Origin of the sequence: Stutzerimonas stutzeri (assembly GCF_024448955.1) — a bacterium.
Lineage (GTDB): Bacteria > Pseudomonadota > Gammaproteobacteria > Pseudomonadales > Pseudomonadaceae > Stutzerimonas > Stutzerimonas stutzeri_AQ.
On sequence record NZ_JAMOIH010000004.1, the window covers coordinates 1 to 57,243 of the forward strand.

The 57,243-nt window shown below is 59.2% G+C and carries 55 protein-coding genes and 1 pseudogene (1 of these 56 only partly in view); 11 read left to right on the forward strand and 45 right to left on the reverse strand.

All coding sequences use genetic code 11. The annotated features are described in order from the left end of the window. Nucleotides 1–219 precede the first annotated feature (219 nt). Nucleotides 220–639: an NUDIX hydrolase gene (locus tag NA645_RS05035; RefSeq protein ID WP_256047831.1), complete on the forward strand. Its 420-nt coding sequence runs from the start codon at nt 220–222 to the stop codon at nt 637–639. A 28-nt stretch (nt 640–667) separates the two neighbouring features. Here the strand turns inward: NA645_RS05035 and NA645_RS05040 are convergent, their stop codons facing one another. The 8 genes from NA645_RS05040 to ispF form a co-directional block, all read right to left on the reverse strand. After that, complete coding sequence (locus tag NA645_RS05040; RefSeq protein WP_256047832.1) at nt 668–814, reverse strand: hypothetical protein; 147 nt, start codon at nt 812–814, stop codon at nt 668–670. A 531-nt stretch (nt 815–1,345) separates the two neighbouring features. Then, nucleotides 1,346–2,344 carry an RNA polymerase sigma factor RpoS gene (gene rpoS, locus NA645_RS05045; protein WP_256047833.1) on the reverse strand — a complete coding sequence of 333 codons (999 nt, stop codon included), beginning with the start codon at nt 2,342–2,344 and terminating at the stop codon, nt 1,346–1,348. Between the two features lie 98 nt (nt 2,345–2,442). After that, nucleotides 2,443–3,261 carry a peptidoglycan DD-metalloendopeptidase family protein gene (locus NA645_RS05050; RefSeq protein WP_256048085.1) on the reverse strand — a complete coding sequence of 273 codons (819 nt, stop codon included), beginning with the start codon at nt 3,259–3,261 and terminating at the stop codon, nt 2,443–2,445. A gap of 56 nt (nt 3,262–3,317) precedes the next feature. Continuing rightward, on the reverse strand, nt 3,318–4,253 hold the full coding sequence (locus NA645_RS05055; RefSeq protein WP_256047834.1) for a DUF368 domain-containing protein: 936 nt from the start codon (nt 4,251–4,253) through the stop codon (nt 3,318–3,320). Nucleotides 4,254–4,270: 17 nt separating this feature from the next. Beyond that, the gene (locus NA645_RS05060) at nt 4,271–4,906 is read right to left on the reverse strand and encodes a protein-L-isoaspartate(D-aspartate) O-methyltransferase (protein WP_029404859.1); all 636 of its coding nucleotides are present in this window, start codon (nt 4,904–4,906) and stop codon (nt 4,271–4,273) included. A 41-nt stretch (nt 4,907–4,947) separates the two neighbouring features. Then, on the reverse strand, nt 4,948–5,697 hold the full coding sequence (gene surE / locus NA645_RS05065; RefSeq protein WP_181102627.1) for a 5'/3'-nucleotidase SurE: 750 nt from the start codon (nt 5,695–5,697) through the stop codon (nt 4,948–4,950). Beyond that, nucleotides 5,697–6,737: a tRNA pseudouridine(13) synthase TruD gene (truD, locus tag NA645_RS05070; RefSeq protein WP_256047835.1), complete on the reverse strand. Its 1,041-nt coding sequence runs from the start codon at nt 6,735–6,737 to the stop codon at nt 5,697–5,699. Before truD ends, surE begins: the two co-directional genes overlap by 1 nt. Further along, a complete protein-coding gene (gene ispF / locus NA645_RS05075; protein ID WP_256047836.1) occupies nt 6,734–7,207 on the reverse strand; it encodes a 2-C-methyl-D-erythritol 2,4-cyclodiphosphate synthase in 474 nt (157 codons plus the stop codon). Before ispF ends, truD begins: the two co-directional genes overlap by 4 nt. 179 nt (nt 7,208–7,386) lie before the next feature. Between ispF and NA645_RS05080 the strand changes: the two genes are divergently transcribed. Both NA645_RS05080 and NA645_RS05085 read left to right on the forward strand, forming a co-directional pair. Beyond that, nucleotides 7,387–7,689: an ArsR/SmtB family transcription factor gene (locus NA645_RS05080; protein WP_256047837.1), complete on the forward strand. Its 303-nt coding sequence runs from the start codon at nt 7,387–7,389 to the stop codon at nt 7,687–7,689. Nucleotides 7,690–7,712: 23 nt separating this feature from the next. Then, nucleotides 7,713–8,762 (forward strand): alkene reductase, encoded by a 1,050-nt coding sequence (locus NA645_RS05085; RefSeq protein WP_256047838.1) that lies wholly within the window; start codon nt 7,713–7,715, stop codon nt 8,760–8,762. A 233-nt stretch (nt 8,763–8,995) separates the two neighbouring features. On the opposite strand, the gene fghA is transcribed toward NA645_RS05085, so the two are convergent. After that, a complete protein-coding gene (gene fghA, locus NA645_RS05090; protein WP_272891982.1) occupies nt 8,996–9,841 on the reverse strand; it encodes an S-formylglutathione hydrolase in 846 nt (281 codons plus the stop codon). A gap of 60 nt (nt 9,842–9,901) precedes the next feature. Beyond that, the gene (locus NA645_RS05095; protein WP_256047839.1) at nt 9,902–11,017 is read right to left on the reverse strand and encodes an S-(hydroxymethyl)glutathione dehydrogenase/class III alcohol dehydrogenase; all 1,116 of its coding nucleotides are present in this window, start codon (nt 11,015–11,017) and stop codon (nt 9,902–9,904) included. Between the two features lie 121 nt (nt 11,018–11,138). On the opposite strand from NA645_RS05095, the gene NA645_RS05100 reads away from it, so the two are divergent. The 3 genes and pseudogenes from NA645_RS05100 to NA645_RS05110 all read left to right on the forward strand — a co-directional run bounded on the left by NA645_RS05100 (nt 11,139) and on the right by NA645_RS05110 (nt 13,721). Continuing rightward, entirely contained in the window at nt 11,139–12,038 is a 900-nt protein-coding gene (locus NA645_RS05100; protein ID WP_256047840.1) for a LysR family transcriptional regulator, read from the forward strand. Between the two features lie 131 nt (nt 12,039–12,169). Beyond that, nucleotides 12,170–12,472, forward strand: a pseudogene (gene hpf, locus NA645_RS05105) (ribosome hibernation-promoting factor, HPF/YfiA family); the annotation flags it as partial. An 82-nt stretch (nt 12,473–12,554) separates the two neighbouring features. Further along, nucleotides 12,555–13,721, forward strand: coding sequence for a hypothetical protein (locus NA645_RS05110; RefSeq protein WP_256047842.1), 1,167 nt, complete (start codon nt 12,555–12,557; stop codon nt 13,719–13,721). A gap of 59 nt (nt 13,722–13,780) precedes the next feature. On the opposite strand, the gene ispD is transcribed toward NA645_RS05110, so the two are convergent. The 23 genes from ispD to rpsB form a co-directional block, all read right to left on the reverse strand. Continuing rightward, on the reverse strand, nt 13,781–14,473 hold the full coding sequence (gene ispD / locus NA645_RS05115) for a 2-C-methyl-D-erythritol 4-phosphate cytidylyltransferase (protein WP_256047843.1): 693 nt from the start codon (nt 14,471–14,473) through the stop codon (nt 13,781–13,783). Nucleotides 14,474–14,481: 8 nt separating this feature from the next. Beyond that, nucleotides 14,482–14,760 carry a cell division protein FtsB gene (gene ftsB, locus NA645_RS05120; protein ID WP_131648951.1) on the reverse strand — a complete coding sequence of 93 codons (279 nt, stop codon included), beginning with the start codon at nt 14,758–14,760 and terminating at the stop codon, nt 14,482–14,484. Nucleotides 14,761–14,940: 180 nt separating this feature from the next. Further along, entirely contained in the window at nt 14,941–16,230 is a 1,290-nt protein-coding gene (gene eno, locus NA645_RS05125; protein WP_256047844.1) for a phosphopyruvate hydratase, read from the reverse strand. A gap of 33 nt (nt 16,231–16,263) precedes the next feature. Continuing rightward, nucleotides 16,264–17,109, reverse strand: coding sequence for a 3-deoxy-8-phosphooctulonate synthase (gene kdsA, locus NA645_RS05130; protein WP_256047845.1), 846 nt, complete (start codon nt 17,107–17,109; stop codon nt 16,264–16,266). Continuing rightward, a complete protein-coding gene (locus NA645_RS05135) occupies nt 17,106–18,737 on the reverse strand; it encodes a CTP synthase (RefSeq protein WP_256047846.1) in 1,632 nt (543 codons plus the stop codon). Before NA645_RS05135 ends, kdsA begins: the two co-directional genes overlap by 4 nt. A gap of 171 nt (nt 18,738–18,908) precedes the next feature. Next, complete coding sequence (gene tilS, locus NA645_RS05140; protein WP_256047847.1) at nt 18,909–20,192, reverse strand: tRNA lysidine(34) synthetase TilS; 1,284 nt, start codon at nt 20,190–20,192, stop codon at nt 18,909–18,911. A gap of 123 nt (nt 20,193–20,315) precedes the next feature. Further along, the gene (locus NA645_RS05145; RefSeq protein WP_256048087.1) at nt 20,316–21,266 is read right to left on the reverse strand and encodes an acetyl-CoA carboxylase carboxyltransferase subunit alpha; all 951 of its coding nucleotides are present in this window, start codon (nt 21,264–21,266) and stop codon (nt 20,316–20,318) included. 188 nt (nt 21,267–21,454) lie between these two features. Next, nucleotides 21,455–24,976 carry a DNA polymerase III subunit alpha gene (dnaE, locus tag NA645_RS05150; RefSeq protein ID WP_256047848.1) on the reverse strand — a complete coding sequence of 1,174 codons (3,522 nt, stop codon included), beginning with the start codon at nt 24,974–24,976 and terminating at the stop codon, nt 21,455–21,457. A 99-nt stretch (nt 24,977–25,075) separates the two neighbouring features. Beyond that, nucleotides 25,076–25,717, reverse strand: coding sequence for a ribonuclease HII (gene rnhB, locus NA645_RS05155; RefSeq protein WP_256047849.1), 642 nt, complete (start codon nt 25,715–25,717; stop codon nt 25,076–25,078). Next, nucleotides 25,717–26,850, reverse strand: a complete 1,134-nt coding sequence (gene lpxB, locus NA645_RS05160; RefSeq protein ID WP_256047850.1) for a lipid-A-disaccharide synthase — start codon at nt 26,848–26,850, stop codon at nt 25,717–25,719. Before lpxB ends, rnhB begins: the two co-directional genes overlap by 1 nt. A gap of 1 nt (nt 26,851) precedes the next feature. Next, nucleotides 26,852–27,628, reverse strand: coding sequence for an acyl-ACP--UDP-N-acetylglucosamine O-acyltransferase (gene lpxA / locus NA645_RS05165; protein WP_256047851.1), 777 nt, complete (start codon nt 27,626–27,628; stop codon nt 26,852–26,854). Beyond that, on the reverse strand, nt 27,625–28,065 hold the full coding sequence (gene fabZ / locus NA645_RS05170; RefSeq protein WP_256047852.1) for a 3-hydroxyacyl-ACP dehydratase FabZ: 441 nt from the start codon (nt 28,063–28,065) through the stop codon (nt 27,625–27,627). Before fabZ ends, lpxA begins: the two co-directional genes overlap by 4 nt. 95 nt (nt 28,066–28,160) lie before the next feature. After that, nucleotides 28,161–29,219, reverse strand: coding sequence for a UDP-3-O-(3-hydroxymyristoyl)glucosamine N-acyltransferase (lpxD, locus tag NA645_RS05175; RefSeq protein WP_256047853.1), 1,059 nt, complete (start codon nt 29,217–29,219; stop codon nt 28,161–28,163). Further along, entirely contained in the window at nt 29,219–29,722 is a 504-nt protein-coding gene (locus NA645_RS05180) for an OmpH family outer membrane protein (RefSeq protein ID WP_256047854.1), read from the reverse strand. Before NA645_RS05180 ends, lpxD begins: the two co-directional genes overlap by 1 nt. Nucleotides 29,723–29,768: 46 nt before the next feature. Next, nucleotides 29,769–32,153, reverse strand: a complete 2,385-nt coding sequence (bamA, locus tag NA645_RS05185) for an outer membrane protein assembly factor BamA (RefSeq protein WP_256047855.1) — start codon at nt 32,151–32,153, stop codon at nt 29,769–29,771. 69 nt (nt 32,154–32,222) lie between these two features. Continuing rightward, nucleotides 32,223–33,575, reverse strand: coding sequence for an RIP metalloprotease RseP (gene rseP / locus NA645_RS05190; RefSeq protein ID WP_256047856.1), 1,353 nt, complete (start codon nt 33,573–33,575; stop codon nt 32,223–32,225). Between the two features lie 90 nt (nt 33,576–33,665). Further along, nucleotides 33,666–34,856: a 1-deoxy-D-xylulose-5-phosphate reductoisomerase gene (ispC, locus tag NA645_RS05195; RefSeq protein ID WP_256047857.1), complete on the reverse strand. Its 1,191-nt coding sequence runs from the start codon at nt 34,854–34,856 to the stop codon at nt 33,666–33,668. Continuing rightward, on the reverse strand, nt 34,853–35,668 hold the full coding sequence (locus tag NA645_RS05200) for a phosphatidate cytidylyltransferase (protein ID WP_256047858.1): 816 nt from the start codon (nt 35,666–35,668) through the stop codon (nt 34,853–34,855). Before NA645_RS05200 ends, ispC begins: the two co-directional genes overlap by 4 nt. Continuing rightward, entirely contained in the window at nt 35,662–36,423 is a 762-nt protein-coding gene (gene uppS / locus NA645_RS05205) for a polyprenyl diphosphate synthase (RefSeq protein ID WP_256047859.1), read from the reverse strand. Before uppS ends, NA645_RS05200 begins: the two co-directional genes overlap by 7 nt. A gap of 149 nt (nt 36,424–36,572) precedes the next feature. Continuing rightward, complete coding sequence (gene frr, locus NA645_RS05210; protein WP_256047860.1) at nt 36,573–37,130, reverse strand: ribosome recycling factor; 558 nt, start codon at nt 37,128–37,130, stop codon at nt 36,573–36,575. After that, nucleotides 37,127–37,870 carry a UMP kinase gene (gene pyrH, locus NA645_RS05215; protein ID WP_131648243.1) on the reverse strand — a complete coding sequence of 248 codons (744 nt, stop codon included), beginning with the start codon at nt 37,868–37,870 and terminating at the stop codon, nt 37,127–37,129. Before pyrH ends, frr begins: the two co-directional genes overlap by 4 nt. A gap of 193 nt (nt 37,871–38,063) precedes the next feature. Continuing rightward, complete coding sequence (gene tsf / locus NA645_RS05220) at nt 38,064–38,933, reverse strand: translation elongation factor Ts (protein ID WP_131648242.1); 870 nt, start codon at nt 38,931–38,933, stop codon at nt 38,064–38,066. Nucleotides 38,934–39,058: 125 nt separating this feature from the next. Continuing rightward, nucleotides 39,059–39,799: a 30S ribosomal protein S2 gene (rpsB, locus tag NA645_RS05225; RefSeq protein WP_131648241.1), complete on the reverse strand. Its 741-nt coding sequence runs from the start codon at nt 39,797–39,799 to the stop codon at nt 39,059–39,061. Nucleotides 39,800–40,087: 288 nt separating this feature from the next. On the opposite strand from rpsB, the gene map reads away from it, so the two are divergent. Both map and NA645_RS05235 read left to right on the forward strand, forming a co-directional pair. Beyond that, nucleotides 40,088–40,870 carry a type I methionyl aminopeptidase gene (gene map, locus NA645_RS05230; protein WP_256047861.1) on the forward strand — a complete coding sequence of 261 codons (783 nt, stop codon included), beginning with the start codon at nt 40,088–40,090 and terminating at the stop codon, nt 40,868–40,870. Nucleotides 40,871–40,907: 37 nt separating this feature from the next. After that, a complete protein-coding gene (locus tag NA645_RS05235) occupies nt 40,908–43,610 on the forward strand; it encodes a [protein-PII] uridylyltransferase (protein WP_256047862.1) in 2,703 nt (900 codons plus the stop codon). 84 nt (nt 43,611–43,694) lie between these two features. Here NA645_RS05235 and NA645_RS05240 read toward each other — a convergent pair whose 3' ends face one another. The 7 genes from NA645_RS05240 to NA645_RS05270 all read right to left on the reverse strand — a co-directional run bounded on the left by NA645_RS05240 (nt 43,695) and on the right by NA645_RS05270 (nt 50,161). Next, entirely contained in the window at nt 43,695–44,024 is a 330-nt protein-coding gene (locus NA645_RS05240) for a Na+/H+ antiporter subunit G (protein WP_256047863.1), read from the reverse strand. 10 nt (nt 44,025–44,034) lie between these two features. Next, complete coding sequence (locus NA645_RS05245) at nt 44,035–44,304, reverse strand: K+/H+ antiporter subunit F (protein WP_256047864.1); 270 nt, start codon at nt 44,302–44,304, stop codon at nt 44,035–44,037. Next, nucleotides 44,298–44,792: a Na+/H+ antiporter subunit E gene (locus NA645_RS05250; protein WP_256047865.1), complete on the reverse strand. Its 495-nt coding sequence runs from the start codon at nt 44,790–44,792 to the stop codon at nt 44,298–44,300. The genes NA645_RS05245 and NA645_RS05250 overlap by 7 nt, the downstream gene beginning before the upstream one ends. Then, nucleotides 44,789–46,291, reverse strand: a complete 1,503-nt coding sequence (locus NA645_RS05255) for a monovalent cation/H+ antiporter subunit D (protein ID WP_256047866.1) — start codon at nt 46,289–46,291, stop codon at nt 44,789–44,791. The genes NA645_RS05250 and NA645_RS05255 overlap by 4 nt, the downstream gene beginning before the upstream one ends. After that, nucleotides 46,288–46,617 carry a Na+/H+ antiporter subunit C gene (locus NA645_RS05260; protein ID WP_256047867.1) on the reverse strand — a complete coding sequence of 110 codons (330 nt, stop codon included), beginning with the start codon at nt 46,615–46,617 and terminating at the stop codon, nt 46,288–46,290. The genes NA645_RS05255 and NA645_RS05260 overlap by 4 nt, the downstream gene beginning before the upstream one ends. After that, a complete protein-coding gene (locus NA645_RS05265; protein ID WP_256047868.1) occupies nt 46,617–49,409 on the reverse strand; it encodes a monovalent cation/H+ antiporter subunit A in 2,793 nt (930 codons plus the stop codon). The genes NA645_RS05260 and NA645_RS05265 overlap by 1 nt, the downstream gene beginning before the upstream one ends. A 290-nt stretch (nt 49,410–49,699) precedes the next feature. Further along, nucleotides 49,700–50,161: a glycine zipper domain-containing protein gene (locus NA645_RS05270; RefSeq protein ID WP_131648232.1), complete on the reverse strand. Its 462-nt coding sequence runs from the start codon at nt 50,159–50,161 to the stop codon at nt 49,700–49,702. A gap of 179 nt (nt 50,162–50,340) precedes the next feature. Here NA645_RS05270 and NA645_RS05275 point away from each other — a divergent pair, with 179 nt between their 5' ends. Next, entirely contained in the window at nt 50,341–50,577 is a 237-nt protein-coding gene (locus NA645_RS05275) for a hypothetical protein (RefSeq protein WP_256047869.1), read from the forward strand. A gap of 67 nt (nt 50,578–50,644) precedes the next feature. On the opposite strand, the gene pdxH is transcribed toward NA645_RS05275, so the two are convergent. From pdxH to dinG, 4 genes are all read right to left on the reverse strand, one after another. After that, nucleotides 50,645–51,292, reverse strand: coding sequence for a pyridoxamine 5'-phosphate oxidase (gene pdxH, locus NA645_RS05280; protein ID WP_256047870.1), 648 nt, complete (start codon nt 51,290–51,292; stop codon nt 50,645–50,647). 105 nt (nt 51,293–51,397) lie between these two features. Further along, nucleotides 51,398–52,027 (reverse strand): OmpA family protein, encoded by a 630-nt coding sequence (locus NA645_RS05285; RefSeq protein WP_256047871.1) that lies wholly within the window; start codon nt 52,025–52,027, stop codon nt 51,398–51,400. Nucleotides 52,028–52,163: 136 nt separating this feature from the next. Then, entirely contained in the window at nt 52,164–53,312 is a 1,149-nt protein-coding gene (locus NA645_RS05290; protein WP_256047872.1) for a serine hydrolase domain-containing protein, read from the reverse strand. A 140-nt stretch (nt 53,313–53,452) separates the two neighbouring features. Further along, complete coding sequence (dinG, locus tag NA645_RS05295) at nt 53,453–55,597, reverse strand: ATP-dependent DNA helicase DinG (RefSeq protein WP_256047873.1); 2,145 nt, start codon at nt 55,595–55,597, stop codon at nt 53,453–53,455. Between the two features lie 86 nt (nt 55,598–55,683). Between dinG and NA645_RS05300 the strand changes: the two genes are divergently transcribed. Further along, nucleotides 55,684–56,148 (forward strand): CopD family protein, encoded by a 465-nt coding sequence (locus tag NA645_RS05300; RefSeq protein WP_256047874.1) that lies wholly within the window; start codon nt 55,684–55,686, stop codon nt 56,146–56,148. 70 nt (nt 56,149–56,218) lie between these two features. On the opposite strand, the gene NA645_RS20120 is transcribed toward NA645_RS05300, so the two are convergent. After that, on the reverse strand, nt 56,219–56,821 hold the full coding sequence (locus tag NA645_RS20120; protein WP_131648225.1) for an OmpA family protein: 603 nt from the start codon (nt 56,819–56,821) through the stop codon (nt 56,219–56,221). Between the two features lie 206 nt (nt 56,822–57,027). On the opposite strand from NA645_RS20120, the gene NA645_RS05310 reads away from it, so the two are divergent. After that, nucleotides 57,028–57,243, forward strand: the 5' portion of a protein-coding gene (locus NA645_RS05310) for a DUF6231 family protein (RefSeq protein WP_256047875.1). It continues 282 nt past the right edge of the window; the window shows 216 of its 498 coding nt (coding positions 1–216); its start codon is at nt 57,028–57,030; its stop codon lies beyond the right edge, outside the window.

Below are 57,243 nucleotides of genomic sequence, written 5' to 3' on the forward strand. Positions count from 1 at the left end.
TGAACGACGAATAACGCCATACGGCGTTGCGGGACTTGGCAAGGGAGCAACCATTACCTGCGTCCCGCGCCTTGCCTGGCGACATTTGGCGCAGCAACGCGGCTCGCAACGAAACGTCAACAGCCCCTTACGTTCTGCCTGTATCACTGACATCCCGTCTGCAGCGTTACAACCGAAACAAGAAACTTGTGGCGCTATGGCACGATAACGAGAATTTCCATGTCCCCTAATGTTCTGAATATCGCCACAGCCTGCCTGTTCAACGAAGCCGGTCACATATTGGTCGTACGCAAGCGCGGTACACGCCTATTCATGTTGCCGGGCGGCAAGATCGAGGCGGAAGAAACACCGTTGCAAGCGTTGCGGCGCGAGCTGCATGAGGAGCTGGGTTTACGGATCGAGGAATCGCAACTGCAGGCGCTTGGGCATTTCCAGTCACGCGCAGCCAACGAGCCAGATCACTGGGTTGAAGCAGACGTTTTCGTAGGCCGTGTTGAAGGCGAGGTACAGGTACAGGCAGAAATCGAAGCGCTGGACTGGCTGGTACCTCGTACGCAGCAGCAGGAACATCTCGCCCCGCTGTTGCGCGAACAGGTACTTCCCGCTCTGCTCCAGCGGCTAGCAGCGGAAGAAAGTTGACACACCATCATCTGGTGCTGGCGCTAGGCTATGGAGAGATGGGATCACTTGCCGGAAAGGTTTCTTCTAGCGCCTCGTCCAGCTTATCTTCATCGGCCTCGTCTGGACGGCGTTTGATCTGGTCTTCTTGATCTGATGCCGGCTGGGCAGGTTGATTCGAGTCTTTGCCGTTCATGGTGAGCTCCTCTGAGTTTGAATCAGAACGTTAGGCCACCCAGCAAAGCAGTCGTTCGGCGGGATCGAATACCTATTCGCAGACAAAAAAAGGGGCGGGGTTTAATCCCCGCCCGCCTCCTTCCCTGTTTCCTTTATTTCCTGCTCGTCATCCTGACGCACCGCATCCAGCGGTTAATCCTGACCAACATCCTTGCTGGCCTGCGCTTGTCCTTAAGCACGGGTGCGATATTAAGGTTTTTGACGACAACTACAACTCTCAAAAATTCGTAATGGCTTTTGGATAAGGATGTGAGATTTTATTTTTATCCTTATTGATCAATCAGTTAATAAATAAAATTTTGGAAAGGGAGCATAGCCAGCAACGCTATTCACTCTTTTCTTACACGCTGCGTAAGCAAATGCTTACATGGCAAACAGCTTTCGAGGAAATACGACGAAACCAGGACTAACCCTATGGTTAGACCTGAGCTCACTTAGAAAAATATAAGCGTGGGAACGCCCCTTACGTTGCCGGTAAGGGGCGCCGTCCTTAGTGGAACAGGGATTCGCTCGACAGACCGTTACGCTCGAAGATCTCGCGTAACCGCTTAAGCGCTTCGACCTGAATCTGCCGTACCCGCTCACGAGTCAGCCCGATTTCCTGGCCGACCTCTTCCAGCGTGCAGCTTTCATGGCCGCGCAAACCGAAGCGCCGGATGACCACCTCGCGCTGCTTCTCGGTCAGGTCGGACAGCCATTGGTCGATGCTTTCCGACAGATCGTCGTCAAGCAGCAGATCGCAGGGATCGCTGGGCCGGTCATCGGTCAGGGTATCGAGCAATGTTTTGTCGGTGTCCGGCCCGAGAGACACGTCCACGGAGGTCACGCGCTCATTCAGCCCCAGCATCCGCTTGACCTCCGCGACCGGCTTCTCGAGCAGGTTGGCGATTTCCTCCGGGCTGGGTTCGTGGTCAAGCTTCTGGGTCAGCTCGCGCGCGGCACGCAAGTAAACGTTCAGCTCCTTGACCACGTGAATCGGCAAGCGAATGGTGCGGGTCTGGTTCATGATCGCCCGCTCGATGGTCTGCCGAATCCACCAGGTGGCATAGGTAGAAAAGCGGAAGCCACGCTCGGGATCGAACTTCTCGACAGCCCGTATCAGCCCCAGGTTGCCCTCTTCGACCAGGTCCAGCAAAGACAGCCCACGGTTGACGTAGCGCCGGGCGATTTTCACCACCAGTCGCAGATTGCTTTCGATCATGCGCTTGCGCCCTGCCGGATCACCCTTCTGAGCCAGACGTGCGAAATGCACCTCTTGCTCGGGAGTCAGCAGGGGAGAAAATCCGATTTCGTTGAGATACAGCTGAGTGGCGTCGAGCGCACGGGTGTAGTCGATGAACTTGTGTTGCTTGAGGGTCGCGGTCTTGGATCGGGTGCCCGTTGAACCGGCGCGGGAGATATCGCTGACTGGATCGGCGTCCGCGGACGGTTCCATGAGTAGAACGGCATCGTCTACGTCAAACTCCGGCACTTCTTTTTTGAGAGCCATTATTGTTTTCCTGTTCTGAGTTCGACAACAGGCTCGGGCGGCACGCACTCCCTGGTAACGCTCAAGCCCCTCCTAGTACCGGAACAGGTAGTAGCAAATCAGCGCTTTGGCAGGTATTGCAGAGGATCCACAGGTTTGCCTTGACGGCGAATCTCAAAATGCAGCTTCACCCGGTCGGTTCCAGTCGATCCCATCTCGGCAATGGTCTGCCCAGCTTTGACTTGTTGACCCTCCTGAACCAGCAGCCTGCGGTTGTGGCCGTAGGCACTTACATAGGTATCGCTGTGCTTGATGATCACAAGTTCGCCGTAACCCCGTAAACCACTGCCGGCGTACACAACAGCCCCATCAGAAGCAGCTAAAACAGGCTGTCCTAATTCCCCGGCGATATCAATGCCTTTATTCAAACTGCCGTTTGAGGAAAAACGACCGATTACAGCGCCGTTCGTAGGCCAGGCCCAACCGCTTGCAGAGCGCGCCACAGACTTGACTGGCGTAGTCGCAGCGGGAGGCTTGGCCGCCGGTACGCTGGGCCTCGTCAGCGGTGGCGGAATGGGCACGGGCGTAGTCACCACGGATGGCGATGTGCTGGCTGGCGGTGTGGGCGCAGGAGTCGGACGAGCGGCTACTGCCCGGGATTGAGTATGCCGAGTGAAGCGAATCGCCTGTCCCGGATGGATGACGTGCGGCGGGGGAATATTGTTGACTTGAGCCAGCTCCCGCCAATCCCAACCGAAGCGAAAGGCAATCGACCAAAGGGAGTCACCCCGTTGGACAATATAGTGGCCGCTGGTAACACGGTCGCGGCTGTTGCGATCGACGACATGTACGCCTCCGGACGGAGGACTGGCGCAGCCAGCAAGTAACGCACCCGCGAGCAGCGCGACAAGCGCACAACGTAAAGGCGGAATGCTCATCCACCGCATGCTAGCTGTGGCCTTCACGACGCGCTCCTTTTGATCGACAAGGCCGTTCAGACCGTTTGCACCGATGGCTGGCGCCGCCCGGCGAACCATTCGAGACCAAGGACGAGAACGATACCAACTACTGCCAGTGCTATCGCCAGCGCGAGTTGCGGGTCCTGTCCAGTCAGCTCGGCATAGGCGCCAGGCAGCAGGTTCTGCTCCAGCATCGGGATACGCTCGCCATGGGAGTCAATGCGCCAGGTCAGCGTCTCCTTCCATGGCCAAACCTTGTTCAGCGAACCCAGCATCAGGCCCGTAAGGAAGGTCAGCGTGAGGTCGCGCCAACGGTCGAGCATCCAGCTCAGCACACGGGCGAAACTGAGAATGCCCACCAGACAACCTGCCGCAAAAATCGCCATGACGGCTAGATCTAGATCCTTCACCGCGCTGAGTACGACCGGATACAGTCCCAGCAGCACAAGAATGAAGCTACCGGAGATGCCCGGCAGGATCATCGCGCAGATTGCAATGGCACCTGCGAAAAACAAACTCAAACTACTGCTGCTCCACTGCATCGGAGCGGCCACAGTTATTACGTAGGCGAAGACGACACCAAGGATCAGACCGACGATGCGTGACAGATCCCAGCGCTGAATCTCTTTGCCGACAAGATGCACCGAAACCAGTATCAGACCGAAGAAGAACGACCATACCGGGATTGGGTGTGCTTCCAATAGATAGGTGATCAGCTTCGCGAGGCTGAACACGCTGGTAAGAATTCCGCCGAATAGAACCAGAAGGAAATTCGCATTTGCCGTCGCCCATGCTTCCCGAATGCGGCCACGAAACAATAGCATCGCAGCGCCGGGTATAGCGCCGATCGACCGCAGCAATTCGTCATAGATGCCGGTAATAAAAGCGATGGTACCGCCAGAGACTCCCGGCACCACATCCGCCGCGCCCATCGCGATGCCCTTGGCGTACAACAACAACGTGTTTTTCATGCTTCCTTCCGCTGAGATCAAACTACAGGTCCATTGAGCAGCGGCACGAAGCGTACGGTATCCAGCAGATGGCGGGAAAAACCGTCTTCCTCTCGAATGATCAGCATCAGTTGCTGGACTTCGCCCACCCCGACCGGAATCACCAGCCGCCCGCCGGGAGCCAGTTGATCGAGCAAGGCTTGTGGCACGTCGGCTGCCGCCGCGGTAACGATGATGCCGTTATAAGGTGCCAATGCAGGCCAACCTTCCCAACCATCACCCCAGCGAAAGACCACATTACGCAATTTGAGTTCGACCAGACGCTCTTTTGCACGATCCTGCAGCGCCTGGATGCGCTCGACCGAGAACACCCGTTCGACCAGTTGTGCCAGCACAGCGGTCTGATAACCGGAGCCGGTACCGATTTCCAAGACCTTATCCAGCGGGCCGTCCGCAAGCAGCAGCTCACTCATGCGCGCGACCATGAACGGCTGCGAGATGGTCTGGTTGTGACCGATTGGCAGCGCGGTGTCTTCGTAAGCGCGATGCGACAGCGCCTCGTCGACGAACAGATGACGCGGCGTGCGTCGAATGACCTCAAGCACGCGAGGATCGGACAGGCCCTCCTCATACAACCGCTGAATCAGGCGATCGCGGGTGCGCTGCGAAGTCATGCCGGTGCCGTGGCGCAGCAGATCATCTTGTCCACGGTGATTCACAGTACGTCCTCCAGCCAGTTATCGAGCCCCTTGAACGCTTCATGGAACGTCCGATCGAGCTGCAAAGGAGTAATCGACACGTAGCCCTGCATCACTGCATGAAAATCGGTCCCTGGCCCACCATCTTCGACGTCACCGGCAACCGAGATCCAGTAGCCGTCCTTGCCCCGCGGGTTGGCCTGCTTAACCGGCGGTTTGGCCCGGCTACGGTGACCAAGGCGGGTCAACTGGATGCCGCGGATATGATCCAGCGGCAGGTTGGGCACGTTGATGCTGAGCACAGTACGTGGCGGCAGGTCGAGCTGATCGTGTTTCTCGACCAGCTTGCGAGCGATGTAGGCAGCCGTAGGCAGATTGTCCGGAGCGCGCGAGATCAGCGAAAACGCAAATGCCGGTTTGCCAGTGAAGCGGCCTTCGATTGCTGCAGCGACGGTGCCTGAGTACAGGACGTCGTCCCCCAGATTGGCGCCCAGATTAATACCGGAAACCACCATGTCGGGTGCTTCGTCGAGCAGCCCGTTCATGCCCAGGTGAACGCAATCGGTAGGTGTGCCGTTCACGCCGATGAAACCGTTCGGCATGGTCGTAGGATGAAGCGGGCGATCCAGCGTCAGCGCGCTACTGGCGCCGCTCATGTCCTGGATGGGGGCGACTACGCGGCACTCGGCATAATCGGCCAGCGCGTCATAAAGCGCGGCGAGCCCGGGTGCATACACCCCGTCGTCGTTGGCGATCAGAATACGCATCAGATGTCCGTCTGCCCTGCCAGGCTGACCAGCTCGCGTACCACAGCTGTGGCGAAGCATCCGGTCGGCAGGACGAATTCAAGTTGCAGAATGTCAGGCTCGGGATAATGCCACGACAAGCCGCCAATGGGGAGGCGAAGAATGCGCCGTTCATGCTTCATTCCAGCTTCTGCGAGCCACTTGGCGATTGCCGGTTCTGCCCCCGCGACATTCGATTCCAGCGCAGGTACCACGCCACCTGCGGGCGACTCACCGACGCCCCACAATGGGCCGGTGGGGTGCAGATCGAGAATGGCCAGACGCGGGTCGCTGCATTCGGCCTCGCCTGCTGGGAAGAAGCTGCGGCTGTCGGTAAAGGCCAGTAGATCACCCACCTGCGCCTTATCCCAGGTCCCGCTCGCGACACGCTCGGCCAAGACCCGATTGAACAAATAGCTGCGCCCCGCCGAGAGCAGCCGCGAGCGTAGGTTGCGCTGCACGGGAAGCTCCTGTCGCTCGGCATATTCGCGTGCGCCATGAACGTTGCTGCCCTCGAAGCCGAAGCGTTGCAGGCCGAAATAATTGGGCACGCCGTGCGTCTTGATTCGCTCGAGGCGCGCGTCCAGTTCAGCGTGTTCGGCCTGCAGTTGGGTCAGGCGCAGGGTGAAGCCGTTTGCCGAGTGGGCGCCGCGCTGCAGTTTGCGCTGGTGACGACAGGTCTTGAGAATCTTCAGCGTTTCGTCTTCAGCTCTATCCAAAGTGGGATCGGCCTTGCCCGGCAAATGCAGACTGAACCACTGGCGGGTCAGCGCTTGGCGATCCTTCAGACCGGCGTAGCTGATACTGCGTACCGGGACTCCGGCAGCGCGGGAGATGCGGCGCGCCGCTTCCTCGGTATTGAGATTGCGTTTCTCCACCCAAAGCCAGAGGTGCTCGCCTTCGCCGGACAACGGAATGTCCAGCACTTCATCGACTTGAAAGTCCTCGGCCACGCCCTTGAGCACCGCGCTGCCGCATGGCCCGCCATGCGCCTGCGGCCCGAGCAACTGATCTTCGGTCATGCGCGGACCAGCAGGGCGACGGCGTGCACGGCGATACCCTCTTCCCGCCCGACGAAACCCAGCTTCTCGGTAGTGGTGGCCTTGACGTTGACCTGATCCAACTCGACCTGCAGATCTTCGGCGATCAGGCCGCGCATGGCCTCGATATGTGACGCCATCTTCGGTGCCTGGGCAATGATGGTGGCATCGACATTACCGACCTTCCAGCCCTTGCTCTTCACCTGTTCCAGCACATGGCGCAGCAGCACGCGGCTGTCGGCGCCCAAGAACTGCGGGTCGGTATCCGGGAAATGCTTGCCGATATCGCCCAGCGCGGCGGCACCGAGCAGCGCGTCGCTGAGCGCATGCAGCAGCACGTCACCATCGGAATGCGCCAGCAGACCGAACCTGTGAGGAATCCGTACTCCACCGAGGGTGATGAAGTCGCCCTCGCCGAAGCGGTGCACGTCATAGCCGTGGCCAATACGCATAGTCAGAACACCCTTGAAAGATCAGCGGCGGATTCTACAGGAGACGTCATGGCTTGGCTCATCGGCTCCGGAGCCGGCATCAACGAGCGCGATAGTCACCATCAACCGAATCGATCCCATATCGTTATTCGACGATATATAGTTCGCCCCATCGCGATAAACCGAACCAGACGAACCCCATGCCCGACGACTTCGACGACATCATCAAGGCCCTCGCCCACCCGCTACGCCGGGAAATCCTGCAGTGGCTGAAGGAGCCACAACGGTACTTTCCCGAGCAATTCCATTCGCTGGAGAACGGCGTCTGCGCCGGGCAGATCGACCAGCGGGCCGGTCTTTCTCAATCGACGGTATCGGCCCACTTGGCCACCCTGCAGCGAGCCGGGTTGATTACCAGCCGCAAAGTCGGCCAGTGGCATTTCTTTCAACGCAATGAGCCGGTCATCCAGGGCTTTCTAGCCCGCATCGGCCAGGAACTCTGAATCTTCTATAGGAGCAACACCCCATGCCCACACTTTTCGATCCGATCCGCATTGGCGAGCTGGAACTGGCTAACCGCGTCATCATGGCGCCCCTGACCCGCTGCCGCGCCGAGCCCGGCCGCGTACCGGGTGAGCTGATGGTCGAATACTACGCCCAGCGCGCCGATGCCGGTTTGATCATCAGCGAAGCCACCTCGGTAACGCCCATGGGCGTCGGCTACCCGGACACGCCCGGCATCTGGTCCGCCGAGCAGGTGCAGGGCTGGAAGAGGATCACCGACGCGGTACATGCCAAGGGCGGCAAGATCGTGCTGCAGCTCTGGCATGTCGGCCGCATCTCCGACCCGCGCTACCTCGACGGCCAGCTGCCGGTTGCACCGAGCGCCATCAAGCCCGCCGGGCATGTGAGCTTGGTACGGCCGATGAAGGATTACGAGACCCCGCGCGCGCTGGAAACCGAAGAAATAGCCGGCATCGTCGAGGCCTACCGCAAAGGTGCCGAGAATGCCAAGGAGGCGGGCTTCGACGGCGTGGAAATCCACGGCGCCAATGGCTACTTGCTCGACCAGTTCCTGCAGGACAGCACCAACCAGCGTACCGACCAGTACGGCGGCTCGCTGGAAAATCGCGCACGCCTGATGTTGGAAGTCACCGATGCCGCGATCAGCGTTTGGGGTGCCGGCCGCGTCGGCGTACACCTGGCACCGCGTGCCGACTCCCACGATATGGGCGACTCCAACCGCACCGAGACCTTCGGCTACGTGGCCCGAGAGCTCGGCAAGCGCGGCATCGCGTTCATATGCACGCGTGAAAAAGCCGGAGAAGACAGTCTCGGCCCGCAGCTGAAGCAGATCTTCGGCGGCGTCTACATCGCTAACGAACGTTTCACCGGCGAACAGGCCAACGCCTGGCTGGCCGACGGCAAAGCCGACGCGGTGGCCTTCGGCATTCCTTATATCGCTAACCCGGACCTGGTCGAGCGCCTGCGCCAGGACGCGCCGCTCAACGAGCCCAAGCCTGAGCTGTTCTACGCCCAGGGCGCAGAGGGCTACACCGATTATCCATCGCTCTAGCTCCCAGCGATGGAAGGCCCGACCGGTAACTCCGGCCGGGCCTTTTTCGTTTTGATGGCAATCGTTCGGGGGCGTGGCGCCATCAGTACCCGTAGGCTGCAGGCTTATCTATGCCTAAACCAGATCAGATCTATTCGTAGGAGCGAGCTTGCTCGCGAATCGGGCCGCGATTCGCGAGCAAGCTCGCTCCTACAGTAAAGCGTCTGGGGGTGACCAATGATCGACGGCAGACCTCAGGCCTTCAGCGCCTCTGCATGATGACGCAGATGGTCATCGATGAAGCTCGCGATGAAATGGTAGCTGTGGTCGTAACCCGGTTGAATGCGCAGCGTGAGCGGATGCCCCGCTGCCTTGGCTGCGGCTTCCAGCGCCTCGGGCTTGAGCTGGTTGACCATGAAATCGTCACGATCACCTTGATCGACCAGAATCGGCAACTGTTCCCCAGCCTCGGCGATCAGTGCACAGGCATCCCATTCGCGCCAGCGCGAGCGATCCTCGCCCAGATAGCCGGAAAAGGCCTTTTCGCCCCAGGGGCAATTGGTGGGATTGGTGATGGGCGAGAAAGCCGAAACCGATAGATAACGCCCCGGATTCTTCAGCGCACAGACCAGCGCACCATGGCCGCCCATGGAGTGCCCACTGATGCCGCGCTTGTCGGACACCGGGAAATTCGCCGCGATCAGCGCCGGCAACTCATCGACCACGTAGTCGTACATGCGGTAGTGCTGCGCCCAGGGTTCCTGCGTGGCATTGAGGTAGAAGCCGGCACCCAGGCCGAAATCCCAGGCACCGTCCGGGTCGTCCGGCACGTCCGACCCGCGTGGACTGGTATCCGGTGCGACGATGATCAACCCCAGCTCTGCGGCCAGCCGCTGCGCACCGGCTTTCTGCATGAAATTCTCGTCGGTGCAGGTCAGTCCCGACAGCCAGTACAGCACCGGCAGCTTCTCGCCCTGCTCCGCCTGTGGCGGCAGGTAGACGGCGAACACCATGTCGCAGTTCAGGCTGCTGGAGCGGTGACGGTAGCGTTTGTGCCAGCCGCCGAAACTCTTGTTGCAAGAAATGTTTTCAAGGGTCATGGATATGCCTCGCGCCGGGTGGACAAGCCGTCTGGCGACGGCGTTATCCACCCCTACGGATCAGAAATGAATGACGGTGCGGATGCTCTTGCCTTCATGCATCAGGTCGAACGCCTGGTTGATCTCATCCAGCCCCATGTTATGGGTAATGAAAGTATCCAGAGGGATTTCGCCGTTCTGGGACTTTTCGACGTAGCTGGGCAGTTCGGTGCGGCCCTTGACGCCACCGAAGGCGCTACCGCGCCAGACGCGGCCGGTAACCAGCTGGAACGGACGAGTGCTGATCTCCTGTCCCGCACCGGCGACGCCGATGATGACCGACTCGCCCCAGCCCTTATGCGCGCATTCCAATGCGGCGCGCATCAATTGCACGTTTCCGACGCACTCGAAGGAATAGTCCACGCCTCCGTCGGTCATCTCGACGATGACCTCCTGGATAGCCCTGTCGTGATCCTTCGGATTGACGAAGTCAGTCGCGCCCAACTCTTCGGCGATGGGGAACTTGGAAGGATTAATGTCGATGGCGATGATGCGGCTGGCGCCAGCCATCTTCGCGCCGATGATCGCCGCCAGGCCGATGCCACCGAGACCGAAGATAGCCACCGTCGCGCCCGCCTCCACCTTAGCGGTGTTGAGCACCGCACCGATGCCGGTGGTAACGCCGCAGCCCAGCAGGCAGACCTTGTCCAGCGGCGCTTCCTTGGGAATCTTCGCGACCGAGACTTCCGGCAGCACCGTGTACTCGGAAAAGGTCGAGGTGCCCATGTAGTGGTAGATCGGCTCGCCCTGGTAACTAAAACGGGTGGTGCCGTCCGGCATCAGGCCCTTACCCTGCGTGGCACGTACTGCGCTGCAGAGGTTGGTCTTGCCGGAGGTGCAGAATTTGCACTGGCGGCACTCGGCCGTATACAGCGGGATGACGTGATCGCCCACTGCCACCGAGGTCACGCCCTCGCCAACCGCCTCGACGATGCCGCCACCCTCGTGGCCGAGAATGCAGGGAAACACACCTTCGGAGTCCTCACCGGACAAGGTGTAGGCGTCGGTATGGCAAACGCCGGTTGCAACGATGCGCACCAGTACCTCGCCGGCCTTGGGCGGCGCGACATCCACTTCGACGATCTGCAGAGGCTGATTGGGGCCAAAGGCTACGGCGGCGCGTGATTTGATGCTCATGAAGGACTCCTCTTGGTGAATGAAGCAGAGTGTAGTTTCATCCGTACGCTGGGTTAATGAGCTAAACGTGAAAACATTGTTGCCATATGGGGATAATCAAGCCTTTAAAAAGGAGTCCGACATGAATCGCTGGGAAGGTCTCGACGAATTCGTCGCCGTCGCCGAATGCGGCAGCTTCATGCGGGCCGCCGAGCAATTGCGGGTATCGTCCTCCCACGTCAGCCGCCAAGTGGCGCGCCTCGAAGAGCGCTTGCAGGCCCGCCTGCTCTACCGCACCACGCGCCGCGTCTCGCTGACCGAGGCAGGGCATACCTTTCTTTCCCGCTGCCAGCGCTTGATCGAAGAGCGCGACGAAGCCTTCCATGCCATCAGCGACCTGCACGCAGCACCCACCGGGCTACTGCGCATGACCGCAGCCGTGGCTTACGGCGAGCGCTTCATCGTGCCGCTGGTGAACGAGTTCATGGCGCAGCATCCGCAATTGCGGGTCGAGATCGAACTGTCCAACCGCACCCTGGACTTAGTGCAGGAGGGCTTCGATCTGGCCATACGCTTGGGCCGGCTCAGCGAATCGCGGCTAGTGGCGACCCGCATCGCGCCACGAGCCATGTACCTCTGTGCCGCGCCGGCCTACCTCGAACGCTACGGGCGTCCGCACACACTTTCCGAACTAGCGCGGCACAACTGCCTGGTGGGCACGGGCGATAGCTGGATGCTGCAGGTCGATGGTCGCGAGCAGCCGTTCAAACCCAGCGGCAATTGGCGTTGCAATAGTGGCCAGGCGGTGCTGGACGCCGCCTTGCGCGGCTTCGGCCTCTGCCAGCTGCCGGACTATTACGTGCAGGAGCCGCTGCGCCGAGGTGAGCTGGTGTCGCTGCTGGAAGCCAATCAGCCACCCAATACCGCCGTCTGGGCCGTCTACCCGCAGCGCCGCTATCCGCTGCCAAAGGTGCGCCTGCTGATCCAGGCATTGAAGCAAGGCCTGGCCAGTCGCCCGGAATACCGCAGCGGACGCAACTGAAGTGCTACGGCGCCGCGCGTCTGACTGCCTATTTCAGGAGGAACCCGCCTCCGTAGGCCACGTCGATATTGTGTAGCCGGTGCCCTTTGCGTTTGCCTGGAGCTACCCGGCGATTCAATCAGGAGGACATCATGCAGATTCTGGTGAACAGCAATCACAGCGTCAGCGTAACCAGCAACCTCGAGGAGCACCTGAAAGCAACTGTGGAGAGTGAGCTGGAGCGTTTCGATGATCAGCTGACCCGAGTCGAAGTTCATCTCAACGATGAGAACAGCGGTAAAAGCGGCCCCCAGGACAAGCGTTGCCAGATGGAAGCCCGAGTGAAAGGCCATGAGCCGATTTCGGCCACCCACAAGGCGGACTCCATGACGCTCGCCATCGACGGCGCCGCGGAAAAGCTCAACCATGCCCTGGCGCATGCCCTGGACAAACTCAACCATCACTGACCCGTCACTTGCCGAACCAGGCCATCAATGCCCGAGGGACCGAACCACCCGATTACGAAAGAGGCCATGCATGAACAGATTGCTCGATCGCGAAACCATGTCCCAGCTGCTGGCGAAGCGCGAGGCGCCATGCCTGTCGCTGTACCAGCCCACCCACCGCAGCTTTCCCGAGCGCCAGCAAGACCCGATCCGCTTCAAGCACCTGGTGCGACAGCTGGAAGATTCTCTCAAACAGCAAGGCCGAGGAGATCAGGCCAAATCGCTGCTCGAGCCGTTTTACGCGCTGATCGATGACGTCGACTTCTGGAACTCCAACCGCGACGGACTGGCTGTGTTCGGCGCCAAGGACTATTTCGAGGTGTTCCGCCTCCAGCGCAACGTACCTGAGCTGGCGGTCGCCAATGATCGTATGCACCTTAAGCCGCTGCTGCGCATTGCCCAATCCGCCGATCGTTACCAGATCCTCGCGATAACGCTGGATTCGGTACGCCTGTTCGAAGGCAACCGCGATGGTGTCGATGAAGTTCCGCTTGCCGACGGCGTACCGAAGACTGTGGAAGAGGCACTTGGCCGCGACCTGACTGAGAAAGGTCAAACAGGATTTCCGCAAGGTTATAGCCGCGCCAGCGAGCGTGGCGACCCCATGCAGGTTGAAAGCGGCGGGGCCGGGCGACAGGACGAAATCGATCGAGACCGAGAACGCTTCTTCCGCGAAGTCGATCGCGCCTTCCTTGAGCATCACAGCCGCAAGACCCGACTGCCGCTGATTCTCGCTGGACTCGCAGAACACCAGTCCCACTTCCGCAAGCTCAGTCACAACGAGTTTCTGTTACCCGACGGTATCGAAAACGATGTCTCCCTGCTCAGTCGGGACGAGCTGCGAGAAAAGAGTTGGATGGTAATGCAGCCGCGTTATATCAAACGCCTCGAAGGATTCATCAACCAGTACGGCGAATCGCACGGTCAAGGTCTGGCCACCGATCAGCTCGAACAGATCGGTCAGGCGACTCTGGAAGGTCGGGTGGCGACGTTGCTGGTCGAAGCTGATCGGCAGATACCGGGGATGGCGGACAAGCAGGAAGGCAAGGCGATAGCGGTCGACGATGGGTCAGCCACCACACCCGATCTGCTCGACGAGTTGACGATCTGGACGTTAGAACAAGGCGGCGAAGTGATCTCGGTGCCCACCGAGCGTATGCCAACCGCGAGCGGCGCGGCGGCGATCTACCGCTACTGATCAGTCACCGCCACGAAACTGCGAAAGAATCGCGCTTCACGACGCACAGCGCTGCGCAATCACGATTGCCAGCGCTGCTGCAGCCATTGCAGATCTTCTGGACGCGTGATCTTTAAATTATCTGAGCGCCCTTCTATCAGCCGCGGACTGAATCCCGCCCATTCCAGCGCGGACGCTTCATCAGTAACGGCTGCACCAGCTTCGAGCGCGTTGGTAAGCGCATCGCGTAACGCCCCGAGGTGAAACATTTGCGGTGTGAAAGCCTGCCATATCACGCTACGGTCGATGGTTTCCACGACTCGTCCGTCGGCACCTGCTCGTTTCAAAGTGTCGCGAGCCGGTACGGCGAGTAGCCCACCGACTGGATCGTCGCCCAGTTCGGCCAGCAGTTTGTCGAGATCCTGACGCGAGAGATTGGGCCGAGCGGCATCATGCACCAGCACCCAGTCGCCGTCTCGTGCGCCTAGCTCGGACAGACGATGTAGCCCGGCCAGTACCGAGTCTGCACGTTCGGCGCCGCCGTCAGCGCGTTGAATGCGAGGGTCCTTGGCGCAGTCCAGACTCGCCCAGTACGGATCATCGGCGGCCAAGCCGACGACCAACCCAAGCAAACCGGGATGGTCGAGAAAACAGCTGAGCGTATGTTCGATGACGCTCTTGCCGGCCAAGGGCAGGTATTGCTTAGGCCGATCGGCGCGCATGCGGCTACCGACACCGGCAGCCGGTATCACGGTCCAGAACTCCGGGAACATGGCCGTCCTTACTCTGTGAGCTGGAATAGCGTCTCGCCTTCCTTGACCATCCCAAGCTCCTGACGAGCACGTTCTTCGACGGTTTCCATGCCCTGCTTGAGCTCCATCACCTCAGCCTCAAGGATGCGATTGCGCTCGAGCAAACGCTGGTTCTCGCCCTGCTGCTCAGCGATCTGCTTGTTCAGTCCGCTGACCTGAGCAAGGCTCCCCTCGCCCACCCACAGACGGTACTGAAGACCACCCAACAACAGGATCAGAACGACGAACAACCAGTAGGGGCTACGCATGGACGGCATGGAACGGCTTCGGTTGGTTTCAGATGACGTGATATATGCAGCGGTCAGCGACATGGCCTGGCTTCCTTTGCTGGCGGGCGCATCGCCTCATTTCGACGGCGACCTTATCAGTGCTGAACGTTATCCACAAAAAAGGGCGACTAACGCCGCCCCTTTCTAGCATGCGAAGTATTAGCCGCGAAACTCGGCACGCCCCTTGTAGGCCGCTTTTCCGCCGAGCTGCTCCTCGATACGCAGCAGCTGGTTGTACTTCGAAACACGGTCAGAGCGGCACAGCGAACCGGTCTTGATCTGACCAGCGGCAGTGCCCACGGCCAGATCCGCGATGGTGTGGTCTTCGGTTTCGCCGGAACGGTGGGAAATCACCGCCGTGTAACCTGCGGCCTTGGCCATCTGGATGGCTTCCAGGGTTTCGCTCAACGAGCCGATCTGGTTGAACTTGATCAGGATGGAGTTGCCGATGCCCTTCTCGATACCTTCCTTGAGGATCTTGGTATTGGTCACGAACAGATCGTCGCCAACCAGCTGAACCTTGCTGCCGATCTTGTCGGTCAAAACCTTCCAGCCGTCCCAGTCGGACTCATCCATGCCGTCTTCGATGGAGACGATCGGATAGCGCTCGGACAGACCAGCCAGGTAGTCAGCGAAGCCGGCGGCGTCGAATACCTTGCCTTCGCCTGCTAGGTCATACTTGCCGTCCTTGTAGAACTCGCTCGATGCGCAGTCCAGCGCAAGGGTCACGTCATCGCCCAGCTTGTAGCCGGCCTTCTCGACGGCTTCGGCGATGGCCGCCAGCGCATCTTCGTTGGACGCCAGGTTCGGTGCGAAGCCACCTTCGTCGCCGACCGAAGTGCTCAGGCCACGGGCTTTCAGCACGGCCTTGAGGTTATGGAAGATTTCAGTGCCCATGCGCAGGGCATCGGCAAAGGTCTTAGCGCCGACGGGCTGCACCATGAATTCTTGGATGTCGACGTTGTTGTCGGCATGCTCGCCGCCGTTGATGATGTTCATCATCGGTACCGGCATGGAGTACTGGCCAGGCGTGCCGTTGAGGTTGGCGATGTGCGCGTAGAGTGGCAGATCCTGATCCTGGGCGGCGGCCTTAGCAGCAGCCAAGGACACGGCGAGAATGGCGTTGGCACCCAGCTTGGCCTTGTTGTCGGTCCCGTCCAGCTCGATCATTGCTCGATCCAGGGCCTTCTGGTCGACAGGGTCCTTGCCCAGCAGCAGATCGCGAATCGGTCCATTGATGTTGCCGATGGCCTTCAGTACGCCTTTACCCATATAACGGCTTTTGTCGCCATCGCGCAGCTCCAGCGCCTCGCGCGAACCGGTGGACGCACCGGACGGCGCACAAGCGCTACCGATGATGCCGTTATCGAGGATAACGTCCGCTTCCACGGTGGGGTTGCCACGGGAGTCGAGAACTTCACGCCCTTTGATGTCGACGATCTTTGCCATTTTTATTAACACTCCGTAGATAGCTTCAAGGCTTCAAGCAGTTTCGATTGGCGAAAAATTCTTGATCAGATCATCCAGCTGCTTGAGCTGGGTGAGGAAAGGCTCGAGCTTGTCCAGGCGCAAGGCGCAAGGACCGTCGCACTTGGCGTTGTCCGGATCAGGGTGCGCTTCGAGAAACAGGCCGGCCAGCCCTTGGCTGAGTCCAGCCTTCGCCAGATCGGTAACCTGGGCGCGACGACCGCCGGCAGAGTCGGCACGACCACCAGGCATCTGCAACGCATGAGTGACATCGAAAATCACCGGATACTGCATCCGCTTCATGATGTCGAAGCCGAGCATGTCGACGACCAGATTGTTGTAGCCGAAGGACGAGCCACGCTCGCAGAGAATCAATTGATCGTTACCGGCTTCCTCGCATTTGGCGAGGATGTGCTTCATTTCCTGCGGCGCAAGAAACTGAGCCTTCTTGATGTTGATCACCGCACCTGTCTTGGCCATGGCGACGACCAGATCGGTCTGTCGAGACAGAAAAGCCGGCAGCTGGATGATGTCGCAAACCTCGGCCACCGGCTGAGCCTGATGGGGTTCGTGTACGTCGGTGATCACCGGCACACCAAAGGTCTTCTTTACCTCTTCGAAGATGCGCATGCCTTCTTCCAGGCCTGGACCGCGGAAGGAGTTGATCGAAGAACGGTTGGCCTTGTCGAAGCTAGCCTTGAAGATGTAAGGAATGCCGAGCTTCTCGGTCACCTTCACATAGGTTTCGCAAATCTGCAGCGCCAGGTCGCGGGACTCCAGCACGTTCATGCCGCCGAACAGCACGAACGGCTTGTCGTTGGCGATCTCGATATTGCCGACGCGGATGGTCTTCTGGTTCATGCCTTGCTCGCCTTGTAATCCAGCGCCGCCTGAACGAAGCCGCTGAACAGCGGATGACCGTCACGTGGCGTGGAGGTGAATTCGGGGTGGAACTGGCAAGCCACGAACCATGGATGATCCGGTGCCTCTACAACTTCAACCAGCGCGCCATCGCCGGAACGCCCGGTGACCTTCAGACCGGCAGCCTGCAATTGCGGCAGTAAGTTGTTGTTCACTTCGTAGCGATGACGGTGACGCTCGACGATGCGCTCCGCGCCATAGCAGTCGAACACCTTGGAACCGGCTTCGAGGCCGCATTCCTGAGCCCCCAGGCGCATGGTGCCGCCCAGATCGGAAGCATCGCTGCGGGTCTCCACGGCGCCTGTCGCATCGGCCCACTCGGTGATCAGGCCCACCACAGGATGGGTACTGTCCTTGTCGAACTCCGTGGAGTTGGCGTCGGTCCAGCCGAGCACGTCACGGGCGAACTCGATCACCGCAACCTGCATGCCGAGACAGATCCCTAGGTAGGGGATCTTGTTCTCGCGCGCGTACTTAACGGTAGCGATCTTGCCTTCCACGCCGCGCAGACCGAAACCACCCGGCACCAGTATCGCGTCCATGCCTTCCAGCAGACCGGTGCCCTGATTTTCGATATCTTCGGAGTCGATGTAACGGAGATTCACTTTGGTACGGCTCTGGATGCCAGCGTGGCTCATCGCTTCGATCAGAGATTTATAGGCGTCCAGAAGTTCCATGTATTTGCCAACCATGGCGATGGTGACTTCCTTTTCCGGGTTCAGCTTGGCATCGACCACGCGGTCCCACTCGGAGAGGTCGGCGCCACCGCACTCCAGCCCGAAGCGCTCGACGACGAAATCATCCAGCCCCTGCGCATGCAGCATGCCGGGAATCTTGTAGATAGTGTCGGCGTCCGGCAGGCTGATCACCGCGCGCTCTTCGACGTTGGTGAACAGGGCAATCTTGCGCCGCGAGGACAGGTCGATCGGCACTTCAGAACGGCATACCAGCACATCCGGCTGCAGGCCGATGGAACGCAGCTCCTTCACCGAATGCTGGGTCGGCTTGGTCTTGGTCTCGCCAGCGGTGGCGATATAAGGCACCAGCGTCAGGTGCATCAGCATGGCGCGCTTGGCGCCGACCTCCACGCGCAACTGGCGAATCGCCTCGAGAAACGGCTGCGATTCGATGTCACCTACGGTACCTCCCACTTCCACCAAGGCCACGTCGGCATCGCCGGCGCCCTTGATGACGCGACGCTTGATCTCGTCGGTGATGTGCGGAATGACCTGGATGGTCGCGCCCAGGTAATCACCACGGCGCTCGCGGCGCAGCACGTCCTCATAGACGCGACCGGTGGTGAAGTTGTTGTTCTGAGTCATACGCGTGCGAATGAAACGCTCGTAATGGCCCAGGTCGAGGTCGGTTTCAGCGCCGTCGTGGGTGACGAACACCTCACCGTGCTGGAACGGGCTCATGGTGCCCGGATCGACGTTGATGTAAGGGTCCAGCTTGAGCATCGTGACCTTCAGGCCCCGCGCCTCCAGGATGGCCGCCAATGAAGCCGAGGCGATGCCTTTCCCCAATGAAGAAACAACACCACCCGTGACGAAGATGTAGCGCGTCATGAAAAACCCTAGAAGTCTGCGTTAAGCGGCCGGCGCCGCCGGGGGAAAGCGAAGGTGCCATTGCGCATCGAGCGGCAATAGCGCAACTGCCACGGATTCGAAGAAACCGCAGAAGCTGTATTGAGACGGGAGCGTAGTCTACTGGAAAGACCCCATCAGCTCAAACACGCATCACGCCGGCGGCGTCCAGACGAGTGACACCGGGGCGACATCGAATTGGGGCAGATTCGCGATTGCAATCAACTCGCCATCGAGATAGAGCAGCGGCAGGCGTGAACGGACGAATCCCGGCACCTGGGCTTCGTTGAGCAGGCGCTTCAGATCGCGTCTGCCACGTCCGGGTACTGTCATGCTCTCGCCGCCTTGCCGATAACGAATCTCGAACGCGCCCTGCATCGCTCCTTCGAGGCTCACCGCGCCGTTACCGGCCAATGCCAGCGTGGTGACCCTTCGCTCCAAGGGAAACGCACCTGCGACCGCTTCGAGCCAGGGCCCGTAAAGCCACCATAGCCGACGTCCGGCACGATGAAGCTCGCCGCCCTCCAAACGCCAGCGGGGCGTGGCATCCACAGCGGCATCGCGCAGCGCCTCCCAGCCGGCCCAGTGGTCGGTATCCGGCAACAGCGTGAAATCAGCCAGCCAGTGGCGTAGCGCATTGCGCTGTCTAGCCGAACTCAGTGAGCGCAGTACGGATAAGTCCAAGCTCCGCAGGGGAAGCCATGGCCAGTCATCTGGCGCTCGAGCCGCCAGTAGATCCATCTCGGCGAGCTCATCGAGCAGCGACTGCGCTTCGGCCAGGTGCGCAGCGGTTCGAGCCATGCTAGACGGCGCGCGCGGCCAGCGCTGCTTCAGCACCGGCATCACTTGGCGGCGAAGGTAGTTGCGCGAATGCACAAGGCTTGCGTTTGAGGGATCTTCGATCCATTCCAACTGTTGCGCGCGCGCGTAGGATTCCAAATCGGCCCGATCAATAGCGAGTAACGGCCGCACCAGCCTACCCTGTCCTAGTTCGCGACTGACAGGTATCGCTCCGAGGCCGCGCACGCCGGCACCACGCAGCATACGAAACAGCAGTGTTTCGGCTTGGTCATCCTGGTGCTGAGCCATGAGCAGCACCTCACCCTCGCCAAGTCTGTCGGCGAAAGCTTTGTAGCGAGCCACTCGGGCGGCGCGCTCGATACTCGCGCCTGTCGCTACCTGCACCGGCACGACTTCAAACGGAACACCCAAGCCATCGCAGATCTTCGCGCAGTGCGCAGGCCAGCTCTCGGCCACAGCCTGCAAGCCGTGATGAATATAAATGGCACTGAGCGGTGGCAAGTGGTGTTGCCGCCGCAGACAGGCCAAGGCATTGAGCAACACCGTCGAATCCAGCCCACCGGAAAAAGCAATGCGCCATGCCGGCGCATCGAGCCACGGTTTCAGAAAGCAAAGAAGATGAGATTCAAGTGCCATGCGCCTACGCTCGGAAAGGCGGAACGCCAAGGATAGGGCTGAAAACACGCGAAAGCAGCGCCGCCTGACCTTGCAAAAAGAAACGGCGGGCCTATGCCCGCCGTTTTTGTCATGCCATCACGCTCAAGCGATACCGTAGCTCATCAGACGATCATAGCGACGGGCCAGCAGCGCGTCGGTATCGAGGCTCTTGAGCATATCAAGCTGCGAGGTCAGCTCGTCACGCAACGATGCGGCCGTCACCGCGGGATTCCGATGCGCGCCACCCAACGGCTCAGGGATGACCTTGTCGACGATGCCCAGATCCTTCAAACGCTCGGCGGTAACGCCCATGGCCTCGGCTGCTTCCGGCGCCTTTTCGGCGGTACGCCAGAGAATCGAGGCACAGCCTTCCGGAGAGATGACCGCATAGGTGGAATACTGAAGCATGTTCAACTGATCGCAGACACCAATGGCCAACGCCCCACCGGAACCGCCTTCACCAATGACAGTCGCGATGATCGGCGTCTTCAAGCGGGACATCACGCGAAGATTCCAAGCGATCGCCTCACTCTGATTGCGCTCTTCGGCATCAATGCCCGGATAAGCACCCGGCGTATCGATGAAGGTGAGGATCGGCATCTTGAAACGCTCGGCCATTTCCATCAGACGGCAGGCCTTGCGGTAGCCTTCAGGACGCGGCATGCCGAAGTTGCGACGCACCTTCTCGCGGACTTCGCGGCCCTTCTGATGCCCGATGATCATCACCGGCTCACCGTTAAGGCGAGCCGTACCGCCAACAATCGCGGCGTCATCGGAGAAATGCCGGTCGCCGTGCAGTTCTTCGAACTCGGTGAAAAGATGTTTGACGTAATCGAGGGTATAGGGGCGCTGCGGGTGACGAGCCAGACGAGCGATCTGCCAGCTGGTGAGATTGCCGAAAATGCTCTCAGTGAGCGACTCGCTCTTGTCCTGCAGTCTGGCAATCTCATCGCCAATATTCAGCGAGTTGTCGTTACCAACCAGGCGCAATTCTTCGATCTTGGCTTGCAGGTCGGCGATCGGCTGTTCGAAATCGAGAAAATTCGGGTTCATAGTCATCCGTCATGCGTCGACGGCCAGGCGGCCGGGAAGCTGTTCCGTTTTTTGCGCCCTACCTTACGGGACGGACGCATTCAGGTCGAACAAAAAATGTTCGCAATTTTGACCGATTCAGGATCGGATCGTATCGGCGGTCATCCGGACCGGCTACCAGCATTGGCACGCCAATCCGTTACGTCCCGCTATCGGTATTGCAAAAAGACGTTGTCGCGCCCGAACTGGTCACGCAATGCCTGAATCAAGTTGTCTGCTGGGTCGATCCGCCAGCTCTCACCAAACTGCAACAACGCTCGTGCGTCGCTTCCGGTGTACTCCATTGTGATCGGGCAGGCGCCGCGGTGACGTCCGCAGACATCGGCCAGCCAGCGCACCCGATCGCCTTTCAGCGCATCGCCAGCGACCTTGACACGCAAGCTCTCAGCCAGCCCGGTACGAGCCTCTTCAAGACTCATGACTCGCTTGGCGCGCAGACGCAAACCGCCAGAAAAATCATCGTTACTGACCTCGCCCTCAACTACTACCAGGGCGTCAGTCTGCAGCAGCGCCTGGGCGCTGTTGAAAGCTTCGGCGAACAGCGAGGCCTCGATCCGCCCCGAACGATCATCGAGGGTGATGAAGCCCATCTTGTCGCCCTTCTTGTTCTTCATTACCCGCAGGTTGACGATCAAGCCGGCAATAGTCTGCTCACCACGTGCAGGGCGCAGATCGACGATCCGCTGCCGGGCGAAGCGGCGAACTTCGCCCTCGTATTCATCGATCGGATGGCCGGTCAGATACAACCCCAGCGTGTCTTTCTCGCCCTTCAGACGTTCTTTCAGCGACAGTTCGCGCGCATTGCGATGGTTGGCATAAACATCTGCCTCAGGCTCGGCAAACAGGCCGCCGAAAAGGTCCATGTGGCCACTCTCCGCGCTACGTGCCGTCTGCTCGGCCGCCTGAATGGCTTCTTCCATGGCCGACAACAGCACCGCACGGTTGCGGTCGATATTGGCTTGATATGCCTTGGGCTCGTCTGAGAAATAAGGGCCGAGGCGATCCAGCGCGCCACCCCGGATCAGAGCTTCCAGGGTGCGCTTGTTGATGCGCTTGAGGTCAACGCGACTGCAGAAATCGAACAGATCCTTGAACGGACCGCCCTCGTTGCGGCATTCGCAAATTGCTTCTACCGGACCTTCGCCGACACCCTTGATCGCACCAAGACCGTAGATGATCCGTCCATCGTCGCTGACCGTGAACTTGAACTCGGAATTGTTCACGTCCGGCGCATCGATGCGCAGCTTCATGCTGCGACATTCTTCGATCAGCGTGACCACCTTGTCGGTGTTGTGCATATCCGCCGACAGAACCGCGGCCATGAACGGCGAGGGATGATGCGCCTTGAGCCAGGCGGTTTGGTACGAGACTAGGCCGTAGGCAGCCGAGTGCGACTTGTTGAAGCCGTAGCCGGCAAACTTTTCCACCAGATCGAAGATGTTGCCCGCCAGATCGGCATCAATGCCGTTGTTAGCACACCCCTCGATGAAGCCGCCGCGCTGCTTGGCCATCTCCTCGGGTTTCTTCTTACCCATGGCACGGCGCAGCATGTCCGCCTGGCCGAGTGTATAGCCGCCCATCACCTGAGCGATCTGCATCACCTGTTCCTGGTACAGGATGATGCCGTAGGTAGGCGCCAGCACCGGCTTGAGGCCTTCGTACTGGTAATCCGAGTGCGGGTAGGAAATCTCCGCACGACCGTGCTTACGGTTGATGAAGTCATCGACCATGCCCGACTGCAGCGGCCCCGGACGGAACAGCGCAACCAGAGCGATCAGATCTTCCAGGCAGTCCGGCTTGAGCTTCTTGATCAGCTCCTTCATGCCGCGTGATTCGAGCTGGAATACCGCCGTGGTCTCGGCCTTTTGCAGCAGCGAGAAGGTGGGTTTGTCGTCTAGCGGGATGAAATCGATGTTCAGCGGTTCAAGGCCTTTCTTCGCCTGCTCGCGGTTGATCGTCTCCATGGCCCATTTGATGATGGTCAGGGTACGCAAGCCGAGGAAGTCGAACTTAACCAGGCCGGCTTGTTCGACGTCATCCTTGTCGAACTGGGTGACCAGGCTGCCGCCCTCGTCATCGCAAGCAATAGGCGCGAAATCCGTGAGTTTGGTCGGCGCGATCACCACCCCGCCCGCGTGCTTTCCCGTGCCGCGCGTGATGCCTTCGAGCTTGAGCGCCATGTCCCAGATCTCTCGGGCGTCCTCATCGACGGCAAGGAAATCACGGAGCGGCTCTTCCATCTCGTAGGCTTTTTCCAGCGTCATGCCAACTTCGAAGGGAATCATCTTCGACAGTCGGTCGGCCAGACCGTAGGACTTACCCTGAACTCGCGCAACGTCTCGCACCACAGCCTTCGCGGCCATGGTGCCAAAGGTGATGATCTGGCTGACCGCGTTGCGGCCGTACTTTTCCGCCACGTAGTCGATGACCCGGTCACGGCCGTCCATGCAGAAGTCGACGTCGAAGTCGGGCATGGAAATCCGCTCGGGGTTGAGGAAGCGTTCGAACAGTAGGTCGTAGGCCAGTGGGTCGAGGTCGGTAATCTTCTGCACATAAGCAACCAGCGAACCCGCTCCCGAGCCACGTCCGGGCCCCACCGGCACGCCGTTGTTCTTGGCCCACTGGATGAAGTCCATAACGATCAGAAAGTAACCCGGAAAGCCCATCTGGATGATGATGTCGAGTTCGAAATTCAGCCGGTCTACATAGACCTGCTTCTTCGTCTCGTAGTCAGGCGTGTCCTTGGGCAGCAGCACTTCGAGACGTTCTTCGAGCCCCTCGAACGAGACCTTGCGGAAATACTCGTCCATGGTCATGCCATCCGGCACCGGGAAATCCGGCAGGAAGTAGGTGCCCAGCTGTACTTCGATGTTGCAGCGCCTGGCGATCTCGACTGTGTTTTCCAACGCCTCGGGCAGATCACTGAACAGTTCCCACATTTCCTCGGGCGTTTTCAGGTACTGCTGATCGGAATAATTTCGCGGCCGCCGTGAATCATCCAGGATGCGGCTCTCGCCGATACAGACACGGGTTTCGTGGGCTTCGAAATCTTCCTGTTTGAGAAAACGCACGTCGTTGGTAGCCACCAGCGGAACGTCACAACGCTGAGCCAGAGCGACCGCCGCGTGCAGATGCTCCTCATCATTGACGCGACTGGTGCGCTGCACCTCGAGATAGAAGCGCTGAGGGAAAACTGTTTGCCACTCGGTCAGCAATGCCTCGGCTGTCGCCTCCTCACCTGCGAGCAGGGCGTGACCGATCTCCCCTTCCTTGGCGCCGGAGAGCGCGATCAATCCTTCGGCTGCGGCCTTTACCCAATCGCGCTCGATGATGATCTGATCGTTGCGCTGCCCCTCGGTCCAGCCGCGCGATACCAACTCGGTGAGGTTCCGATAACCTTTGCCGTTCATCGCCAGCAACGTCAGCCGACTGAGCGGGCCGTCTTCGTCGCGACCGGCAAGCCAGATATCGGCACCACAGATCGGCTTGATCCCGGCTCCTTGCGCAGCTTTGTAGAACTTGACCAGCGAGCACATGTTGCTCTGATCGGTGACGGCCACCGCCGGCATGCCCGCGCCAGCAACCGACCTGACCAGCGGTTTGACCCGCACCAGACCATCGACCAGAGAATATTCGGTGTGCAGACGGAGATGGACGAAGGAGACGGGCATGAAAGAACCTTGAACTGGTGAAACGACAGGCCGCAAATTGTACCGGAAAGCCTGAACGATGAAGGCGACGGGTGATCACCAGTCGCGAAACGCGCCGGCTCAGACCGGTAAGGCAACCATGACGCTGACAGACTCTGCGAGGGCGGTCTGCTCCAGCAGATTGCGTACCGGTGCAAATGATCGCCGATGGATGACTGACGGGCCGAGCCGCTGCAGTGCTTCCAAATGATGCGGCGTCGGGTACCCCTTGTGAGCCGACAGGCCGTAGCCCGGATAGCATAGATCCAGCGCACACATCTCCCGGTCACGGCTGACTTTCGCCAGGATCGAGGCAGCCGCGATGGCAGGCACCTGAGCGTCGCCTTGGATCACCGGAGCACTGGGCACTGCAAGCTGCGGGCATCGGTTACCGTCGATAAGGGCCAATCGGGGCGTCACACTCAGCCCTTCGACCGCTCGCTGCATCGCCAGCATGGTGGCGTGCAGGATGTTCAACTGGTCGATCTCGTGTACCTCGGCGCGGGCAATGCACCAGGCGAGCGCCTTCGCACAAATCTCGTCGAACAGCGCCTCTCGCCTTGCTTCGGTGAGCTTCTTCGAGTCATTGAGACCCTCGATCGGCCGCGCGGGATCGAGAATCACCGCAGCCGTCACGACAGGTCCGCACAGGGGGCCACGGCCGACCTCGTCGACGCCAGCAACCAGCTCTTCGACGAGGTTGAAATCGAGACCGATCTGCATCAGCTTGCCTCGACCAGTTCGAGTACCGCACTGGCAGCCTGACTCGACGCATCGCAACGCAGCGTCCGATGGATGGCGTCGAAGCCTTCGGTTTGTATATCGCCGTTGTCCAGCAGGGGCGACAGCAGTTGCGCCATGGCATCCGGAGTCGCGGCGTCCTGCAGAAGCTCTGGCACCAGCAAGCGCTGGGCAAGAAGATTGGGTAATGACACGTACGGACTTTTCACCATGCGTTTGAGGATGCGAAAGGTCAACGGCGCAACGCTATAGGCCACGACCATGGGGCGCTTGAATAACAAGGCCTCGAGCGTCGCAGTACCAGAGGCGATCAGCACTGCATTGCACGCCGCCAGCACCTCATGGGACCGCCCATCGAGCAGCGACAGCGGTAAGTCGCGGCCAGCCAACATCTGCTCCAGCTGCGCACGTCTTTCGGGACTGGCACAGGGAACAATGAAGCGGATACCGGGGCGCATCGAACGTAGTCGGTCCGCGGCGTCGAGGAAAAGCTCGCCCAGACGACCTACTTCGCCACCCCGGCTACCCGGCATCAGCGCAACGATCATTCCTTCCTGCGGAAGGTTCAACGCAGCTCGTGCCGCGGCGCGATCGGGTTCCAGCGGAATGGTATCGGCCAAGGGATGGCCGACGAAACGCACCGCGACCTGGTGCGCGTCGTAGAACTTCGCCTCGAACGGAAAAAGGGTAAGCATCAGGTCGCAGGCGTCTCGGATCTTCATCACACGCTTCTGCCGCCACGCCCATACCGAGGGGCTGACGTAGTGCACAGTCTTGATACCGTTGCGCCGCAGCTTGAGGGCCAGATCCAGGTTGAAATCCGGTGCATCTATACCAATGAACACGTCGGGGCGGACTTCGAGCAGCGTTTTCAGCAAACGCTTGCGGCGTGCAAGAAGTTCGGGCAGCCGACCGAGCACCTCCACCAAGCCCATCACCGCCAGACGTTCCAGCGGGAAGTAGGATTTAAGCCCCTGCGCCTCCATGAGAGGACCGCCCACGCCAATGAATTCGACCTCCGGGTGCTGCGCTCTGAGCGCCTGCATCAGACCCGAACCAAGAATGTCGCCAGAGGCCTCACCGGCCACCAGCGCGACTGTCAGCGGCCTGGACATATCAGCGCGTGATGCCACGTTTCGAGGCTTGCACCGAATCACGGAACAGCGCCACTTCGGGAAACGTCTGCGCATCGGCGGCGAGCGCGGCCAACGCAGCGTCGACCGTCAGCCCTTTGCGGTAGACGACCTTGTAGGCGTTGCGCAGGGCTGTGATGGCCTCGGCACTGAAACCGCGGCGGCGCATGCCCTCGAAATTCATGCTGCGTGCCTCGGCGGGATTACCGAATACAGTGACGAACGCCGGAACGTCTTTGCCAATGGCGGTACCCATGCCCGAAAAGCTGTATGCGCCGATATGGCAATACTGATGAACCAAGGTGTATCCCGACAAAATCGCCCAATCGCCGACATGCACATGCCCCGCCAGCGCGGTGTTGTTCACCAGGATGCAATGGTTGGCGATCACGCTGTCATGACCGATGTGCGCGTAGGCCATGATGAGGTTATGGTCCCCGATGGTGGTTTCGCTTCGATCCTGCACGGTACCGCGGTGAATGGTCACGCCTTCGCGGATCACGTTGTGGTCACCGATCACCAGACGCGTCGGCTCGCCTTTGTACTTGAGGTCGGGCGTGTCCTCGCCAATCGAAGAAAACTGAAAAATACGATTATGGCGACCGATGCGGGTCGGCCCCTTGATGACCACATGCGACGCGATCACCGTCCCCTCGCCTATTTCGACGTCCGGGCCGATGATCGACCACGGCCCGACCTGGACGTCATCCGCCAGCCTGGCCGAAGGATCGACGATAGCGCGAGGGTCGATCAAACTCATATCTTCTGTTCCGCGCAAATGATTTCGGCGGAGCAGACGAGCTTGCCTTCAACACTCGCACGGCAATCGAACTTCCAGATCCCGCGCTTGGCACTGATGAAAGACGCTTCAAGGCTCAGCTGATCGCCCGGCACGACCGGCTGGCGGAAGCGCAGCTTATCCGAGCCGACGAAATAATAAAGCGTACCGTCAGCCGGCTTAGCGCCCATCATCTTGAACCCAAGCAGTCCGGCCGCCTGCGCCATAGCTTCGATAATCAGCACGCCTGGCATGATGGGATGTTGTGGAAAATGACCATTGAAGAACGGTTCGTTGACGGAGACGTTCTTGTATGCGCGAACACGCTTGGCGTCCGTATCCAGCTCCGTCACCCGATCAACCAATAAAAAGGGGTAACGGTGAGGAAGGTATTCGCGAATCTCGTTGATATCCATCATATGAAGAAAATGCCCGTAAGAATTATGGGAGCCAGCACGGCCAGGGTCGTGCACCCGCGGTAAAAGCCTCTAGCAGGGACGATCAGGCGATAGGGTCAGGCATCAGAAGCCGCATCCCCACGCGGGGTCACGGAAGCCAGGCGTTTTTCCACTTGCTGCAGGCGACGAGCCATATCGTCGAGATGACGAATCCGGGCGGCACTCTTGCGCCATTCCGCGGCTGGCTGCATGGCCGTCCCCGAGGAATAGCTTCCCGGCTCTGTGATTGACCGAGTGACCATAGTCATACCGGTAATGAAGACGTTATCGCACACTTCGATATGTCCAACGAGCCCGACACCACCGGCAATCATACAGTTGCGGCCGATCTTGGTGCTTCCGGAAATACCGCTGCAACCGGCCATGGCGGTGTTATCGCCGATCTGGACGTTGTGCGCGATCATGATCTGATTATCCAACTTCACACCATTACCGATCACGGTATCTGCTATCGCGCCGCGGTCTATGGTGGTATTGGCACCGATCTCGACATCATCACCGATGCGCACGCCGCCGAGCTGGGCGATTTTTTCCCAGCTGCCCTGCTCCTGAGCAAAGCCAAACCCTTCACCGCCAATGACAGCACCGGGCTGAATAACGACTCGCTCGCCGATAACAACGTCGTGACACAGCGTTACTCGAGATGCCAGCCTGCCGTCAGCCCCGATACGACTCCGCGCTCCGATCACCGATTGCGCACCGATCTCAACATTTGCGCCGATCCATACATCAGCCTCGATGATTACCTGCGCAGCGATGCGCGCGGTCGGATCGATCTGGGCACTAGGATCAACGATGGCGCTGGGATGGATACCCACGGTCCCCTGCGGCCGACTCTCGAATAAATGCGAGAGACGTGCGTAGGCGAGATAGGGGTTAGCGACGACGAGGGCGGCACCCGCGTAGTCCTCCGCATCCTTGGACGTAAGCAGCACGGCACCGGCGCGAGTAGTGGCGAGAAACTTACGGTACTGCGCATTGGCCAGAAAACTCAGCTGCTCGGCCTTTGCGTCCTGCAACGTCGCCAGCCCTGATACTCGCAGCGAACGATCGCCGCGCACCTCGGCCCCAAGCTGCTCGGCGAGATCACCGAGCGTATAGACGACACTGCTCATCAGCGCAGCTGATTCATGCGCTCGATGACTTGGCGGGTGATGTCGTACTGCGGCTTGACATCAACCACCGCGCCGCGCTCGAGCACCAGATCGTAGTCACCCTTTTTGATGACTTCTTCCACAGCCTTGTCCAGCTTCGGCTTAAGCTGTTTGAGCATGTCACGATCAGCAGCGGCCTTGGATTCGTTCAGCTCCTTGGAGAGGAACTGGAAATCACGCGCCTTCTGTTTGAATTCAAGCTCAAGGCGCTCACGCTCGGCTTGCTGCATCTTATCCCCATCCTTGCCCAGACGGTCCTGGATGCGCTTGGCATCGCTTTCCAAACCTTTGAGCTTGTCCAGCTGCGGGCCGAACTTCTTTTCCGCATCGACGGAGTAACGCTTGGCAGCGTCCGATTCGAGCAGCGCCATCTGGTAGTTCATCACCGCAATCTTCATGTCGGCGAATGCAGGCGTCGCCACTAGAGCAGCAGCCACAAGGAGCAATTGAGTCAACTTACGCACGGTATATACCACTCTTCAGGAAACACTGGAGCAACGCTCCGGATGATTAAAAGGTTTGGCCCAGCGAGAACTGGAAAACCTGGGTATCTGCATCGTCGGGCTTCACGACTGGCATCGCCAAGCTGAAACTCAAAGGCCCCATCGCGGTAATCCAGGTCAGTCCTACGCCGACCGAGCTGGCCACATCGCCGAAATCGATATCGCTGCATTTGGCTGATTCCGACGGGCAATTGGTATCGTAGACGTTACCGATGTCCCAGAACACCGAAGTACGCAGCGAACGCTGATCCTTGACGAAGGGCATCGGGAATAGAACTTCCATGCCACCTTGAATCAGCACGTTACCACCAAAGGGGAGTTCGTCCCGATCCGGGTCGGTGCAGAGCTCACCGGCACATTGACCCGGAGGCAGCGGTTGCCCGTTTGCGTAAGCAGTACTCGGCGTACTACGCGGCCCAAGACTGCTGTCTTCAAAACCGCGAACCGAGTTGAAACCGCCGGCATAGTAGTGCTCATAGAACGGCAGGCGCGATGTCGAGCCGTAAGCATCGCCATACCCTAGCTGAGTATGCAGACGCATGGTGTAGCTCTCGCTCAACGGCACGAAAAGCTGACCGTTATAGTCGATCTTGTAGAAGGACAGGTCACTGCCTGGAATGGTGGTTTCCAGCGAGAGACTTTGCGAGTGACCGCGCGTCGCCAGTACACCGCGGTTCAGTGTGGATTCGGACCAGCCAACGGACGCCTTGAAGTTGAGGTAGCTGTCACCCTCCTCCTCCATGAAATCGAAAATCTCGTCGACGGTGTAACGGCCACTATCGATGGTGTCCTGCTGCGCGGACAGACCAAACGACAACCGCGACGTCTCGCTGATCGGATAACCGATATTGACCCCGCCGCCCAGGCTGTCGACCGAGTAGCTGGACACGTCATAGTCCAGCTCGTCGTAGTCAGTGGTCCGGTAGAAGGCGTTATAGCCAAGACTGACACCGTCTTCGGTCCAGTAGGGATCGACGAAGCCGAAGTTGTAACGCGACTGGTATTCGCTGCGGGTCAAACCGATGCTGACCCGGTTACCGGTACCCAAAAAGTTGTTCTGGCTGATCGAACCACCGAGGATCAGACCAGCATTCTGAGCGAAGCCAATGCTCGCCATGATCGAACCGGAAGGCTGCTCTTCGACGCTGTAATTCACATCGATCTGGTCATCGGTGCCAGGCACCTGCGGGGTTTCGACGTTTACTTCCTTGAAGAATCCCAAGCGCTCCAGACGGGTCTTGGACTGATCGATCAGGTAGGTCGAGGCCCAGCCGCCTTCCATCTGGCGCATTTCGCGACGCAGTACTTCGTCTTCAGTCTTGGTGTTGCCACGGAAATTGATGCGGTTGACGTAAGCCCGCTTGCCTGGATCGACGACGAAAGTAATCGATACGGTGTTGTCTTCATCATTGGCTTGCGGCACGCCGTTGACGTTGGCGAAGGTATAGCCTTCATTACCCAGTCGTCGCGTGATCAGCTCGGAGGTGGTGGTCATCACCTTTCGCGAGAAAACCTGGCCTTCTTTCGCCAGCAGCAGAGACTGCAATTCTTCCTGCGGAACCTTGAGATCACCGCTCAGTTTTACGTCGCTGACCGTGTAGCGATCGCCTTCGGCGATATTCACGGTGACGTAAACGTCTTTCTTGTCAGGCGTGATGGATACCTGGGTGGAGGTGATATCCATATTGATATAGCCACGATCCAGGTAATAGGAACGCAGGCGCTCGAGGTCTCCGGAGAGCTTTTCCCGAGCATATTTGTCGTCGTTACGGAAGAACGACAACCAATTGCTGGTCTTCAGCTCGAACAGGTCGGTAAGGTCTTCATCGGGGAAGACCGAATTGCCAACGACGTTGATGTGCTTGATCGAAGCGACCGAGCCTTCGTTGATGTTGATCTTCAGCGCGACGCGATTACGCGGCTGCGGGACGACCTCGGTCTCGATGGTGGCCGAGTAACGGCCCTGTGCAACGTATTGGCGTTGCAACTCGTTGCGTACGCCTTCGAGCGTCGCGCGCTGAAAGATCTCACCCTCGGCGAGGCCCGACTGCTGCAAACCGGAAAGCAGATCTTCGGTTTTGATGGCCTTGTTGCCGTCGATTTCGATACCGGAAATCGATGGTCGCTCGACCACATTGATTACCAGCACATCGCCTTCGCGACCAAGCTGGATATCCTCGAAGAAGCCGGTACGGAACAGCGCGCGGGTTGCATCTACCAGACGACTGTCATCGGCAGCCTGACCGACGTTCAACGGCAACGCACCAAAGACACTGCCTGCGGAGACGCGTTGCAGGCCATTGACACGTATATCGGAGATGGTGAAGGACTCGGCGTGAACTTCGGCAATCATCAGTGCGGAAATAACCGCAGGTAGCAGCAGACGTTTCATGAAGTCCTTTCTTTTCAAACCTGATAATTGAACCTGCGCTTTGCGCGGCGACATCAAGGTATATGGCAATTAAAGGCGGCCAAGGTCGTTGACCAGCGCAAGCAGCATCACCCCAACAACCAGGCTGATACCGATCTGTACTCCCCAGCCCTGGACCCTGTCCGACAAGGGACGTCCACGGACCCACTCAACCAGATAGAAGAGCAAATGCCCACCATCCAGGACCGGGATAGGCAATAGATTGAGTACCCCAAGGCTAATACTCAGGTAGGCGAGGAAGTTCAGAAAGTCGCCCACGCCCGACTGTGCAGAAGCGCCCGCCACTTTAGCAATGGTTATCGGGCCGCTCAAGTTTTTTACCGAGAGCTCCCCGAAGAGCATTTTTTTCAAAGAATCGAGCGTCAGAACGCTCATTGTCCAGGTCCGACGGAGCCCTTCGACTACCGCTTCGAGCGGCCCGTAACTGACGTTTCGCAGCATTTCCGCCGGCCACTCACCGGCTGCGACTCCAGCACCAAGATACCCACGACGGCTACCGTCTTCACCCCGCTCGGCTAACGTTAGAGGCAGCTCCAACCGCTGCCCATCGCGTTCGATTTCGAGTTGAACGGCCTGACCGTACAGCGGCTTGACACGATCGATCACGTCCTGCCATTCGTTAAGCGCCTCGCCATCGAGGCTGAGCAGCCGATCGCCGAGACGCACGCCGGCCGCCTGAGCAGGTCCTTGTGGATCGAGTTGAGCGACTACCGGGGCGATTTCCGGACGCCAGGGGCGTATACCCAGCGAACCGATCGGGTCCGGTTCCTCGGCGCCTTTCAGCCAATCTTTCAACTCCAACTGCAGTCGCTGCGACTGACTGCTATCACTATCGCGCACAAGCAATTCGAGCGAGCCGCTTTCGCCCAGCCGCCTGATCAGTTGAAGATTCACCTCTGACCAGCCCGAGGTAGATTTGCCGTTGACCTCTACGATTTCATGCCCGGCCATCACTCCGGCGCGCTCGGCGAGGCTGCCCGCTTCGACAGCACCGATTACCGGTCGAATCTGCTCGGTTCCAAGCATTGCCAGCGCCCAGAAAAACACCAGCGCAAGGAGGAAGTTCGCCAACGGCCCGGCCGAGACGATGGCGAAGCGTTGTTTCACTGACTTGCGGTTGAACGTCTGATTCAGCAATGCAGGCGGGACATCGCCTTCACGCTCATCGAGCATCTTCACATAGCCGCCGAGCGGAATCGCCGCTATGACGAACTCGGTGCCCTGGCGATCGTGCCAACGCACCAATGGACGACCGAAGCCTACCGAAAAACGCAGAACTTTGACGCCGCAACGACGCGCGACCCAGAAATGTCCGTACTCGTGAAAGGTTACCAGCACACCCAGCGCCACTAGGGTGCCGATGATCATGTACAGCGCGCCCATATTTTCCTCTGCCTCGAAAGGCCTGTTAGAAGCCACCGACTCCGGTGAAATCAATTCCGCGCGTCGCCACTGCCGGCACGGGTTCAGCCACTAGCGATCGCGATTACGCAACCAACGCGAAGCCAATGTGCGAGCCTGCGCATCGGCGGCAAGCACATCTGCCAAGCAGCGAGCCGGAACCGATGCTTCCTGGTCGAGTACGGCCTCGATGATACTCGCGATTTCAGTGAAGCGAATGCGACCATCGAGGAACGCATCCACCGCCACCTCGTTCGAGGCATTGAGCATGGCCGGCGCAGTCCCGCCGTCCTGAGCGGCCTGCCGAGCAATGCGAAGGCATGGGAACCGCTGCAGGTCTGGAGCTTCGAAGTTCAAACTTCCTGTCTGCAACAGGTCCAGCGCCGAAACACCTGAGTCGATTCGCTCCGGCCAAGCCAGCGCGTGCGCTATTGGAGTGCGCATGTCAGGGTTACCGAGCTGCGCCAGCACAGAGCCGTCAATATAGTCGACCATAGAATGAATGACGCTTTGCGGGTGAATGACCACTTCGACCTGCTCAGGACGCGCGTCGAACAGCCAGCACGCCTCGATGAGCTCGAGACCCTTGTTCATCATGCTTGCCGAGTCCACGGAGATCTTGCGCCCCATGGACCAGTTCGGATGCGCACATGCCTGCTCGGCGGTCACGGCTGAAAGCTGTTCCAGCGGTAGCTGGCGGAACGGTCCTCCGGACGCGGTTAGCAGTATCCGCCGCACCCCGACGCTGCTGAGCCCTTGCGCATAGTTGCCCGGCAGGCATTGGAAGATAGCGTTATGTTCGCTGTCGATTGGCAGCAATACGGCCTCGCTGTCCCGAAGCGCCTGCATGAACAGCGCGCCGGACATTACCAGCGCCTCCTTATTCGCCAACAGCACGCGTTTGCTGGCCTGCACGGCTGCGAGCGTGGGACGCAAGCCAGCCGCACCGACAATAGCGGCCATCACCACATCAACCTCGGGATGCGCCGCAGCTTCGCTCAGCCCGCCCTCGCCGACCAGCACGCGAGTCTTTACACCATCGCTGTCGAGCTGACTCTGCAGCTCGCGCCCTTTGTCGCTGTCAGCCACCACGGCATAACGTGGACGATGTATGCGGCACAGCTCGCGCAGTTCAGCGACGCGACTGAATGCAGTCAATGCGAACGTTCTGTAGCGCTCCGGATGACGAGAGATGACGTCCAGCGTGCTCAAGCCGATCGAACCGGTCGCCCCCAGCACCGTTACCTGCAAGGGTCGATTCACCAAGCACCCCAGCCAGCAAGCCACAACAAAACGGCAAACACCGGTACCGCCGCGGTCAGACTGTCGATGCGATCCATCACACCACCATGTCCGGGCAGCAGCTGGCTGCTGTCTTTGATGCCGGAGCTACGTTTGAACATGCTTTCGGTCAGATCGCCCACAACGGAGATCACAACCACCAGGGCAGCGCCGAGGAGCGCCAATACCAGCTCCCGCGGCGACCAGCCCTGATACAAGCCGACACCGAGCGTGATCAGCAGGCTCGTGAGCAGCCCGCCAATCAAGCCTTCCCAGCTTTTACCCGGGCTAACCTGAGGTGCCAGTTTGCGCCGACCAAAGGTCTTGCCTGAAAAATAGGCACCGATGTCGGCCGCCCAAACCAGCACCATCACCGCTACGATCAGCCAATTTCCTTGCGGCCATTGCTTGAGCACGACGAGCGCCTGCCAAGCCGGAAGCAAAATCAACAAACCGATCACGAGACTGCCAATGCGTCCTCCCCAATGGCGCTGACTGCCGGGATATCCAAGCACCAATGCCGTTGCGATCAGCCACCAGACGACGCTGATCGAGAGCAACCAAGGAGTCAGTGGTGGCAGCTGGTACAGCGCAACGAGCAGCAGGGCAACGACCAGCGCATAGCCGATTCTCGCGAACTGACCGGAAAACCCCGCCAGACGCGCCCACTCCCAGCCACCCAATACCACCACCACACCAATGAACAGCGCGAATGCGAGACCGTCGAGGAGAAAGAAGCCGATCAGTGCGATCGGCAGGAGGATGGCGGCGGTGATGATGCGTTGTTTCAACATTCTGCACGGACCTCTGTCCCGACCTGATCGCCGGTCTTACCGAAACGCCGTTGCCGCTTGGCGAAATCGGCCAGAGCGGCGCGCATTGCATCGTGTTTGAAATCCGGCCAGAACAGGTCGGAGAAATACAGCTCAGCGTATGCCAGCTGCCACAGCAGGAAATTGCTGATGCGTCGTTCGCCGCCGGTGCGAATGCATAGATCCGGCAACGGCATATCGCCGGTGGCGAGATAACTCTGGAAAAGCGCCGGAGTAACCGACTCTGGATCTAGACGACCACTCTGTGCTTCACGAGCCATCCGTTGAGCCGCCTGCAGGATGTCCCACTGACCGCCATAATTCGCTGCGACCTGCAGAACGAAACGGCCGGCACCAGCCGTTATCTCTTCGGCCTCGAGCATTGCGGTCTGCAGCTCAGGATGAAAGCGCGAGCGATCACCGATGATTCGCAGGCTGATGCCGTTCTCATTGAGCTTGCGCGCCTCTCGGCGCAGCGCAGTCAGAAACAGCTCCATCAACGCACCAACCTCATCAGCCGGCCGTTGCCAGTTCTCGCTGGAGAAGGCGAATAGCGTCAGCACCTCGACACCCGCCTCTGCACAGACCTCGATGACGGCTCGCACCGCATCGACACCCGCCTTGTGCCCCGCCACGCCCGGCAAGAGACGGCGCTTGGCCCAGCGATTATTGCCATCCATGATGACTGCGACATGACGGGGTACATTCCGCCCGGCAATCTGCCTGACCTTTTCCATGAAACGACTCTACCTGCGCTCAATCACGTTGCGAACAGTGGGAGGAACTGACGAAGGCAATTCCTGGGGCACATCCCCCTCGCGCCTGGGATCCTGGACGGATCGCGCGCTCCGACGCGAGCAATACGGACGAAGTCCTGTACCGCCCATCAAACGGCCATCAGGTCGCTTTCCTTGCTTTCAAGTGCCTTGTCGATTTCCGCAACATACTTGTCGGTCAGCTTTTGAACGTCGTCCTGAGCCCGCCGATCTTCGTCTTCGCTGATTTCCTTTTCTTTCAGCAAATCCTTCAATTGCGCGATGGCATCGCGGCGAATATTACGCACCGCAACACGAGCGTTCTCGGCTTCGGCACGCGCCTGCTTGGTATAACCCTTACGAGTCTCCTCGGTGAGCGCAGGCATCGGAACACGAATAGTGGTACCGGCAGTAGCGGGATTCAATCCCAGGTCAGAGGTCATGATGGCCTTCTCGACGGCCTGAATCATGCTCTTGTCGAAAACGGTCAGGGCCAGGGTACGGGAATCTTCGGCAACCACGTTTGCAACCTGACGCAACGGGGTATCGCTGCCGTAGTACGACACCATCACGCTATCGAGGATGCTCGGGTGAGCACGGCCGGTACGGATCTTGGCGAATGCATGCCCCAGAGATTCCAGGGTCTTCGTCATACGCTCCTGGGCGTCTTGCTTGATCTCGTTGATCATTGGTTCTGTTCCTCGATCAGTGTTCCTTCAGCGCCGCCGAGCACGATATTGAGCAGGGCACCGGGCTTGTTCATGTTGAACACTCGCAGCGGCATATTGTGGTCGCGGCATAGGCAGATGGCGGTCAGGTCCATGACGCCCAGCTTGCGGTCGAGCACGTCATCATAAGTCAGTTGTTCGAATTTCTCGGCATTCGGATCCTTGAAAGGATCAGCGGTGTAAACGCCGTCAACCTTGGTAGCCTTGAGCACCACATCAGCATGGATCTCGATAGCGCGCAGACAGGCGGCCGAATCAGTGGTGAAGAAAGGATTGCCGGTGCCGGCCGAGAAGATCACCACTTCGCCGCTTTTGAGATGGCGCATCGCCTTGCGACGATCGTAATGATCAGTCACACCGACCATGGAAATCGACGACATGACCAGGGCGGGAATGTTCGAGCGTTCCAGAGCGTCGCGCATGGCCAGCGAATTCATCACCGTTGCCAGCATTCCCATGTGATCGCCGGTTACGCGGTCCATACCGGCTGCCGAAAGGGCGGCGCCACGGAACAGGTTCCCGCCGCCAATGACCAGACCCACCTCTACGCCGATACCTACCAATTGCCCGACTTCCAAGGCCATGCGATCAAGCACCTTGGGATCAATGCCGAAGTCTTCCGAACCCATCAGGGCTTCGCCGCTTAATTTGAGCAGAATGCGTTTATAGCGAGGATTGCGTGCACTCATCTGCTGAGCCATTGGCGTTGTCTCTCCTGCGGCGTTTGTATGACTAAGCTGGCTCTACTGCCAGAAAATATCTGCGCTATGACAGCGCAGTGACGGGTTGGTGCCAGCGCTGACTATAGCGCGGCAGAAAACATTTCCACCCTCCAGTCTGACGAAGAGGCCGCGCGCGTGAGCGGGCAGCCTCTTCGAGGACAGCAGAAGCGTCTTATTGCTTAGTGGCAGCTACCTGAGCCGCAACTTCAGCAGCGAAGTCGACTTCAGCACGCTCGATGCCTTCGCCCACTTCGTAACGGACGAAGGAAACGATCTCTGCACCGGCTTTCTTCGCCAGCTCGCCAACCTTGACGTCAGGATCTTTGACAAAGGCCTGCTCGACCAGGCTGGCTTCAGCAAGGAACTTGCTGATGCGACCAGCAACCATCTTCTCGACGATTTCGGCGGGCTTGCCCTTGATCTTATCTTCGTTCAGCGCCAGGAAAATTTCCTTTTCCTTCGCGACGGCCTCTTCGGAAACCTGCGACGGATCCAGGAACTGGGGGTTGCTGGCCGCGACGTGCATGGCAATTTCTTTAGCCAACTCGACGTTACCACCCTTCAGGGCTACCAGAACGCCGATGCGATGGCCATGCAGATAGGAACCAACCAGATCAGCTTCAACAGTGGTCAGACGGCGAATATTGACGTTCTCGCCGCACTTGGCAACCAGCGCCTCACGATCAGTTTCCTGAGCGGCAATCAGCGGAGCTGCATCGACCATCTTCTCGGCGAAGGCCTTCTCGACGCTGTTGCTTACGAAATTCTTAAAGTCGTCCTGCAGAGCCAGGAAGTCGGTCTGCGAGTTAACTTCGATAATTACGGCACGCTTGTTGTCATCGGCGACTTTGACCGCAATGGAACCTTCAGCGGCGATGTTGCCCGCCTTCTTGGCGGCCTTGATGGCACCAGCGGCACGCATGTCGTCGATGGCTTTCTCGATGTCGCCGCCGGCTGCGGTGAGTGCCTTTTTGCAATCCATCATGCCTTGGCCAGTGCGCTCGCGCAGTTCTTTAACCAGGGCTGCAGTGATCTCTGCCATGTTCGCAAATCCTCTCGATTCGATTTTCGATCATGCCCTCTAACTCGGGCGATCAATTCGTGATTGGCAAAAAGGGGGCATAGCCCCCTTTCTGTTCAACGGGTATCAGCTATGCGACCGCGCGCTCAGCCTTGAGCGGCCTCGGGGGCGGCTTCTTCGACGAACTCGTCAGCACCACCGGCGCCATTCTGACGGCCACGCAGCACAGCATCCGCCATGGAGCCCAGATACAGTTGCACGGCACGGATGGCATCGTCATTACCAGGAATGATGTAGTCGACGCCTTCCGGGCTGCTGTTGGTATCGACGATACCGATGACCGGAATGCCCAGCTTGTTTGCTTCGGAAATGGCAATGCGCTCGTGATCGACGTCAACGACGAACATCGCGTCCGGCAGACCGCCCATGTCCTTGATACCACCCAGGCTACGATCCAGCTTTTCCAGATCACGGGTACGCATCAGGGCTTCTTTCTTGGTCAGCTTGTCGAAAGTGCCGTCCTGAGACTGGGCTTCCAGCTCGCGCAGACGCTTGATCGACGCACGAATGGTCTTGTAGTTAGTCAGCATGCCGCCCAACCAGCGATGATCGACATACGGCGAGCCACAACGAGCGGCTTCTTCGCGAACGATCTTGCCAGCGGAACGCTTGGTGCCGACGAACAGAATCTTGTTCTTACCCGCAGCCAGCTTTTCAACGAACTGCAGCGCGTCGTTGAACATCGGCAGGGTTTTTTCGAGGTTGATGATATGGATCTTGTTGCGCGCACCGAAGATGAACTTGTTCATTTTCGGGTTCCAGTAACGGGTCTGGTGGCCGAAGTGCACACCGGCCTTCAGCATGTCGCGCATGGTGACTTGAGTCATGATACTTCCTCGGATAAGTCGGGTTAGGCCTCCACGCGTCCCGATATCCAACTCTTGCGAGCACCCAGGATACCGTGTCGACACGTGTGTGGGGTTAAGCGCAACGGGCCTCCCCGTTGAGCGGCGCGTTTTATAGCACAAAGACAGTCTGGAAGGCTAGGCGGAATTCTCGAGCGCCCTGTTCGTTGAGCCGTCTAGCCTCCAGCGCTTTTATCAGCTCCTCATTCATTTGGTTTATCATTTGCGCTTTCGTTTTTCGCAGCGCTCCCCGGCGCCAATGAGGTTTGCATGACTGTCACCATCAAAACGCCCGAAGATATCGAGAAGATGCGCATTGCCGGGCGGCTCGCCGCCGAGGTGCTCGAGATGATCGGCGAGCACGTCAAGCCGGGTGTCACCACCGACGAGCTGGATCGCCTCTGTCACGACCATATCGTTAACGTACAGCAGGCCATACCTGCCCCGCTCAACTACAAGGGCTTCCCCAAATCGATCTGCACCTCTATCAACCACGTGGTCTGCCATGGCATTCCCAATGACAAGCCGTTGAAGGATGGCGACATCCTTAATATCGACATCACGGTCATTAAGGATGGTTACCACGGCGACACCAGCAGGATGTTCATCGTCGGCAAAGCACCGGAATGGGCCGAGCGCCTGTGCAAGGTGACTCAAGAGTGCCTCTATAAAGGTATCGAGATCGTCCGTCCCGGCACGCGTCTAGGCGATATTGGCGAAGTGATCCAAAAGCACGCCGAGAAAAATGGATTCTCTGTGGTCCGCGAATACTGTGGTCATGGCATCGGCAAGGTTTTTCACGAGGAACCCCAGGTGCTTCACTATGGCCGCGCGGGAACCGGTCTTGAACTTAAGGAAGGTATGACCTTCACGATCGAGCCAATGATCAATCAGGGCCGTTCGGAAACCCGCCTGCTCGGTGATGGTTGGACTGCCATCACCAAGGACCGCAAGCTGTCCGCTCAATGGGAACACACGATTGTGGTCACCGCTGACGGCTATGAAATTTTCACACTGCGCAGCGATGACACCATAGCTCGCACATCGCCATGATTGCTTACCGATTTGATGTTTGACGGAGGGCGGCGGCATGCCTCAGGTTGATCCAGAGTTATTCGACCGCAGCCAGTTCCAAGCAGAATTGGCGCTCAAGGCCAGCCCCATCACCGCCTTCAAAAAGGCCATTCGCAATGCGCGGGAAGTGCTCGACGCGCGCTTCCTGGCTGGCCGTGATATCCGCCGCCTGATCGAAGACCGAGCATGGTTCGTAGATCAGATCCTCAGGGCCGCCTGGGGCCGCTTCGACTGGAGCAGCGATGCCGAAATCGCACTGGTTGCCGTTGGCGGCTATGGCCGCGGCGAGCTACACCCCTATTCCGATATCGACTTACTGATCCTGCTCGAAGACAACAGTCACGAGAAATTTCGCGACTCCATCGAAGGCCTTCTGACCCTGCTCTGGGATATCGGACTCGAGGTCGGCCAGAGCGTGCGCTCGGTCCGGGAGTGCGCCGAAGAGGCACGTGCGGACCTGACGGTCATTACCAATCTCATGGAAAGCCGCACCATTGCCGGCCCCGAGCACCTACGGCAAAACATGCTGAAGGTCACCAACCCATCGGAAATGTGGCCGAGCAAGGAATTCTTTCTCGCCAAGCGTAACGAGCAGGCGGCACGCCACTCCAAGTACAACAACACCGAATACAACCTGGAGCCGAACGTCAAAGGTTCACCCGGCGGGTTGCGCGACATTCAGACGATACTGTGGATCGCACGCCGGCAGTTCGGCAGCCTGAACCTGAATGCGATCGTCGACCAGGGGTTCTTGACCGAAGGTGAATTCGCATTGCTGGTTTCAGGCCAGGAGTTCATCTGGCGTGTCCGTTACGGGCTGCACATGCTGGCTGGACGCGCGGAGGATCGCCTGCTGTTCGACCATCAGCGCAGCCTCGCCGCCCTCCTCGGCTATAAGGACAGCGACGCCAAGCTGGCGATCGAACGCTTCATGCAGAAGTACTACCGCGTCGTCATGAGCATTTCCGAGCTCAGCGATCTGGTGGGGCAGCACTTTGCGGAAGTTATTCTTTGGGAAGGCGACAGCGGTGATGCCGTACCGCTCAATAGCCGCTTTCTGGTACGCGACGGTTATCTCGAAGTAACTGACGACTCGGTGTTTCAACGCAGGCCCTTCGCGATTCTCGAAATCTTCGTACTGCTGGCGCAGCACCCTGAAATTCAAGGTGTTCGGGCCGAAACCATTCGCCTGTTGCGTGACCATCGTCACCTCATCGATGACGATTTCCGCAGCGACATTCGCAACACCAGCCTGTTCGTCGAGCTGTTCAAGTGCAAGGAAGGCATCCACCGCAACCTGCGTCGAATGAACCGCTACGGCATCCTGGGGCGTTATCTGCCCGAGTTCGGCCATATCGTCGGGCAGATGCAACATGACCTGTTCCATATCTATACGGTCGATGCCCACACGCTCAACGTCATCAAATACCTGCGCAAGCTCAGCAAGCCCGGCGTGGCGGAGAAGTACCCGCTGGCCAGCAAGCTGGTCGAGCGCCTGCCCAAGCCTGAACTCATCTACATCGCAGGGCTTTATCACGACATTGCCAAAGGCCGCGGCGGCGACCATTCGGAACTTGGCGCAGTGGACGCTCAGGCATTCTGTGAGCGCCACAAGCTTCCCGCCTGGGATACACGCTTGGTAGTCTGGCTGGTAGAAAACCATCTGGTCATGTCCACCACCGCTCAGCGCAAGGACTTGTCGGACCCGCAGGTCATCAATGATTTCGCCCAGCTGGTCGGCGATGAGACCCACCTCGATTACCTGTACGTACTGACGGTGGCGGACATCAACGCAACCAACCCGACCCTCTGGAATTCCTGGCGCGCCAGTCTGCTGCGCCAGCTATATACCGAAACCAAACGAGCCCTCAAACGTGGCCTGGAAAACCCACTAGGTCGCGAGGAGCAGATTCGCCAGACCCAGCGTGCCGCACTCGACAATCTGGTGCGCAACGGCACCGATCCCGACGACGCAGAACAGCTGTGGTCGCAGCTGGGCGACGATTACTTCATGCGCCACAGCTCCACCGATGTCGCCTGGCATACCGAAGCCATCATCGAGCATCCAAGCGACGGCGGTCCGCTGGTTTTAATCAAGGAAACCACCCAGCGCGAGTTTGAAGGCGGCACGCAGATTTTCATTTACGCACCGGATCAACACGACTTCTTCGCGGTGACCGTAGCGGCTATGGATCAGTTGAATCTGAACATTCACGACGCCCGCATCATTACCTCAAGTAGCCAGTTCACCCTGGACACCTACATCGTGCTGGATGCCGATGGCACACCTATTGGCAACGACCCGAAGCGCACCAAAGAAATCCGCCAAGGCCTGATCGATGCGCTGCGCAATCCGGACGATTACCTGACGATCATTAAGAAGCGCGTACCTCGCCAGCTGAAGCATTTTGCATTTCCGCCGCAGGTCACCATCCATAACGATATGCAACGCCCGCAGACCATTATCGAAGTGATTGCGCCCGACCGCCCCGGCCTGCTGGCACGTATCGGCCAACTGTTCCAAGACTTCGATCTTTCCGTGCAGAACGCCAAGATCGCCACGCTCGGCGAGCGCGTCGAGGACGTGTTCTTCGTCACCAATGCGGACAATCAGCCACTATCGGATTTGAAACTTTGCATTCAGCTACAACAGGCGATGATCAAGCAGCTGTCCCAGGAAAATGAGCACCAGCCCTCCCCAAGCAGCATCGTCATCTGACGTGCCGCTTGGGTAAATGAGAGCAGCAAGCATGCAGCAAGCCGCGAGCCCCTACTCAGGGGCTGGGTTCAATGCATAACGCCTTTAATCCCAAGGCTTACCACGGGTTCGCTCGACGCAGGCCAGCTTCTGCTGCATGGCAGCCTTCGCCAGCATGTGTGCGCTGACCGGAGCGGTAATGAAGAGAAACATGGTGATCAGCAGCTCATGCAGGCTCAGGCCGTCGTTCCTGCTGCTGAAGAAAATCATCGAGGCAATGATGATGCCGCCAACGCCGAGCGTCGTGGCCTTGGTCGGCCCATGCAGGCGCGTATAGAAATCGGGCAGACGATACAGGCCTATCGCTCCGATCAATGCAAAGATACTTCCGATGATCAGGCAGGCGCTGACCAACAACTCAATCCAGAACGGCATGTGCTCTCCCTCAATCGATGATGTCGCCATGCAGCAAATGCTTGCCCACCGCGACGGTACTGACGAACCCCATCACCGCAATCAGCAGCGCGGCCTCGAAGAACAGATCGGACGCCAGCCAGATACCGAATAACACGATCAGCGCCAGGCCGTTTATGTACAGCGTATCCAGTGCCAATACCCGATCGGGCATTTCGGGCCCCTTGATCAGGCGAATGACATTGAGCAATGCCGCCACACCCAACAGGCCCATACAAAGCGGAATCACATAGGCTAGCATTCGAAAATCTCCAGCAGCGGCGCCTCGTAGCTGCTCTTCACATCAGCGACCAGCGCCTCGATATCGGGTGCGTCCAGCGCATGCAGAATCAATACTTTGTGGTCCTCACTAAGGCCGGCTGACACCGTGCCGGGAGTCAACGAGATGATGCTGGTCAACATTGCCAGCACGAATTCGTTCTCGATCGCCATCGGCACCTCGATGAATGCGGGCTGCAAGTTCTCCCTTGGCCCAAGTACCAGCTTGGCTACATGCATATTGGCAATAACGATGTCATAGAACACTTTCAGCATGAATAGGCAGAGCCTGAGGGGCTTGCGTACAGGCGGCACCTCGATCAGAAAACCTGAAATCAGAAGCGGAATCGCCCAGCCGAGGAAGAGACCCAGCAGGATATGACCCAATCCCAAGGTGTTGTTAAGCAAAAGCCATAGCGCGGTCAGCAACAATGTAAGAGCAGGATTCGGCAACAGGCGGGACTTCTTCATGCACCAGCTCCCTGAATAATCTGCAGATATGGCCCAAGGTCGAACAGCTGGGCAGCTGTGGCCTGGACGTAGGCCTGGATCGGTTGCGCGGCAATAACCAGCAGCACACTACCCAGCAACAGCCCGAAGGTTGCAAGCATGCGCAGCGAATCGGCTGGCACGGCCACGACTGCCGCCTCGCTCGATCTCCAGAAAATCAGACTTCCAGCGCGGCTCAGCGCTATCACCATACCCAACCCACCGATCAGCACTACCGACCAGAGCAGCGAGGCACCGCTACCGGGTGAGACCGCCTGCAGCAGCATCACCTTGCCCAAAAAACCGGAAAACGGTGGCAATCCCGCGACTGAAATCGCGCCGGCAAAAAATAGCGCACCCAGCATAAGAGGCTGCCTCAATGCTGGCGCCGAAGCCAGATCCGACGCCATCTCGCCCCGCTGACGAGCAATCAAATCCGCCAGCAAGAACAGACCGCCTGTCACCAGCGTGCTGTGCAGCAGGTAATAAAGCGCAGCGCTCAGCCCCTGCTCAGTGCCCAGTGCGACACCGGCCAGCAGCGTTCCCACCGAAACCACAACCAGATAAGACAGGAGAATCTGCAGGTTGCGCGCAGCCAGAGCGCCCAGCACGCCGGCGGCGAGCGTGAGCATTGATAATGGCCACAGCCAATCGAGCACCATGTTGCTCAAGGTGCCCGCCTCGCTGCCGTAGATGAGCGTAAACACTCGGACGATCGCATAGAGACCGAGCTTGGTCATGATCGCAAACAGCGCCGCAACCGGTGCCGTCGCTGAGGCATAAGCACGCGGAAGCCAAAAGTACAGCGGCAGGATTGCGCCCTTGAGGGCGAACACCACCAGCAGCAGATAACCCGCCGCCGCTAGAAGCGGCGCATCGGCAGGGTCAGCTGCCCCAACTCGGATGGCCAGGTCGGCCATGTTCAGCGTCCCGGTGAGCCCATAAAGCATGCTTACGCCCACCAGGAACAGCGCAGAACCCAGCAGATTCAGCACCACATAGTGGATGCCAGCTTGTACGCGCTTGGCACCGTTGCCGTGCAGCAACAACGCATAGGATGAAATCAGCAGGATTTCAAAGAACACGAACAGGTTGAACAGATCCCCGGTCAGAAACGCACCGTTGATCCCGGCCAATTGAAACTGAAACAGCGCGTGGAAATTCGGCCCGCGCTCATCATCACCGCGCGACGCGTAAAGCACTGCGAAGCTGGCAAGTACCGCCGTCACCAGCAACATCAGCGCGCTCAGACGGTCGAGCAGCAATATGATGCCGAACGGCGGCAGCCAATCTCCCAGTTGGTAAACGAACAGAGTGCCAGTGTTTGCCTGTAGCAGCAGCCATAGGGCCAGCGGCACCAGCAGCCAAGTCGCCAACAATGACACCAGACGTTTGAAGGGCAACGCCTGCTTATGGGTCAGCAGCAACAAACTACCGACGAACAGCGGAAGCAAGATCGGGAGGATCAACGCATGATTCATTCGCGCGGCTCCCTGCCATCCACATGGTCGGTGCGCAACTCACCCAGGCCGCGCAGTGACAGCACCACAATGAATGCAGTCATGGCGAAGCCGATGACAATGGCGGTTAGCACCAGAGCCTGCGGAAGCGGATCACCGTACTCGGCGCTTCTGCCTATTACGGCCGGCACGCCCGTGGCAAGCCTACCCATGGAGAAAATGAACAGGTTCACCGCGTAAGAAATTAGCGTCAGCCCCATCACCACCGGGAATATCCGCGCGCGAAGCAGCAGGTAGACGCCGCTTGCCATCATGATCCCCAGCGTTATCGCCAGTACGGCTTCCATCAGAGCACCTCCTTGCACGTTTCATCCTGGCTGACGTGGCCAATGTTGGAGAGGATCAATAGCGTCGCGCCTACGACCGCCAGATACACACCCAGATCGAACAGCATGGCCGTAGCCAACTCGAACTCGCCGATCACTGGAAGATGGAAATGACCGAACGCCGAGGTCAGGAAGGGATGCCCGAACAGCCAGCTGCCCAGCCCGGTCAGCCCTGCGATCAGCACTCCCATCCCCGCGACGCCGTGATAGCTGAAGGGCTGCCGTTGCTGGGCCCAGGTAACCCCGTGCGAAATGTATTGCAGAATCAGCGCGACCGCGGTGATCAGGCCGGCAATGAAGCCGCCACCCGGCAGATTGTGTCCACGCAGGAAAATGAACACCGATATCAGCAAGGCCATCGGCAGCAGCGCACGCGACAGCACATCCAGAACCATCGGATGGCTATCGGTACTCCATAGTCGTCCTCTGTAGTCACGAAGCTGATGTGGCAGATGCAACCCATAGAGCAATCCATAGATTCCCACCGCCGCGATGGCCAGCACCGATATTTCGCCGAGCGTATCGAAACCGCGGAAGTCGACCAGAATCACATTGACCACGTTGGTTCCGCCGCCGCCGGAAACGCTGTTCTCCAGGAAGAACGAAGCGATGCTGTCGTAAGGACGTGTCAGCACAGCATAAGTGAGCAAGGCGATCATGGTGCCGAAGCTGCCGGCCAGAACCAGGTCACGGAAGCTGCGCAGACTGCTCGACTCGGCCGGCGTTCGGTCAGGCATGAAGAACAGCGCCAGGATCAGCAGAATGATGGTCACCACCTCGACCGAGAGCTGGGTCAATGCCAGATCGGGGGCTGAGTAGCGGGCGAACGCCAGCGACACCATCAAGCCGACAACGCTCAGCACCATCAACGCCACCAGACGCCGGCGGTGGAAAAATACCGTAAGCAGCGACGCCAGACAGAGAATCAGCATCCCCAATACCGTAATGACATCCAGCGGCGTGAGCGCAACCGGGCCAGTCAGAGCGGTCAACGGCGTCAGCGCGTATACCACCAGCAACAGCGTACTGAGCAGGACCAGCATCAGGTAGCGTTGCAACGAACCATTTTCCAAACGCCCCGTTATCCAGCGCGCGCCCCGCGCAATGTCACTGATAACACGCGTGAAAACCTGCAGCGAATCCACGCGGGGAAGCCCCTCGTACCAGGCGAACACCCACTTGCGCAGCGAATAGATGAGCACGCCACCGGCCAGTGCGACAAAACTCATCAGCAGCGGAAGGTTGAAGCCGTGCCAGATCGACAGGCTGTAATCGGGCACCGGTCCATTGAGGCTTCCGGCAACCGCAGCCGCCAGCAACGGCGCCACGGTATAAGCCGGCAGCATTCCGACCAGCAGGCACAGCAGCACCAGAATCTCCACCGGTATCTTCATATAGCGCGCCGGCTCGTGCGGCGGATATTTGGGTAGGTCGATCGGCTCGCCATTGAAGAAAACGTCATGCACGAAGCGCAGCGAATAAGCCACCGAAAAAGCACTTGCCAGGGTCGCCAGTGCCGGAATCGTCCAATAGAAGCTGCCCAGCAGATGCTGATCGAGGGTTTCGGCGAAAAACATTTCCTTGCTGAGGAATCCATTGAGCAAGGGCACCCCGGCCATGGCCAGCGAGGCGATCATCGCCAGCGCCGCCGTGTGCGGCATGTATTTCAGCATGCCGTTGATGCGCCGCATGTCGCGGGTCCCGGTTTCATGGTCGATGATGCCGGCAGCCATGAACAGCGACGCCTTGAAGGTGGCGTGGTTGATGATGTGGAAGATTGCCGCCACCGCACCCAGCCGCGAATCAAGCCCGAACAGCAAAGTGATCAACCCAAGGTGGCTGATGGTCGAGTAAGCCAACAAGCCTTTGAGGTCGTGCTGGAACAGCGCCATGACCGCGCCGATCAACAGAGTTGCCAGCCCGGTCAAGCTGACCAGATAGAACCACCACTCCGAATCCGAAAGTGCTGGATAAAGCCGCGCCAGCAGAAACACCCCAGCCTTGACCATGGTTGCCGAATGCAGAAAGGCCGAAACCGGTGTCGGTGCCGCCATTGCCTGCGGTAACCAGAAGTGAAACGGAAACTGTGCGGATTTGGTGAAAACCCCGAGCAGCACCAGGATCAGCGTCAGCGGATACAGCGCATGTGCCCGAATCAGGTCACCCGAAGCCAGCACAGTGGTCAGCTCATAGCTGCCAACGATATGACCGATCAGCAGAATGCCAGCCAGCAGCGCCAACCCGCCCCCGCCAGTCACCGCCAACGCCATACGCGCGCCCTGACGGGCTTCGGTCCGATGATTCCAGAAGCCGATCAGGAGAAACGACGAGAGGCTGGTCAGCTCCCAGAACATCAGCATCAGCAGCAGATTTTCAGCCAGCACCACGCCGAGCATCGCACCCATGAAAAGCAGGAAAAATCCATAAAAGCGCCCCATCGGCTCATGCTTGGATAGGTAATAACGCGCATAAAGGATGACCAGCAGACCAATGCCTAGAATCAGCAACGCAAACAAGAAGCCGAGTCCGTCGAGCCTCAGGCTCAGGTTCAACCCGAGTTCTGGCAGCCAGGGCATCATCTGTACGTCTATTTCGCCACCAAAGACAGCGGCACGTTTGGAGAACAAAAGAACCAGAGCCGCTAACGGAGCCAACCCAGCACCGAACGCACAGGCGGATCTACCAAAACGTTCGAACAGTAGCGGTAGGCAAATCCCTAAAAATGGCAGAGCGATTATCAGCGCAAGCGCCATGAGCAAAAACCCCTTAAGCCGCGCATGCGCGCGGCAGTTATATTCCCTGTCACGGATCTAAGCCCGAAGAGACATGGCGGTGTGGGCCGATTATCCATACCGGTCGAAGCAACGTCATGGACTCAAGTATTTCGAAAAACAAAAGGCGCAGCCCAACCACCGTACCAGACGATGCTCAGTTTGAGCCTGATCTTCCACGCAACGCGCGTCGTTTCAGGCGGGCATGCTTATAGCAAAATCGAGGTGCGCGGCAACAGCGCACCGTTCGCCTACTGCAGATTTTGTTTACTTCACGGTGCGATACGACTCGTACCATTGACCGTCATGATGCGTACGCGCTGACCGACACGAAAGACCTGGTTGGGCTCAACTTCCTGTACATAGGCGCGCATGTTCCCGTCGTCCTCCCGCACAGTAATTTCAACCCCTTGTGCCCGGGTGATGCCCTCCTCCGCCGCGGCGCCAAGCATGCCGCCGGCCACCGCGCCGATCACCGCTGCAACCGCACTGCCACGGCCACCGCCGACGCCACTACCGGCGATACCGCCCACTACGGCACCCGCACCGCTACCGATAGGCGTTTTGGTGCCCTCGAGCTTGACTGGACGTAATGATTCGATAGTTCCGTAACGGACGGTCTGAACCGTTCGTGCTTCGTCGCGGGAATAGGAATCCCCGGTGAGATTCGATGTACAGCCACCGATGGTCAGCGCTATGGCGGTAAATGAAGCAACAAAAATGGAGTTGCGCATGAAGTACTCTCCTGGAAACGGGTTGGCATTCCCGACCGCATCGCCCAGGAGCCTGCGACGAACAGGCACTTGGCAGCGGTCTCGACCTTGCTCAGCATTCTGAATTAAGACCTTACTTTACCCGAGGCGATCCCGCCCCGCATGTAAGCTGCTGTTCAAGCTGTTTCACGAGACTATTCATGGACTACTTCATCATCACCGTTGTCACCCTCGCCGGACTGGTTTTTCATGCCTGGCTGTTTGTGCGCTTCAGGCGCTGGGCGGACCGGGACTTGGCGTTATCCCTGGCGGGAAATGATCCAAAAAAGAGAGAGTGGGCATTGCAGCGGCTCGCAGCAGCGAAGGGCGCTGGTGTGAAAAGGAAGGATTTGCAGAGTTGGCTGGAGCGAGAATTGGGGCGCTACGACGCCAAATGACTGATGGTGGAGCCGGCTATACCGGCCTCCGCCATGTGGACGCAGTCATGCTCGAATGTAACAGCGGTCAGGGCGCCAGACGCTCGCGCTGCCAGTTATTGGAGACGCACCGATAGTTGAGACGATCATGCAGACGGCTGGGACGCCCCTGCCAGAATTCCATCCGCTCCGGCAGCAAACGGTAACCTCCCCAATGAGGGGGGCAATGAGGCGCCTGATCGAGAAAACGTTGCTCGGTCTCGGCGAGCAGCCGCTCGAGCTCGGCCCGATCACGAATCGCTCGACTTTGCGGTGAAGCCCAGGCTCCCAAGCGGCTCCCCAGCGGCCGCACCTGGTAATAGGCGTCGGACTCGGCAGCACTAACTTTCTCGACCCGCCCCTCGATTCGCACCTGACGTTCCAGGCTAGGCCAGAAGAACGTCATTGCAGCAAACGGACGAGCCGCCAGCTGCTCGGCCTTGGCACTTTCGTAGTTGGTAAAGAAGGTAAAGCCTTGATCATCCAGCGCCTTGAGCAAGAGCACACGGCAATGCGGGCGACCTTCGGCATCGACCGTAGCCAGCGTCATGGCGTTCGGCTCGACTGGCAACTGCTCCGTCTGCACCGCGTCAGCGAACCACTGGCGAAAGAGTGCAAAAGGCTCGTCCGGCGCGTTCGCTTCGCTGAGCCCTTCGCGCGTGTAGTCGCGTCGCATGTCGGCCAAGGTCTGGGTCATCTCGGAATCCTGGAAACAGTCGAAGCCAAAAGTTTATCGATTTGCTATTGGGTCCCGCTTGATTCAACACAACAAGGCCAAACAAGAATTGGCTTAGCGGCTTGGTTATTTAGCCTTGGTCACCTCGGCAACCGCAACCTGGGTCTCTTTGGTGGGCGCCTCACTGTACTGGGCAACCAACGACAGCAATGTCGGCTGAGGTGCCAGCACCATTTCGACTCGACGATTCAGAGCACGGCCTTCCTCGTTCTCGTTGGACGCGCGCGGCATATCCGAGCCCAGCCCTCGAATGCGCAGACGGTCGTGCTTCAAGCCGCTGAGACGAAAGATCGCCGCAACGGCACCGGCACGCTGGCGGCTGATGTCGCGATTGATTTCCAGCGATCCAGTGCTGTCGGCATGACCAAGCACGATAACGGCGGTTTTCTCGTCACCTTCGACCAGTTTCGCCACGCGGCTGAGCGGGCCAAGTGTCACAGGCAGCAACATGCCAGGGCGGTCAGGATTGAACGATGCATCGACCGGCGCAGTGACCACCAGCACACCCTCACGCCGCTCGAGCTCGAAGCGACTGTCCTTCAATGCATCGCGTAGCCGCGGCTCGTAGCCGTCCAGCCAGGCATGATCGATAACAGTCTCCGGCACAACGACCGTCTCTTTTGGTTTCTCGCTGTTGGAGCTACAGCCACCAATGACCATGCAGAGAATGAAGAAGGCGCTTTTCGGCAAGTTCATGAGCCAGGTTCCGTGAGGTGGGTTGGCGAAACAGGTTGCGTGTGAATCTACGCGTAGCTTAAGCAAGGATTTGTCTTAAATTGTGGACGCAGGTCATTGTTATGAAAAGCTCTGCCATAGCGAACAGACGAGCGGTTCAACTCAGGCAAGCGTTCACGGTACTAGCCAGCGTCTGCGCACGTGGGTCCATCAAGACATAGGGACCTAGCGTATTGGTGACATAGCCGAACGCCAAGTCGCGCTGCGGGTCGGCGAAACCGATGCAGCCACCCGCACCCGGATGGCCAAAGGCGCCGGGCCCCGCACCGAACGTTGCGCTCTCCACATCCGGCTGATCCAGCCAGCAACCCAAGCCGAAACGAGTACGACTCAGCAGCGTACGGTCTTCACCGAGACAATGCTCACGGGTCATCTCGGTCAACAACTCATAATCGAGCAGCTCACCTCGCAGCAATCCGTCATAAAAGCCGGCCAGCGCCCGAGCATTGCCGTGTCCATTAGCTGCGGGCTGAACCATTCGGCGCCACTCCGGCTTGTTAGCACTGTTCATAATCGATGGCGGATTGGTGAACGCGCGAGCGGTGAGCGACTGCGGATCGCCCGTCAACGCCTTGAGCATGCGCTGAGCTGCCGCATCGCCGAAATTGTTCTTTTGCCTGGTCAAGTAGCCGACCCGGTCGAATTCGGCGTCGGCCAGCCCCAGATGGAAATCCAGCTCCAAAGATCGGGCAGTACGCGCGACGATCGCTTCGCCCGGCTCACGGCCGTCGGCGCGGCGGATCAGCTCGCCGAGCAGCCAGCCGTAGGTAATCGCGGCATATCCATGCCCGTCACCTGGCGTCCACCATGGGCTCTCGGCCGCCAAAGCGGTGATCATCGCCTCCCAGTCGTACAACGCTTCTGGGGGCAACGGCTGTCGGATAGCAGGCAGCCCGGCTTGATGGCTAAGCAGCTGCCGCAAGGTGATGGCCTGCTTGCCATTGGCGGCGAACTCCGGCCAGACACCTGCGACAGGTTCGTCCAGCTGCAGCTTGCCTTCGCCTACCAGTTGCAGGGCGGCGACCGCAGTAAAGGTCTTGGTGCACGAAAAAAGATTGACCAGGGTGTCGCTTTGCCAGGCTTGCTCACCGGCATTGTCGGCTACGCCGGCCCAGAGATCGACAACGGTTTCGCCGCCAACCTTCACACAGACCGCCGCTCCGCGCTGTTGGGTCTGCTCGAACAGATCGCTGAACGCGTCTTTGACGGCCTCGAAACGAAGATCGAAATATCCTTGAACCTGCACGTTCGCGCCCCTTGGTTATTAAGTATCCAGCGCATTGTTCCAGCCGCGCCGACGCAAGAAAACAGACTCGACGTCGATTACCGAACCATCAGCCGTTTGAATAAGCCCCCATGCGGCGTACCGGATCGCCGCGAAAAGCGTTAGCTAATTTCTCTTCGAAACGGGGGCAACGCATTGAGAATGGCCTTGCCGTAGCGTTGAGTGACGACCCGACGGTCAAGCAGAGTAATCGTGCCGCGGTCCTCTTCGGTTCGCAGCAATCGGCCACAGGCCTGGACCAGGCGTAATGACGCATCGGGCACGGCGATTTCCATGAACGGATTGCCGCCCCGCGCCTCGATCCATTCGGCAAGCGCAGCTTCTACCGGATCATCGGGAACCGCAAACGGGATCTTGGCGATCACCACGTGCTCGCAATAGGCACCCGGCAGATCGACGCCTTCGGCAAAGCTTGCCAGCCCGAACAGCACGCTTTTCTCACCGTCATCCACACGCGCCTTGTGCTTGTTCAGCGTTTCCTGCTTGGACAAATTCCCCTGGATCAGTACCCGACGGCGCCAGTCACGGTCCAGTCCGTCGAATACGTCCTGCATCTGCTTGCGTGACGAGAACAACACCAACGTCCCGCGCGAGGCCTCCACCTGCGCCGGAAGGTCACGTACGATCGCGGCCGTATGCGCGGTCGCGTCACGAGGGTCGGCATTGAGGTTGGGAACGCGCAGCACGCCGGCATCGGCATGATGAAACGGGCTCGGCACCACCGCAGTCACTGCGCATCGCGGCAGCCCGGCACGCATGCGGTATCGATCGAAACTGTTCAGTGCAGTGAGGGTTGCCGAGGTCACCAGCGCGCCGTAGCAGACATTCCACAGATTACGCCGCAGCGTCTCGGCGGCCAGGATCGGGCTGGCGTTGACCTCGATATCGAATAGCGCGCCGCCTTCAGCCAGGGTCAGCCAACGTGCCATTGGCGGGCTGTCTTCCGGGTCGTCGACGGTAAATGCCGTCCATAGCTCCCAGTTGCCCTGAGCGCGGGTCAACAGGCTGCCGAACAACGGGTACCACTCTTCGGCCTGATGGCTGGCGATGCCGACACCCGCCTCGCCATCCATCGCTTCCTTCAGCAGCTCGGTCAATCGCGTGAACAGATCGTTGAGCTTGGCGAAGCCTTTTTTCAGCTCAATGCCCAGTTCGATCAGGTGTTCGGGCACCACGCCGCCGACAAAACGGTGTCTTGGCCGTTCGCGCCCTTCCATGTCCTCGCCTGCCTTGAAATCTGCCAATTGCTCGCAGGCGCTGAACATGAATTGCTGCTGACTGCGCAGGTCTCGGGCGATCTCTGGCACCGCCTCGATCAACCGACCCAGATCACCCGGTAGCGGATGCTGGGCGAGCAATTTGGTCAGGTTCTTTTCGATCTGCGCGAGCCAGTCGGCGGTGGAGCGCAGACGGGTAAAGTGTGCGAAATGGCCGATGGCCTTGTCTGGCAGATGATGACCTTCATCGAAGACATAAAGCGTGTCACGCGGGTCCGGCAGCACCGCACCGCCACCCAGCGCCAAGTCGGCGAGCACCATGTCGTGGTTAGTAACGATGACGTCGACCTTGGTCATGCCTTCCCGCGCCTTGTAGAACGCGCACTGCTGGAAATTGGGGCAGTGACGACCGGTGCACTGGCTGTGGTCTGTGGTCAAGCGCGCCCAGTCCGGATCGGCCAGCTCTTCCGGCCAGCTGTCGCGATCGCCGTCCCAGCGATTGCCGGCCAGCTTCTCGATCATGCTGCCGAATAGCTTCTCGCTGCGCTCATCCACGTCGATGCGAAAGCCTTCTTCCTCGAAGAGCTGAGCGGTAGCGCTCTGCGCCTGGCCTTCCTGAAGCAGGACGTCGAGCTTGGACAAACACAGATAACGGCCTCGCCCCTTGGCGAGCGCGAACGAGAAACTCAAACCACTGTTGCGCAGCAGGTCCGGTAGATCCTTGTTTACGATTTGCTCCTGCAACGCGACGGTAGCGGTCGCGATCACCAGACGCTTGCCCGCTGCCTTCGCCGTCGGAATGGTCGCCAGACTGTAGGCAACCGTCTTGCCGGTACCCGTTCCAGCCTCGACCGCGACGACCGCAGGCTCACCGTCCCGGCGACCCTCGTCATCAACCTTGATCGCGCCCAGAACCTTCGCCACTTCGGCAATCATCAGGCGCTGGCCGTAGCGGGACTTGAGGCCTTTGGCTTCGAGGAATCGCGAGTAGGCGCCCTGGATCTGGGACTTGAGTTCGGTGCTGAGCATGGGCGCGTGGGCTGTATATATTTTCAGTATTCCGGAGAGGTGGCTATGATAGCGCGCGTTTCTTCAATCGCCACCGGAGATTTACCGTGACCGCCTTCGCCCTGCCCTATTCGCTACACGTTCTGGCCGCCATGATCTGGGTCGGCGGTATGTTTTTCGCTTGGATGATAGTGCGCCCTGCCGCTGTCTCCGAACTGCAGGCTCCCGAGCGGTTGAAGTTGTGGGCCGAAGTATTTCGCCGCTTCTTCAAATGGGTCTGGGTCACGGTACTGATATTGCCGATCAGCGGTATCGGCATGTGGCACATGCGCTTCGACGGGCTGGCGGCGGCACCCCGCTATGTACACATCATGGCTGGAGTGTTTCTGGTGATGCTGGCGCTGTTCCTGCGTATCCAGTTGCTGCAGCTGCCTGAACTCAAGCGCGCGATCACCGCCCAGAACTGGCCGGAAGGCGGCGCGGCGCTCGGACGGATCCGCCGGCTGGTAGGTATCAATCTATTGCTGGGACTGCTGGTTATCTTGCTGGCCAGCGCTCGTCCACTGTTCTGAATCAGACGAATCGACTCGACGACATGAAAAAGCCGGGCGCAGTGCCCGGCTTTGTCATTTCAGCCACACCTTAAGGGCGAGCTTCTACTTCCGCCTCTACACGACGGTTGATGGCCCGTCCTTCATCCGTCGAGTTGTCGGCAACCGGACGAGACTCTCCATAACCCACTGCGTCGACTCGACTACCATCCAGACCATGCTGATTGACCAGCACGTCGCGCACAGCGTTGGCACGGCGCTCGGACAGACGCTGGTTGTACGCATCGGTACCAACCGAGTCGGTATGCCCCTCGACGACGGTCGAAGTCTGGCCATACTGCTTCATGAAGTCAGCCAGATCCTTGATGTCGGCCATGCTGTCCTGCTTGACTTGCGCACGGTCGAAGTCGAACTTGACGTCCAGCTCGACACGCACGGGCTCGGCCATGGGCTCTGGTTCAGGCTCGGCAACCGGCGTTGGCTCGACGGTCTCGACCACGGCGACCGTCTCCTGTTCGGTACCGTTGGCCCAGCAGTACGCCGCAGCCACACCGCCACCGATCAAGGCACCGTACCCGGCGTAAGTGCTGCTTTCTATCGCACCCAACGCTGCACCGGTGACACCGCCGACCGCCGCACAGCTAGGCCAATCCTGCTTTTGCACCCCTGCACAGCCGGCCAGGAAGGTGGTCATTACAATCACGGGTACTGCTGTCCGTAAGCTACTCATCGGTAAAACCTCCTAGTTTGGAATCGGCCAGAGCGCCATGCGGGATGGCAAAGCGGCTCCAGTTATAACGAGACTAGGACGGCGCACGCCGTCGCGCTAGTCTTTACACCTTGGCAAAACATACGAACCGCAATCTGCAGCGTGCAGTACGTAACTTCGAGGATCCCGGCTTGATCGCATCCGGCTCACTACAATCGCCGCAACAGGCACTGGCTGCACTGCTTGAGCAGTACGTGCCGATGCGGCTCCTGCAGGTTGGCCGTAGCGCCATGCCAGCAGTCGATGCGTTCAGCCACAGCCATCTGAACAGCCACATCGACCACGCCCCGACCGCTCCGCTGCCCGACGAACTGGCGAGCCAACGTTATGATCTGGCGATCGTCGCC

Bases quoted from the DNA above. Each gene is read 5' to 3' on its own strand.
- lpxD (WP_256047853.1), bottom strand. From the start codon at position 29,219: ATGAGCAGTGTCGTCTATACGCTCGGTGATCTCGCCGAGCAGCTTGGG.
- tsf (WP_131648242.1), bottom strand. From the start codon at position 38,933: ATGGCAGAGATCACTGCAGCCCTGGTTAAAGAACTGCGCGAGCGCACT.
- NA645_RS05245 (WP_256047864.1), bottom strand. From the start codon at position 44,304: ATGCTAGCCTATGTGATTCCGCTTTGTATGGGCCTGTTGGGTGTGGCG.
- fghA (WP_272891982.1), bottom strand. From the start codon at position 9,841: ATGACCCTTGAAAACATTTCTTGCAACAAGAGTTTCGGCGGCTGGCAC.
- NA645_RS05055 (WP_256047834.1), bottom strand. From the start codon at position 4,253: ATGAAAAACACGTTGTTGTTGTACGCCAAGGGCATCGCGATGGGCGCG.
- dnaE (WP_256047848.1), bottom strand. From the start codon at position 24,976: ATGCCCGTCTCCTTCGTCCATCTCCGTCTGCACACCGAATATTCTCTG.
- uppS (WP_256047859.1), bottom strand. From the start codon at position 36,423: ATGGAAAAGGTCAGGCAGATTGCCGGGCGGAATGTACCCCGTCATGTC.
- eno (WP_256047844.1), bottom strand. From the start codon at position 16,230: ATGGCAAAGATCGTCGACATCAAAGGGCGTGAAGTTCTCGACTCCCGT.
- frr (WP_256047860.1), bottom strand. From the start codon at position 37,130: ATGATCAACGAGATCAAGCAAGACGCCCAGGAGCGTATGACGAAGACC.
- NA645_RS05110 (WP_256047842.1), top strand. From the start codon at position 12,555: ATGAACAGATTGCTCGATCGCGAAACCATGTCCCAGCTGCTGGCGAAG.
- pyrH (WP_131648243.1), bottom strand. From the start codon at position 37,870: ATGGCTCAGCAGATGAGTGCACGCAATCCTCGCTATAAACGCATTCTG.
- map (WP_256047861.1), top strand. From the start codon at position 40,088: ATGACTGTCACCATCAAAACGCCCGAAGATATCGAGAAGATGCGCATT.
- ispD (WP_256047843.1), bottom strand. From the start codon at position 14,473: ATGTTCCCGGAGTTCTGGACCGTGATACCGGCTGCCGGTGTCGGTAGC.
- bamA (WP_256047855.1), bottom strand. From the start codon at position 32,153: ATGAAACGTCTGCTGCTACCTGCGGTTATTTCCGCACTGATGATTGCC.
- NA645_RS05275 (WP_256047869.1), top strand. From the start codon at position 50,341: ATGGACTACTTCATCATCACCGTTGTCACCCTCGCCGGACTGGTTTTT.
- NA645_RS05270 (WP_131648232.1), bottom strand. From the start codon at position 50,161: ATGCGCAACTCCATTTTTGTTGCTTCATTTACCGCCATAGCGCTGACC.
- NA645_RS05050 (WP_256048085.1), bottom strand. From the start codon at position 3,261: ATGAGCATTCCGCCTTTACGTTGTGCGCTTGTCGCGCTGCTCGCGGGT.
- NA645_RS05035 (WP_256047831.1), top strand. From the start codon at position 220: ATGTCCCCTAATGTTCTGAATATCGCCACAGCCTGCCTGTTCAACGAA.
- lpxA (WP_256047851.1), bottom strand. From the start codon at position 27,628: ATGAGTTTGATCGACCCTCGCGCTATCGTCGATCCTTCGGCCAGGCTG.
- dinG (WP_256047873.1), bottom strand. From the start codon at position 55,597: ATGCTCAGCACCGAACTCAAGTCCCAGATCCAGGGCGCCTACTCGCGA.
- NA645_RS05250 (WP_256047865.1), bottom strand. From the start codon at position 44,792: ATGAAGAAGTCCCGCCTGTTGCCGAATCCTGCTCTTACATTGTTGCTG.
- rpoS (WP_256047833.1), bottom strand. From the start codon at position 2,344: ATGGCTCTCAAAAAAGAAGTGCCGGAGTTTGACGTAGACGATGCCGTT.
- ispF (WP_256047836.1), bottom strand. From the start codon at position 7,207: ATGCGTATTGGCCACGGCTATGACGTGCACCGCTTCGGCGAGGGCGAC.
- ftsB (WP_131648951.1), bottom strand. From the start codon at position 14,760: ATGCGTAGCCCCTACTGGTTGTTCGTCGTTCTGATCCTGTTGTTGGGT.
- NA645_RS05095 (WP_256047839.1), bottom strand. From the start codon at position 11,017: ATGAGCATCAAATCACGCGCCGCCGTAGCCTTTGGCCCCAATCAGCCT.
- lpxB (WP_256047850.1), bottom strand. From the start codon at position 26,850: ATGTCCAGGCCGCTGACAGTCGCGCTGGTGGCCGGTGAGGCCTCTGGC.
- NA645_RS05080 (WP_256047837.1), top strand. From the start codon at position 7,387: ATGCCCGACGACTTCGACGACATCATCAAGGCCCTCGCCCACCCGCTA.
- NA645_RS05040 (WP_256047832.1), bottom strand. From the start codon at position 814: ATGAACGGCAAAGACTCGAATCAACCTGCCCAGCCGGCATCAGATCAA.
- NA645_RS05260 (WP_256047867.1), bottom strand. From the start codon at position 46,617: ATGGAAGCCGTACTGGCGATAACGCTGGGGATCATGATGGCAAGCGGC.
- NA645_RS05235 (WP_256047862.1), top strand. From the start codon at position 40,908: ATGCCTCAGGTTGATCCAGAGTTATTCGACCGCAGCCAGTTCCAAGCA.
- NA645_RS05200 (WP_256047858.1), bottom strand. From the start codon at position 35,668: ATGTTGAAACAACGCATCATCACCGCCGCCATCCTCCTGCCGATCGCA.
- fabZ (WP_256047852.1), bottom strand. From the start codon at position 28,065: ATGATGGATATCAACGAGATTCGCGAATACCTTCCTCACCGTTACCCC.
- rseP (WP_256047856.1), bottom strand. From the start codon at position 33,575: ATGGGCGCGCTGTACATGATCATCGGCACCCTAGTGGCGCTGGGTGTG.
- rpsB (WP_131648241.1), bottom strand. From the start codon at position 39,799: ATGACTCAAGTCACCATGCGCGACATGCTGAAGGCCGGTGTGCACTTC.
- NA645_RS05145 (WP_256048087.1), bottom strand. From the start codon at position 21,266: ATGAACCCGAATTTTCTCGATTTCGAACAGCCGATCGCCGACCTGCAA.
- NA645_RS05085 (WP_256047838.1), top strand. From the start codon at position 7,713: ATGCCCACACTTTTCGATCCGATCCGCATTGGCGAGCTGGAACTGGCT.
- NA645_RS05285 (WP_256047871.1), bottom strand. From the start codon at position 52,027: ATGAACTTGCCGAAAAGCGCCTTCTTCATTCTCTGCATGGTCATTGGT.
- NA645_RS05265 (WP_256047868.1), bottom strand. From the start codon at position 49,409: ATGGCGCTTGCGCTGATAATCGCTCTGCCATTTTTAGGGATTTGCCTA.
- kdsA (WP_256047845.1), bottom strand. From the start codon at position 17,109: ATGAACCAGAAGACCATCCGCGTCGGCAATATCGAGATCGCCAACGAC.
- NA645_RS05135 (WP_256047846.1), bottom strand. From the start codon at position 18,737: ATGACGCGCTACATCTTCGTCACGGGTGGTGTTGTTTCTTCATTGGGG.
- truD (WP_256047835.1), bottom strand. From the start codon at position 6,737: ATGACCGAAGATCAGTTGCTCGGGCCGCAGGCGCATGGCGGGCCATGC.
- NA645_RS05100 (WP_256047840.1), top strand. From the start codon at position 11,139: ATGAATCGCTGGGAAGGTCTCGACGAATTCGTCGCCGTCGCCGAATGC.
- NA645_RS05240 (WP_256047863.1), bottom strand. From the start codon at position 44,024: ATGCCGTTCTGGATTGAGTTGTTGGTCAGCGCCTGCCTGATCATCGGA.
- NA645_RS05060 (WP_029404859.1), bottom strand. From the start codon at position 4,906: ATGACTTCGCAGCGCACCCGCGATCGCCTGATTCAGCGGTTGTATGAG.
- rnhB (WP_256047849.1), bottom strand. From the start codon at position 25,717: ATGCAGATCGGTCTCGATTTCAACCTCGTCGAAGAGCTGGTTGCTGGC.
- pdxH (WP_256047870.1), bottom strand. From the start codon at position 51,292: ATGACCCAGACCTTGGCCGACATGCGACGCGACTACACGCGCGAAGGG.
- tilS (WP_256047847.1), bottom strand. From the start codon at position 20,192: ATGGCACTTGAATCTCATCTTCTTTGCTTTCTGAAACCGTGGCTCGAT.
- NA645_RS20120 (WP_131648225.1), bottom strand. From the start codon at position 56,821: ATGACCACCTTCCTGGCCGGCTGTGCAGGGGTGCAAAAGCAGGATTGG.
- surE (WP_181102627.1), bottom strand. From the start codon at position 5,697: ATGCGTATTCTGATCGCCAACGACGACGGGGTGTATGCACCCGGGCTC.
- NA645_RS05255 (WP_256047866.1), bottom strand. From the start codon at position 46,291: ATGAATCATGCGTTGATCCTCCCGATCTTGCTTCCGCTGTTCGTCGGT.